This is a genomic window from Streptomyces sp. NPDC097640 (assembly GCF_040302705.1).
GTDB lineage: Bacteria > Actinomycetota > Actinomycetes > Streptomycetales > Streptomycetaceae > Streptomyces.
On the sequence record NZ_JBEOSB010000035.1, the window covers coordinates 1 to 53782 of the forward strand.

General features: G+C 70.9%; 56 protein-coding genes, 1 tRNA gene and 2 pseudogenes (1 of these 59 cut by a window edge). 41 read left to right on the top strand and 18 right to left on the bottom strand.

The window, feature by feature from the left end; all coding sequences use genetic code 11:
• Window positions 1–103 precede the first annotated feature (103 nt).
• The 4 genes and pseudogenes from ABTY62_RS39510 to ABTY62_RS39525 all read left to right on the top strand — a co-directional run.
• Window positions 104–295, top strand: a pseudogene (locus tag ABTY62_RS39510) (NF041680 family putative transposase); the annotation flags it as partial.
• A gap of 9 nt (window positions 296–304) precedes the next feature.
• The gene (locus tag ABTY62_RS39515) at window positions 305–997 is read left to right on the top strand and encodes a phosphotransferase (protein WP_352134212.1); all 693 of its coding nucleotides are present in this window, start codon (window positions 305–307) and stop codon (window positions 995–997) included.
• A gap of 281 nt (window positions 998–1278) precedes the next feature.
• Window positions 1279–3291 carry a zinc ribbon domain-containing protein gene (locus tag ABTY62_RS39520; RefSeq protein WP_352134213.1) on the top strand — a complete coding sequence of 671 codons (2013 nt, stop codon included), beginning with the start codon at window positions 1279–1281 and terminating at the stop codon, window positions 3289–3291.
• 29 nt (window positions 3292–3320) lie between these two features.
• A complete protein-coding gene (locus tag ABTY62_RS39525) occupies window positions 3321–4112 on the top strand; it encodes a S16 family serine protease (RefSeq protein WP_352134214.1) in 792 nt (263 codons plus the stop codon).
• A gap of 8 nt (window positions 4113–4120) precedes the next feature.
• Here the strand turns inward: ABTY62_RS39525 and ABTY62_RS39530 are convergent, their stop codons facing one another.
• The 3 genes from ABTY62_RS39530 to ABTY62_RS39540 form a co-directional block, all read right to left on the bottom strand.
• Window positions 4121–4330 carry a hypothetical protein gene (locus tag ABTY62_RS39530; protein ID WP_352134215.1) on the bottom strand — a complete coding sequence of 70 codons (210 nt, stop codon included), beginning with the start codon at window positions 4328–4330 and terminating at the stop codon, window positions 4121–4123.
• A gap of 22 nt (window positions 4331–4352) precedes the next feature.
• Window positions 4353–4949 (bottom strand): ArsR/SmtB family transcription factor, encoded by a 597-nt coding sequence (locus ABTY62_RS39535; protein WP_352134216.1) that lies wholly within the window; start codon window positions 4947–4949, stop codon window positions 4353–4355.
• 79 nt (window positions 4950–5028) lie between these two features.
• Window positions 5029–5496, bottom strand: coding sequence for an Lrp/AsnC family transcriptional regulator (locus ABTY62_RS39540; protein ID WP_311727337.1), 468 nt, complete (start codon window positions 5494–5496; stop codon window positions 5029–5031).
• A gap of 141 nt (window positions 5497–5637) precedes the next feature.
• On the opposite strand from ABTY62_RS39540, the gene hppD reads away from it, so the two are divergent.
• The 4 genes from hppD (at window position 5638) to ABTY62_RS39560 (ending at window position 9864) form a co-directional block, all read left to right on the top strand.
• Complete coding sequence (gene hppD, locus ABTY62_RS39545; RefSeq protein WP_352134217.1) at window positions 5638–6795, top strand: 4-hydroxyphenylpyruvate dioxygenase; 1158 nt, start codon at window positions 5638–5640, stop codon at window positions 6793–6795.
• Between the two features lie 109 nt (window positions 6796–6904).
• A complete protein-coding gene (locus ABTY62_RS39550) occupies window positions 6905–7114 on the top strand; it encodes a hypothetical protein (RefSeq protein WP_352134218.1) in 210 nt (69 codons plus the stop codon).
• Between the two features lie 95 nt (window positions 7115–7209).
• The gene (locus ABTY62_RS39555; RefSeq protein WP_352134219.1) at window positions 7210–8580 is read left to right on the top strand and encodes an FAD-binding oxidoreductase; all 1371 of its coding nucleotides are present in this window, start codon (window positions 7210–7212) and stop codon (window positions 8578–8580) included.
• Window positions 8581–8676: 96 nt separating this feature from the next.
• Window positions 8677–9864, top strand: a complete 1188-nt coding sequence (locus tag ABTY62_RS39560) for an epoxide hydrolase family protein (protein WP_352134220.1) — start codon at window positions 8677–8679, stop codon at window positions 9862–9864.
• Between the two features lie 8 nt (window positions 9865–9872).
• Here the strand turns inward: ABTY62_RS39560 and ABTY62_RS39565 are convergent, their stop codons facing one another.
• Entirely contained in the window at window positions 9873–10916 is a 1044-nt protein-coding gene (locus ABTY62_RS39565; protein ID WP_352134221.1) for an NAD(P)-dependent alcohol dehydrogenase, read from the bottom strand.
• 95 nt (window positions 10917–11011) lie between these two features.
• On the opposite strand from ABTY62_RS39565, the gene ABTY62_RS39570 reads away from it, so the two are divergent.
• Window positions 11012–11605, top strand: coding sequence for a TetR/AcrR family transcriptional regulator (locus tag ABTY62_RS39570; protein ID WP_352134222.1), 594 nt, complete (start codon window positions 11012–11014; stop codon window positions 11603–11605).
• A gap of 12 nt (window positions 11606–11617) precedes the next feature.
• Here the strand turns inward: ABTY62_RS39570 and ABTY62_RS39575 are convergent, their stop codons facing one another.
• Entirely contained in the window at window positions 11618–12142 is a 525-nt protein-coding gene (locus tag ABTY62_RS39575; protein WP_352134223.1) for an AAA family ATPase, read from the bottom strand.
• Between the two features lie 175 nt (window positions 12143–12317).
• Here ABTY62_RS39575 and ABTY62_RS39580 point away from each other — a divergent pair, with 175 nt between their 5' ends.
• The gene (locus ABTY62_RS39580; RefSeq protein WP_352134224.1) at window positions 12318–12716 is read left to right on the top strand and encodes an SseB family protein; all 399 of its coding nucleotides are present in this window, start codon (window positions 12318–12320) and stop codon (window positions 12714–12716) included.
• Window positions 12717–12744: 28 nt separating this feature from the next.
• Here ABTY62_RS39580 and ABTY62_RS39585 read toward each other — a convergent pair whose 3' ends face one another.
• The 3 genes from ABTY62_RS39585 to ABTY62_RS39595 form a co-directional block, all read right to left on the bottom strand.
• Window positions 12745–13875 carry a glycoside hydrolase family 113 protein gene (locus ABTY62_RS39585; RefSeq protein ID WP_352134225.1) on the bottom strand — a complete coding sequence of 377 codons (1131 nt, stop codon included), beginning with the start codon at window positions 13873–13875 and terminating at the stop codon, window positions 12745–12747.
• A gap of 137 nt (window positions 13876–14012) precedes the next feature.
• On the bottom strand, window positions 14013–15062 hold the full coding sequence (locus tag ABTY62_RS39590; protein ID WP_352134226.1) for an NAD(P)-dependent alcohol dehydrogenase: 1050 nt from the start codon (window positions 15060–15062) through the stop codon (window positions 14013–14015).
• A gap of 1 nt (window position 15063) precedes the next feature.
• Complete coding sequence (locus tag ABTY62_RS39595) at window positions 15064–16026, bottom strand: helix-turn-helix transcriptional regulator (RefSeq protein WP_352134227.1); 963 nt, start codon at window positions 16024–16026, stop codon at window positions 15064–15066.
• Between the two features lie 404 nt (window positions 16027–16430).
• Between ABTY62_RS39595 and ABTY62_RS39600 the strand changes: the two genes are divergently transcribed.
• The 3 genes from ABTY62_RS39600 (at window position 16431) to ABTY62_RS39610 (ending at window position 19770) form a co-directional block, all read left to right on the top strand.
• Window positions 16431–18284 (top strand): RDD family protein, encoded by a 1854-nt coding sequence (locus tag ABTY62_RS39600; protein WP_352134228.1) that lies wholly within the window; start codon window positions 16431–16433, stop codon window positions 18282–18284.
• 132 nt (window positions 18285–18416) lie between these two features.
• Window positions 18417–19202 carry an RDD family protein gene (locus ABTY62_RS39605; RefSeq protein ID WP_352134229.1) on the top strand — a complete coding sequence of 262 codons (786 nt, stop codon included), beginning with the start codon at window positions 18417–18419 and terminating at the stop codon, window positions 19200–19202.
• A 67-nt stretch (window positions 19203–19269) separates the two neighbouring features.
• Window positions 19270–19770 carry an RDD family protein gene (locus tag ABTY62_RS39610; protein WP_352134230.1) on the top strand — a complete coding sequence of 167 codons (501 nt, stop codon included), beginning with the start codon at window positions 19270–19272 and terminating at the stop codon, window positions 19768–19770.
• A gap of 32 nt (window positions 19771–19802) precedes the next feature.
• Here the strand turns inward: ABTY62_RS39610 and ABTY62_RS39615 are convergent, their stop codons facing one another.
• Window positions 19803–20105, bottom strand: a complete 303-nt coding sequence (locus ABTY62_RS39615) for a hypothetical protein (protein ID WP_352134231.1) — start codon at window positions 20103–20105, stop codon at window positions 19803–19805.
• A gap of 329 nt (window positions 20106–20434) precedes the next feature.
• Here ABTY62_RS39615 and ABTY62_RS39620 point away from each other — a divergent pair, with 329 nt between their 5' ends.
• Both ABTY62_RS39620 and ABTY62_RS39625 read left to right on the top strand, forming a co-directional pair.
• Window positions 20435–22828, top strand: coding sequence for an immune inhibitor A domain-containing protein (locus tag ABTY62_RS39620; protein WP_352134232.1), 2394 nt, complete (start codon window positions 20435–20437; stop codon window positions 22826–22828).
• Window positions 22829–22959: 131 nt separating this feature from the next.
• A complete protein-coding gene (locus ABTY62_RS39625) occupies window positions 22960–23271 on the top strand; it encodes a hypothetical protein (RefSeq protein ID WP_089512381.1) in 312 nt (103 codons plus the stop codon).
• 14 nt (window positions 23272–23285) lie between these two features.
• Here the strand turns inward: ABTY62_RS39625 and ABTY62_RS39630 are convergent, their stop codons facing one another.
• On the bottom strand, window positions 23286–23870 hold the full coding sequence (locus ABTY62_RS39630; protein WP_311727321.1) for a nicotinamidase: 585 nt from the start codon (window positions 23868–23870) through the stop codon (window positions 23286–23288).
• 493 nt (window positions 23871–24363) lie between these two features.
• Window positions 24364–25698, bottom strand: coding sequence for a nicotinate phosphoribosyltransferase (locus ABTY62_RS39635; RefSeq protein WP_352134233.1), 1335 nt, complete (start codon window positions 25696–25698; stop codon window positions 24364–24366).
• Window positions 25699–25805: 107 nt separating this feature from the next.
• Between ABTY62_RS39635 and clpS the strand changes: the two genes are divergently transcribed.
• The 8 genes from clpS (at window position 25806) to ABTY62_RS39675 (ending at window position 31476) form a co-directional block, all read left to right on the top strand.
• Window positions 25806–26117 carry an ATP-dependent Clp protease adapter ClpS gene (clpS, locus tag ABTY62_RS39640; RefSeq protein WP_311727319.1) on the top strand — a complete coding sequence of 104 codons (312 nt, stop codon included), beginning with the start codon at window positions 25806–25808 and terminating at the stop codon, window positions 26115–26117.
• Window positions 26117–26776 carry a DUF2017 domain-containing protein gene (locus ABTY62_RS39645; protein ID WP_352134234.1) on the top strand — a complete coding sequence of 220 codons (660 nt, stop codon included), beginning with the start codon at window positions 26117–26119 and terminating at the stop codon, window positions 26774–26776. Before clpS ends, ABTY62_RS39645 begins: the two co-directional genes overlap by 1 nt.
• A gap of 197 nt (window positions 26777–26973) precedes the next feature.
• Window positions 26974–28431 (top strand): amino acid permease, encoded by a 1458-nt coding sequence (locus tag ABTY62_RS39650; protein WP_352134235.1) that lies wholly within the window; start codon window positions 26974–26976, stop codon window positions 28429–28431.
• Between the two features lie 88 nt (window positions 28432–28519).
• Window positions 28520–28945 carry a M67 family metallopeptidase gene (locus tag ABTY62_RS39655; RefSeq protein ID WP_352134236.1) on the top strand — a complete coding sequence of 142 codons (426 nt, stop codon included), beginning with the start codon at window positions 28520–28522 and terminating at the stop codon, window positions 28943–28945.
• 91 nt (window positions 28946–29036) lie between these two features.
• Window positions 29037–29150, top strand: coding sequence for a putative leader peptide (locus ABTY62_RS39660; RefSeq protein ID WP_352134237.1), 114 nt, complete (start codon window positions 29037–29039; stop codon window positions 29148–29150).
• 108 nt (window positions 29151–29258) lie between these two features.
• Window positions 29259–29537, top strand: coding sequence for a MoaD/ThiS family protein (locus ABTY62_RS39665; RefSeq protein ID WP_311727313.1), 279 nt, complete (start codon window positions 29259–29261; stop codon window positions 29535–29537).
• Window positions 29537–30487 carry a PLP-dependent cysteine synthase family protein gene (locus ABTY62_RS39670; protein ID WP_352134238.1) on the top strand — a complete coding sequence of 317 codons (951 nt, stop codon included), beginning with the start codon at window positions 29537–29539 and terminating at the stop codon, window positions 30485–30487. The genes ABTY62_RS39665 and ABTY62_RS39670 overlap by 1 nt, the downstream gene beginning before the upstream one ends.
• 236 nt (window positions 30488–30723) lie before the next feature.
• On the top strand, window positions 30724–31476 hold the full coding sequence (locus ABTY62_RS39675; protein WP_352134239.1) for an MBL fold metallo-hydrolase: 753 nt from the start codon (window positions 30724–30726) through the stop codon (window positions 31474–31476).
• A 94-nt stretch (window positions 31477–31570) separates the two neighbouring features.
• Here ABTY62_RS39675 and ABTY62_RS39680 read toward each other — a convergent pair whose 3' ends face one another.
• Window positions 31571–32821, bottom strand: a complete 1251-nt coding sequence (locus tag ABTY62_RS39680; protein ID WP_352134240.1) for a PTS transporter subunit EIIC — start codon at window positions 32819–32821, stop codon at window positions 31571–31573.
• Between the two features lie 278 nt (window positions 32822–33099).
• Between ABTY62_RS39680 and ABTY62_RS39685 the strand changes: the two are divergent.
• From ABTY62_RS39685 to rdgB, 4 genes and pseudogenes are all read left to right on the top strand, one after another.
• A pseudogene (locus tag ABTY62_RS39685) lies at window positions 33100–33357 on the top strand (PTS sugar transporter subunit IIB); the annotation flags it as partial.
• A gap of 70 nt (window positions 33358–33427) precedes the next feature.
• On the top strand, window positions 33428–34159 hold the full coding sequence (gene rph, locus ABTY62_RS39690) for a ribonuclease PH (RefSeq protein ID WP_311727308.1): 732 nt from the start codon (window positions 33428–33430) through the stop codon (window positions 34157–34159).
• Between the two features lie 155 nt (window positions 34160–34314).
• Window positions 34315–34728 carry a hypothetical protein gene (locus ABTY62_RS39695; RefSeq protein ID WP_352134241.1) on the top strand — a complete coding sequence of 138 codons (414 nt, stop codon included), beginning with the start codon at window positions 34315–34317 and terminating at the stop codon, window positions 34726–34728.
• Between the two features lie 39 nt (window positions 34729–34767).
• Window positions 34768–35370 carry an RdgB/HAM1 family non-canonical purine NTP pyrophosphatase gene (rdgB, locus tag ABTY62_RS39700; protein WP_352134242.1) on the top strand — a complete coding sequence of 201 codons (603 nt, stop codon included), beginning with the start codon at window positions 34768–34770 and terminating at the stop codon, window positions 35368–35370.
• A 50-nt stretch (window positions 35371–35420) separates the two neighbouring features.
• On the opposite strand, the gene ABTY62_RS39705 is transcribed toward rdgB, so the two are convergent.
• Window positions 35421–35504 (bottom strand) — tRNA-Leu (locus tag ABTY62_RS39705).
• 152 nt (window positions 35505–35656) lie between these two features.
• Entirely contained in the window at window positions 35657–36571 is a 915-nt protein-coding gene (locus tag ABTY62_RS39710; protein WP_352134243.1) for an HNH endonuclease, read from the bottom strand.
• A 153-nt stretch (window positions 36572–36724) separates the two neighbouring features.
• Between ABTY62_RS39710 and ABTY62_RS39715 the strand changes: the two genes are divergently transcribed.
• A complete protein-coding gene (locus ABTY62_RS39715) occupies window positions 36725–37276 on the top strand; it encodes a DinB family protein (protein ID WP_352134244.1) in 552 nt (183 codons plus the stop codon).
• Between the two features lie 27 nt (window positions 37277–37303).
• Here ABTY62_RS39715 and bcp read toward each other — a convergent pair whose 3' ends face one another.
• On the bottom strand, window positions 37304–37771 hold the full coding sequence (gene bcp, locus ABTY62_RS39720) for a thioredoxin-dependent thiol peroxidase (RefSeq protein ID WP_352134245.1): 468 nt from the start codon (window positions 37769–37771) through the stop codon (window positions 37304–37306).
• 152 nt (window positions 37772–37923) lie between these two features.
• Here bcp and ABTY62_RS39725 point away from each other — a divergent pair, with 152 nt between their 5' ends.
• Both ABTY62_RS39725 and ABTY62_RS39730 read left to right on the top strand, forming a co-directional pair.
• On the top strand, window positions 37924–38244 hold the full coding sequence (locus ABTY62_RS39725; RefSeq protein ID WP_352134246.1) for a DUF3618 domain-containing protein: 321 nt from the start codon (window positions 37924–37926) through the stop codon (window positions 38242–38244).
• Between the two features lie 135 nt (window positions 38245–38379).
• A complete protein-coding gene (locus ABTY62_RS39730) occupies window positions 38380–38682 on the top strand; it encodes a GroES family chaperonin (RefSeq protein WP_352134315.1) in 303 nt (100 codons plus the stop codon).
• An 81-nt stretch (window positions 38683–38763) separates the two neighbouring features.
• On the opposite strand, the gene ABTY62_RS39735 is transcribed toward ABTY62_RS39730, so the two are convergent.
• Window positions 38764–41070 (bottom strand): transglycosylase domain-containing protein, encoded by a 2307-nt coding sequence (locus ABTY62_RS39735; RefSeq protein WP_352134247.1) that lies wholly within the window; start codon window positions 41068–41070, stop codon window positions 38764–38766.
• Window positions 41071–41393: 323 nt separating this feature from the next.
• Here ABTY62_RS39735 and ABTY62_RS39740 point away from each other — a divergent pair, with 323 nt between their 5' ends.
• The 4 genes from ABTY62_RS39740 to ABTY62_RS39755 all read left to right on the top strand — a co-directional run bounded on the left by ABTY62_RS39740 (window position 41394) and on the right by ABTY62_RS39755 (window position 44964).
• Window positions 41394–42194, top strand: coding sequence for an ABC transporter permease (locus tag ABTY62_RS39740; protein ID WP_311727300.1), 801 nt, complete (start codon window positions 41394–41396; stop codon window positions 42192–42194).
• Window positions 42195–42339: 145 nt separating this feature from the next.
• Window positions 42340–43104 (top strand): ABC transporter permease, encoded by a 765-nt coding sequence (locus ABTY62_RS39745; protein ID WP_352134316.1) that lies wholly within the window; start codon window positions 42340–42342, stop codon window positions 43102–43104.
• 45 nt (window positions 43105–43149) lie between these two features.
• Window positions 43150–44217 (top strand): ABC transporter ATP-binding protein, encoded by a 1068-nt coding sequence (locus tag ABTY62_RS39750; protein ID WP_352134248.1) that lies wholly within the window; start codon window positions 43150–43152, stop codon window positions 44215–44217.
• Window positions 44218–44298: 81 nt separating this feature from the next.
• Window positions 44299–44964: a DUF1707 SHOCT-like domain-containing protein gene (locus tag ABTY62_RS39755; RefSeq protein WP_352134249.1), complete on the top strand. Its 666-nt coding sequence runs from the start codon at window positions 44299–44301 to the stop codon at window positions 44962–44964.
• A gap of 38 nt (window positions 44965–45002) precedes the next feature.
• On the opposite strand, the gene ABTY62_RS39760 is transcribed toward ABTY62_RS39755, so the two are convergent.
• Window positions 45003–46310: an SGNH/GDSL hydrolase family protein gene (locus ABTY62_RS39760; RefSeq protein ID WP_352134250.1), complete on the bottom strand. Its 1308-nt coding sequence runs from the start codon at window positions 46308–46310 to the stop codon at window positions 45003–45005.
• A 350-nt stretch (window positions 46311–46660) separates the two neighbouring features.
• Between ABTY62_RS39760 and ABTY62_RS39765 the strand changes: the two genes are divergently transcribed.
• The 5 genes from ABTY62_RS39765 to ABTY62_RS39785 all read left to right on the top strand — a co-directional run bounded on the left by ABTY62_RS39765 (window position 46661) and on the right by ABTY62_RS39785 (window position 51058).
• Window positions 46661–47974, top strand: a complete 1314-nt coding sequence (locus ABTY62_RS39765; protein ID WP_311727295.1) for a DUF445 domain-containing protein — start codon at window positions 46661–46663, stop codon at window positions 47972–47974.
• Window positions 47975–48060: 86 nt separating this feature from the next.
• A complete protein-coding gene (locus tag ABTY62_RS39770; RefSeq protein ID WP_352134251.1) occupies window positions 48061–48888 on the top strand; it encodes a class E sortase in 828 nt (275 codons plus the stop codon).
• A gap of 78 nt (window positions 48889–48966) precedes the next feature.
• Window positions 48967–49293, top strand: a complete 327-nt coding sequence (locus ABTY62_RS39775) for a DUF6412 domain-containing protein (protein ID WP_352134252.1) — start codon at window positions 48967–48969, stop codon at window positions 49291–49293.
• 86 nt (window positions 49294–49379) lie between these two features.
• Window positions 49380–50120, top strand: coding sequence for a YidC/Oxa1 family membrane protein insertase (locus ABTY62_RS39780; protein ID WP_352134253.1), 741 nt, complete (start codon window positions 49380–49382; stop codon window positions 50118–50120).
• A gap of 80 nt (window positions 50121–50200) precedes the next feature.
• Window positions 50201–51058 (top strand): fumarylacetoacetate hydrolase family protein, encoded by an 858-nt coding sequence (locus ABTY62_RS39785; RefSeq protein WP_352134254.1) that lies wholly within the window; start codon window positions 50201–50203, stop codon window positions 51056–51058.
• On the opposite strand, the gene ABTY62_RS39790 is transcribed toward ABTY62_RS39785, so the two are convergent.
• The gene (locus tag ABTY62_RS39790; protein WP_352134255.1) at window positions 51045–52151 is read right to left on the bottom strand and encodes a Gfo/Idh/MocA family protein; all 1107 of its coding nucleotides are present in this window, start codon (window positions 52149–52151) and stop codon (window positions 51045–51047) included. The genes ABTY62_RS39785 and ABTY62_RS39790 overlap by 14 nt on opposite strands.
• Before the next feature lie 67 nt (window positions 52152–52218).
• Between ABTY62_RS39790 and ABTY62_RS39795 the strand changes: the two genes are divergently transcribed.
• Together ABTY62_RS39795 and ABTY62_RS39800 are read left to right on the top strand one after the other, a co-directional pair.
• Window positions 52219–53409 (top strand): ROK family transcriptional regulator, encoded by a 1191-nt coding sequence (locus ABTY62_RS39795; protein WP_502997611.1) that lies wholly within the window; start codon window positions 52219–52221, stop codon window positions 53407–53409.
• Between the two features lie 154 nt (window positions 53410–53563).
• Window positions 53564–53782, top strand: partial view of a hypothetical protein gene (locus ABTY62_RS39800; protein WP_352134257.1) — the 5' end (the start) only. The gene runs 732 nt beyond the window's last position; the window shows 219 of its 951 coding nt (coding positions 1–219); the start codon lies at window positions 53564–53566; its stop codon lies beyond the right edge, outside the window.

A 53782-nucleotide genomic window follows, 5' to 3' on the forward strand; every position in this document is an offset into this window, starting at 1 on the left:
CTCCTCGGCACGGTCCATAACCTCAACAAACTCATCAGCCACAGACCCCGAGGGCGCTCTTGACCTTCGGGGGCCGGGAGTCGTGCGACAGCCTCCCCCGTCCCCAGCCCGTGCACCGAAACCCACCAGGCCCGGCCCTGGCCGCCCGCCCGGTTCGAAGAACCGCCGCATAGCCCCACGCCACGACGTCGGGCGTGTCCTCGCCACTGGCGAGGCATACGCCCGCCCCGCTCACCACAAGAAGGGCACCAAGCCACGGCGCACAGGGGAGAAAGCTGCGGCAATCGGCGGGTAAGTTCGCTGCATGCACACGGGTGAGCTACTCGGCTGCGGCCGCAGCGCGGACGTGTTCGCAATCGATGACCACTGGGTGCTTCGCCGGTATCGAGATGGCGGCGATGCCACTGCTGAAGCAGTCGTGATGTCCTACCTCGGGAAGCACGGGTATCCGGTGCCCCACGTCCGGGACCCTGCAGACCTGCCGCGCACCGACCTGGTGATACGGCGGCTGAGTGGCCCGTCCATGCTGCAGGCACTCTGGCAGGGCACCATCACGGCTGAGGAAGCCGGGGCGACGCTCGCAAATGTGCTGCACCGTTTGCATCGCATTCCCGCCCGGGTCTCCACCGATCCCGTCGACCGTGTCCTCCATCTCGACCTGCACCCGGGCAACGTCATGCTCACACCGGACGGCGCCATGGTGATCGACTGGCGCAACACCCAAGAAGGGCCCCCTGGACTGGACTGGGGAATATCGGCCCTGATCCTGGCCCAGGTTGCCGTCGACACCACGGCCGATGCCGCAGCGGCCCGCGCAGTGCTGACCGCACTGCTCAGGCACCTTGACCCTGCGGTCGATCTGGACGATGGCGACGCCGGATGCCTCATGCAAGCAAAGAAGATGCGGGCAGTCGACCCGGCTATGAGCGGGAACGAGGCGCACATTCTCAACGACGCCATGGAACTCGTGCTCGGACTCAAACCCGCCCGAGCTTAAACGTCAAGCTAAGTGACCAATCCCCGTGCTTGGGATGAGCTTCGCGCCATGCGTTCAGCCGATCAACCGGCCATGGCGGGGTGCGGCCGATGTAGACGGGGCACGGGAAGTCGGTGCGGTTGCTGTTGTGGTTGTAGACGTGCTGGACGGTGGTCTTCAGGCGCTGCGCTGCCTCCCGGAGGTTCAGACAACCAGGTCGTAGCCATGGAACCAATTCCACCCCGACTGTCATAGATAGTCGCGTATTGTGATTTGGGTCAGCTAATCAGGGAGGGGAGGTGATGGCGATGCGGGTTGCCCAGAAGCGGAAGTTCCGGGGGAAGAACAAGGCCCCGACGTGGACCAAGCCCGAGGACGGGATCGTGTCGGTGATCGTGCTGCCGCTGGCTGTCACCGACCCCGCCGACCTGGCCCGGTTGGAGAAGCTGTTCGGTGTGATGTGGTCGATCAAGCGGGCCGTTCAGCGGGACGCCCGCGCCAAGGTCGATGCCTACTGGGCCGCTGAGCATGAGCGCGACTGTGACGGCGCGAAAGCCGTACGCCAGCGCCTTGGCCTGTCCCGCGAAGCCCTCGAACGCTGCGCCTACCGGCACTTGGAGGACGCGGGGCACCTCAAGCACCACGCCACCAAAGCGTTGGCCATGCACATCGCGGACGAGGTATGGAACGGGGTCTCCCGGCACCTGTTCGCCGACAGCACCGGCAAGCGCCACGGTCGCCCCCGTGTCGGCCGGTGGCACGACTTCACCCGGATTCCGGGCCGCGCCCGCTCCCACACCACCGAGAACAAGTGGGAGACCTTCCGCCTGGTCGGCACCCTCCACGGCCACGCCATGGCCCACTCCGACGGCGGCCGGCGCGAGCTGATGCAGCCGCACCGAATGCCGAAGCCGACCGTACCGGACGGCAAGGTCCTCACCGGGAAGGTCACCGCCTCGGGTAAACCCGGTATGCGGAAGGCGAACTGGTGGGACCACACCGGCCCGCTCGTCGTGGTGTTCGCCGGAGGCCCGGACGGCAAGCGCGGTGACCTCGTACTCCCCGTCCGTATCCCTCAGGAACCAGGCCAGTGGGCACGGGTGGAGCACTTCCTTGCCGACCCGCACCGCTGGCACAAGGTGGATCTCGTGCGACGCCGCAAGGCATCCGCGCCCGGCGGCTGGGTGTACGAGGCGCACCTGATGGTCCTCGGCCCCGGCTACGCCTCCCCGGCCGTGCGAGAGATGCGGCAGCGAGCCGCCGCCCTGGGCCGGATCGGCGGAGTGGACGGCAACGTCTCCAACCTGTCGATCGTCTCCTTCCCTGCCAGCCTGAACCCCGCCGAAGGCGTCCCGGAGTCCTCGGAGATCACGCTGGCCGAGGAGGAGCGGGCGCGGCTGGAGAAGGAGGCGAAGAAGAAGCGGCGCCGGGCACGTGCTCTTGAACGGTCCCGCCGGGCCGCCAATGCCGCCCAGTACGGGTTGTCCAAGCGGCAGCGTGAGCGCGCCGAGCGCCGGGCCGCCAAGGGCCTGGGGCCCAAGACGGTGACGGTGCCGGGTGGTGCCCGCGATGCCCGGTCGGACGGGGTGCCGAAGCAGGCGTTCCGCCGCGACCATCTGTCCGGCAATTACCGGGAGAGGCGCGCCCGCCAGGCCGAAGCCGCGGCGTCCGCAGCCGAGTACCGGCGCCACCGCGCCCGCGCCGTGGCTCGCGACATCATCGCCGTCCACGGCCCCTGCCTGACGGTGGAGGACTGCGACATCCGCACCTGGCACCGGCTGTGGGGCAAGCGCCTGTCCCAGACCACGCCCGGCATGCTCATCTCCGCCCTGGAGATCGAGTGCAAGGCCGCAGGCGGCAGGCTCCTGCGGGCCTCCACCTGGTCCACCGCCCTGTCCCAGCACTGCCTGTGCGGTGAACGCGTCTCCAAGACGCTGCGGGAACGGGAACACAAGTGCACGGCGTGCGGCCTGGTCGGCAAGCGGGACCTGGTGTCCGCCGCGCTGGCTGCCTTCGTGAATCTGGCCAACCCGGACGACCCGAAGACCGCGACCCTGGACAGCACCCGGTCACGGCACGCACACATCATTTTCGACCAAGGGCTGGAAGAAGCCCTGAGTGAGTCAACCACACCGTGCCAGAGCACCCTTCGGAGTGCTGGTCGCGTGGCAGTCCCCCGCCAGCGGGTGACCTCTGCTCACCGAACCGCCGGACGGCGAGACCGAGCGACCCCGGATGAGCCGCGCCCCGTGCGCGACCACGCCGGAAAGCCCGGACTCCGCCCCGCGTGCAGTCCACAGCTCACCCTTTGGTGAATCGCGGATCAAGTCTTAGATTCACACCCATGCCTGCCGTCTTCTCCCCGCGCGTCCGGATCCTCGCGATCTGCTCCGCGCCCGTCCTCGCCCTTCTCGCGGTCGCCGCCTTCGCGCCGCTGCCCTTCTCGGTGGCGCAGCCCGGCACGACCGTGAACGTCCTCGGCTCCGACCACGGCGGGCCGGTCATCAAGATCTCCAAGGCGATGCCCCGCAAGACCACCGGCCAGCTGAGGATGACGACGATCGCGGCGACGGGGCCGGACGCCACGGTCCGGCTCAAGGACGTCATCAGCGGCTGGTTCGAGACCGACCGCGCCGTGATGCCGCGCGACTCCGTCTACCCCGTCGGCAAGACGACCAAGGAGATCGAGGCGCACAACGCCGCGGAGATGGAGAAGTCCCAGGACACGGCCACCAGCGCGGCCCTCGGCTATCTCCATCTCTCCTCCAAGGACGTCAAGGTGCAGCTGCGCCTCGCGGACGTGGGCGGCCCGAGCGCCGGGCTGCTCTTCTCCCTCGGCATCGTCGACAAGCTCGACGGCGACGGCCGCGGCGGAGACCTGACCGGCGGCCGTACGATCGCGGGCACCGGCACGATCACGGCGGACGGCAAGGTCGGCGCGGTGGGCGGGGTCGCGCTCAAGACCCAGGCGGCCAAGCGGGACGGGGCGACGGTCTTCCTGGTCCCGAGGGCGGAGTGCGCCGACGCCAAGGCCGAACTCCCCCAGGGGCTGCGACTGATCCCCGTCACCACGCTCAAGGGCGCGGTGAACTCGCTGGTGGCGCTTCAGTCGGGCCGCAGAGTGCCGAGCTGCTGAGCGGCCGGTTATGAGCCGAGGGGCTGCGGCCCCGGCCGGGGGCGGGGCGTCGCGAGGCGCAGGCCCACCTCGACCAGCGTCCAGCCGAGACGGCTGCGCAGCCGACGGGGCCGGCGCGGCCGGCGCGGCCGACGAGCCGAGCCGGAGCGCAGGGCCTCGCGGCGCAGCCGCTCGGCGCGGATGCGGTGCAGCCGCAGATGGATGTCGTCGCCGTACATGGTCGTTCCCCCCTGGGGTCGGTCAGTCCTCGTTGCGCGGGAAGGCGTGCAGATGGACGCGGAAGGGGGCCGAGTCCTCGGCGCCCTGGTCCACTTCCTTCTCGCGGTAGCTCTCGATCAGCTCCTGCACCTTGTCGCGCAGCTCGGTGCCGAGTTCAGGGGTGAGACGGATGGTCCAGTCGCTGATGTCCCAGGCGCGGCGCCACTCCTCGGGCCACTCTCGCCAGGTGCCGAGCCAGGTGGACATCTCCTGGCTGTGGATGGTGGCGTACTCGTGCAGCACCGTGCTCATCGCACCGCGCAGAGATGCGTCCGCGCCGAGCAGCAGCTCCTCACTGCCCATGCGCGTGCCGCGCTGTGCCGACTTCCACCACCGCTCGCGCCCCTTGCCGCGCTCCGGGTCGTCGGTGACGAAGCCGTAGGTGGCGAGCTGCCGCAGGTGGTAACTCGTGGCGCCGCTGGACTCGCCGAGCCGCTCGGCGAGTTGGGAGGCGGTGGCCGGGCCGTACTCGCGCAGCGCGCCGAGCAGGCGTATCCGCAGCGGGTGCGCGAGCCCGCGCAGGGAGCGGGGGTCGAGCACCCGTACGTCGTCGGGTACGGGCTTCTCGTTCTCGGCCATGGCGCCAGCGTATGCATGCAAAGACTCCGTTGCAAGGACTCCTTTGCAACTCTGAGTCTCTTGCAAGGAGCGGTGAAGGTCAGTCCTCCGCCGCCTGCCGGACCAGCGGGATGATCCGCAGCGGCACCGGGTTCTCCATCACGATCGTCGTCGAGGCCCGCACGATGCCCTCGAACCCCACCACCCGGTCGATCACCCGCTGGAGATCGGCGTTGGAGCGGGCGACCAGGCGGCAGAGCATGTCGCCGTGGCCGGTGGTGGTGTGCAGTTCGAGCACCTCGGGGACGGTCGCCAGATGGCTGCGCACGTCCGGGCCCTGGCCCTGCTTGATCTCCAGCGTCGCGAAGGCGGTGACCGGATAGCCGATCGCCGCCGGGTCCACCTCGGGGCCGAAGCCCCGGATCACGCCCTGGGCCAGCAGCCGGTCAAGCCGTGCCTGGGCCGTGCCGCGCGCGACGCCGAGCCGGCGGGACGCCTCCAGCACCCCGATCCGGGGCTCCTCGGCGAGCAGCGCGATCAGCCGGGCGTCGAGCCGGTCGATTCCCAAGATGGTCCTCCTGGCCTGTCGGGAGTGTGAGGGTGGTCACTGTGTACAGAATGCCCGGCCAATCACGGAATCCGCTACACGGATTGTCCAGTAAATCAGCAAACTGTTGCGCACCCTGAGTCATGGAGTCACGGTGAACACATGACTGAGACGCTGGATCACACCCTGGCCGCGACGGGAGAAGGCGCGCGTCGGGCGGACCCCTTCCCGGTGAAGGGGATGGACGCGGTCGTCTTCGCCGTCGGCAATGCCAAGCAGGCCGCGCACTACTACTCCACCGCGTTCGGCATGAAGCTCGTCGCCTACGCGGGGCCCGAGAACGGCAGCCGGGAGACCGCGAGCTATGTCCTGGTCTCCGGCGGTGCCCGCTTCGTGTTCACCTCCGTCGTCAAGCCCGCCACCGCCTGGGGCACCTTCCTCGCCGAGCATGTCGCGGCCCACGGGGACGGCGTGGTCGACCTGGCCATCGAGGTGCCGGACGCGCGCGCCGCGTACGCCTACGCCACCGCCCACGGCGCCACCGGCATCGAGGAGCCGCACGAGGTCGAGGACGAGTACGGCACCGTGGTGCTCGCCTCCATCGCCACCTACGGCGACACCCGCCACACCCTCGTCGAACGCTCCGGCTACACCGGCCCCTACCTCCCCGGCTTCGCCCCCGCCGACCCGCTGGTCGAGCCGCCCCGCCACCGTAACTTCCAGGCCATCGACCACTGCGTCGGCAATGTCGAGCTGGGCCGGATGGACGAGTGGGTGGCCTTCTACAACGGCGTCATGGGCTTCACCAACATGAAGGAGTTCGTGGGCGACGACATCGCCACCGAGTACTCCGCGCTGATGTCGAAGGTCGTCGCGGACGGCACCCGCAAGGTGAAGTTCCCGCTCAACGAGCCGGCCGCCGGCAAGAAGAAGTCCCAGATCGACGAGTATCTGGAGTTCTACGGCGGCCCCGGTGTGCAGCACATCGCGCTCGCCACCAACGACATCGTGGCGACCGTACGGGCCATGCGCGCGGCCGGTGTCCGGTTCCTGGACACCCCCGACTCGTACTACGACACACTCGGCGAGTGGGTCGGCGAGACCCGGGTGCCCCTGGAGACGCTGCGCGAGCTGAAGATCCTCGCCGACCGCGACGAGGACGGCTACCTGCTCCAGATCTTCACCAAGCCGGTGCAGGACCGGCCGACCGTCTTCTTCGAACTGATCGAGAGGCACGGCTCGATGGGCTTCGGGAAGGGCAACTTCAAGGCGCTTTTCGAGGCGATCGAGCGCGAACAGGCCAGGCGAGGCAATCTCTGACTGCGCGAAAGTACGAACTAAAGCTGTTACGAACTTCGGACCGTCTACACTCGGCGCGTTGCTATCCATTACAACGCCGCGTGGTGTATGGGGAGTTGTCGAGGTTCGAATGGCGCAAGACGTGCAGGACATGTACGCCAAAGGGCGGCTGACCAGGAATAAGTTCGCCCTGGGTGGAGGGAAGGCGGCCGCGTCGGGCGCGCTGGGAGTGCTCGCTGTCCCGGTGCCCGACGCGGCCGACGCGGTGGAGGGCCAGGCGGGTGCCGCTGAGGGCGGCACGCGGGAGCTGCCCGCCCTGACGGCTCAGGAACAGCCCTAGGGCCCGTCGCCCGGGTATTCGCCGAAACGCCCGCTCCCGGACCCACCCGCCGCGCCGATCTTCCCTCCCGGGCGGCCGGGTGCGAGTCTGGAGCCATGGCTGATCTGATCGAGATGCTGCGGGAGGGCCTCCCCTCCGAGGCCGTCGTGACCGACCCCGACGTGACGAGCTCGTACGCCAACGACATGGCGAGCTTCTGCGAGGCGGGCACCCCGGCCGTCGTCGTCCTCCCGCGCAGCGTCGAGCAGGTGCAGCATGTGATGCGCACCGCGACCCTCCTGCGCGTCCCGGTCGTGCCTCAGGGGGCTCGTACGGGTCTGTCGGGGGCCGCCAACGCCTCCGACGGCTGCATCGTCCTCTCCCTGATCAAGATGGACCGGATCCTGGAGATCAACCCGGTGGACCGGATCGCGGTCGTCGAGCCGGGCGTGGTCAACGCCGTCCTGTCGCGCGCCGTCATGGAGCGCGGCCTCTACTACCCGCCGGACCCGTCCAGTTGGGAACAGTGCACCATCGGCGGCAACATCGGCACCGCCTCCGGCGGCCTGTGCTGTGTGAAGTACGGCGTCACCGCCGAATATGTGCTGGGCCTGGACGTCGTGCTCGCCGACGGCCGGCTGCTGAAGACCGGCCGCCGCACCGCCAAGGGCGTCGCCGGTTACGACATGACCCGGCTGTTCGTCGGCTCCGAGGGCAGCCTCGGCATCGTCGTCCGCGCCGTGCTCGCCCTCAAGCCCGCCCCGCCCGAGCAGCTCGTCCTCGCCGCGGAGTTCCCCTCCACCGCGGCCGCCAGCGACGCCATCTGCCAGATCATGGAGCGCGGGCACACCCCCTCGCTGCTCGAACTCATGGACCGCACCAGCGTCCGCGCGGTCAACGCCATGGCCAACATGGGCCTGCCGGACTCCACCGAGGCCCTGCTCCTGGCCGCCTTCGACACCCCGGACCCCGCCGCCGACCTCGCCGCCGTCGGCGAGCTGTGCGCTGCCGCGGGCGCCACCGAGGTCGTCCCCGCCGAGGACGCGGCCGAGTCCGACCTGCTGCTCCAGGCCCGCCGGATGACCCTCCCGGCCCTGGAGGCGGTCAAGGGCGTCACGATGATCGACGACGTCTGTGTGCCGCGCTCCCGGCTCGCCGCCATGATCGACGGGACCGCCGCCATCGCCGAGAAGTACGCCCTGACCATCGGCGTCGTCGCCCACGCCGGTGACGGCAACACCCACCCCACCGTCTGCTTCGACCCCGCGGACCCGGACGAGTCGCGGCGCGCGCGGGAGTCCTTCGACGAGATCATGGCGCTGGGGCTCGAACTGGGCGGCACGATCACGGGGGAGCACGGGGTGGGGGTGCTCAAACGCGAGTGGCTGGCGCGGGAACTCGGCCCGGTGGGGGTGGAGTTGCAGCGCGGCATCAAGCAGGTCTTCGACCCGCTGGGCCTGCTGAATCCGGGCAAGCTGTTCGTGTGAGGTCGGCGCTTTCGCGGCGCGGGCGCACCCTCGCCCGCGCCCGCGCCCGCGAATATCCTTCGCTTCGGAGGCCGGGCGGATCTAGCATGCGTCGCGATGACGAGCCTGACCGAGAACATGCGCCCCTTCCGTATCGATATCCCCCAAGCCGACCTGGACGATCTGCACGAGCGACTCGATCGCACCCGATGGCCCGACGAACTCCCGGGAGTGGGCTGGGCGTACGGCATCCCGCGCGACTATCTGCGGGAGCTCGTGCGGTACTGGCGTCACACCTACGACTGGCGCGCCGCCGAGGCCCGACTGAACGAGTGGCCGCAGTTCACCACCACGATCGACGGGGCGAACATCCACTTCGCCCACATCCGCTCACCCGAGCCGGACGCCACCCCGCTGATCATGACGCATGGCTGGCCGGGCTCCTTCGCCGAATTCACCCAGGTCGCGGGCGCTCTCACCGATCCGAGAGCCCACGGCGCCGACCCCTCCGAGGCGTTCCATCTGGTGTTGCCGAGCATCCCGGGCTTCACCTTCTCCGGACCGACACACGACACCGGCTGGGAGTACCACCGGGTGGCCGCCGCGTTCGCCGAACTCATGGAGCGCCTCGGCTACCGGCGATACGGCACACAGGGCGGCGACTGGGGTTCCGCGATCTCCCGCGAAATCGGCCGCCTCCACCCCGACCGCGTCATCGGCGTCCACCTCAACCTCATTCCCGGCTCCTCCGCCGGCGAGGAACCCGACCCCGCCCACCTGGCCACCCTCGCCCCGGCCGAACGCGCCCGCACCCTCGCCTCCTGGGAACTGCACCAGCAGTGGGCCCGCGACCGCCAGGGCTACGCCGACATCCAGTCCACCCGCCCCCAGACCCTGGCCTACGGGCTCACCGACTCACCGGTCGGCCAGCTCGCCTGGATCGCCGAGAAGTTCAAGGAGTGGACCGACTCCCGCGACCGCCCCGAAGACGCCATCGACCGCGACCAGCTCCTCACCGACGTCATGCTCTACTGGCTCACCGGCACCGCGGGCTCCTCCGGCCGCATCTACTACGAACGCGCCCACTCCCCGTACTGGGGCGCACCCCCCGAGCCCTCCACCACCCCGACCGCCCTCGCGGTCTTCCCCCGCGAGAACTTCATCGCGCTGCGGCATGTCGCGGAGCGGACGAACAACATCGTGCGGTGGACGGAGTACGACCGGGGCGGGCATTTCCCGGCGATGGAACAGCCGGACCTGCTGGTCGGAGATATCCGCGCGTTCTTCCGCGACCTCGGCCGATGAGCCGCCGTTCACCCCAGGTCGGACATGTCGAGTACGAAGCGGTAGCGGACATCGTTGCGCCGGAGACGGTCGAGGGCCTCGTTCACCTGCGATGAGGGGAGCACCTCGATGTCGGCGGTGATGCCGTGTGCGGCGCAGAACTCGAGCATGGCGGCGGTCGCGAGCCTGCCGCCGCTGCCCGCGGAGCTGAGTTTCTTGCGTCCCACGAGCAGGTCGGTGGTCTCCACGGTGACGGGTCCGAGGTGTCCCAGGTGGCTGAGCGTTCCGTCCATGGCGACCAGGCTCAGGTAAGGGCCGAGGTCGTGCGGGGCGGAGATGGTGTCGATGACGACGTCGAACCGGTCGCGGGCGTCAGCCATCTGCTCCGGGTCCGTGGAGACGATGAGACCGTGGGCGCCGAGCCGGCGAGCGTCGTCGACCTTGTCCGCTGAGCGGCTGATAACGGAGGTGTCGGCGCCGAGCGCCACGGCGATCTTGACCGCGAGATGGCCCAGGCCGCCCAGTCCCGCCACGGCGACGCGGGTCCCCGGCCCCACGCCGAGGGCGTGCAGCGGTTCCCAGACGGTGATCCCGGCACAGAGCAGAGGAGCGGTGGCGGCCGGATCCAGACCGGCGGGAAGGGGGTAGGCGAAGCCGTCACGGACGACGTACTCGCGGGAGTAACCCCCCAGGGTGGTCGATCCGTCGTGCCGGTCGATGCCGTCGTAGGTCAGGGTCGGGAAGGCTCGGCAGAAGTTCTCCTGATCGGCCTTGCACATGGCGCACTCGCCGCACGAATCGACGATGTTGCCCACCGCTACCGGGTCGCCGACGCTGAAGCGGGTGACCGCAGGTCCGGTCTCGGTCACCACGCCCGTGAACTCGTGCCCCGGCACCAGGGGCCGGCCTCCTTCGCCGTTCCGGGCGCTGACGGCGTGGACATCGGTGTGGCAGACACCGCAGTAGTCGACCCGGACCGCGAGGTCGTCGGGGCGCAGGTCGCGCCGTTCCAGTGGCGTCCGCCGCAGTGTCGACGACGAGCCTTCCACCTGCCAGCCAATGGTCTTCCTCATGGCTTCTCCTCATAGACAGACTGTTCGGTCTGTTTACCGTAAGCGCATCCGGCCCGTGCAGGCAAACCAACTGTTCTGTCTGATAGCGTCGCGGCATGGCTGATCAGCCCCTGACCTCGCGTGGAGCCGCGACGTACCAACGCATCCTCGATGTGGCGACCCAGGAGTTCGCCGAGCATGGGATCGCCGGTGCGCGCGTCGAGCGGATCGTGGCCGCGGCACGCACGAACAAGGCGCAGCTCTACGCCTACTTCGGCAGCAAGGACGGGCTCTTCGACGCCATCTTCTTCGGCTCGCTGGAGCGGATCGTGAATGTCGTCCCGATCGACGCCGCCGACCTCGCGGACTGGGCCGTGCGCCTCTACGACGAGTATCTCCGCCGCCCCGACCTCATCCGGCTGGCCACCTGGGCACGCCTGGAGCGACGCCCGGCCGGCCACCTGGTCGACGACCCCGACCGCCTCGACGACCGCAAGCTGCGCGCCATCGCCAAGGCCCAGGCCGCCGGCCTGGTGCGCCAGGGAGACCCGTTCGACGTGATGGCCATGGTGATCGCCATGTCGATGGCGTGGTCACCGGTCAGCAATGTCTACGCGGCGACCGCGCAGGAGCCTCCCGAACTGCACGAGCAGCGTCGAGCCCTGCTCCGCGAGAGCGTCCGCCGCGCGATGACGGCCGACCCGATCTAGTTCTGTCGGGCCTCAGCCCTTGACGGCCTCTGCGATCTGTAGGGCGGCCTGGGCGGGTGTGAGGTGCGTGGTGTCGACGACCTCGGCCTCGTCGTGGAGCCATGTGCGGGCCGCCTCGGCGTAGGGCTCGAGGTATTGGAGACGGAACGGGGAGTTGGGGCCGATGACCGTGTCGCCCGCGATGCGCCCGCGGAGGGTGTCCTGGTCGGCATGGAGGACGAAGTGCCTGATCGGGATGGCGTATTGGGCGAGGCCCGCGCTGATCTCGCGCCAGTACTCCTCGACCAGGACGGTCATGGGCATCACCAGGGTGCCGCCGGTGTAGTCGAGCACGCGGCGGGCGGTCTCGACGACGAGCGGCCGCCACGGCGGCCAGTTCTGGAAGTTGTCCGTCACGGGCAGCCCCGGCGTGATGTTCATGAGTGTCTCGCCGACCTTCTCGGCGTCGAACACCCGTGAATCCGGGATCAGCTGCTGCACGAGCGCGCTGGTCGTCGTCTTGCCTGCGCCGTGGGTGCCATTGAGCCATACGATCATGGGCCCCAACGCTAGCGCCGTGCGGGCGCCGACGCTGTGGATCGCCGGTATTCGAACGTATGGTCGAGTGTTCGGTCTGTGCGCAGCGCGCCGACGCGGGATGTGTCAGCGCCACGGGGTCGGGTACTCGCCTCCAGAACCCGGACATATGTCACCCCGACCGCTGGACGGAATCATGACCGACCTCCCCGATGACAACACCGTTTCCGCCACCCAACACGCCCTTGGCGAACTGGCGGCCGCCCGCGCGGACGATTCGGCGCTGGACACCCTTGCCAACAGCGAAGTGCTGCTTCCCGCCGCCGATGCCGCAGAGGACACGGACCCAGGGGCGGTGACCCTGCCCGTGCTCGAGCAGGAAGACGGCGCCCAGCTCGTGCCGGTCTTCACCACCCCGGACCGCATGCACCAGGCCCTGCCGCAGATCCACCGCTACCACCGGGTGCCGCTGGGCGCCCTGGCCCAGGGCTGGCCCTCCGACGAGCTCTCGCTGACCATCGACGCGGGCGCGCCGGAAGAGGTGACCCTCACGGGCGGAGGTGTACGGACCCTGCTGACGCGTCCCGCCGGGTGAGCGGGGACGGGCACACCGGCCCTTCGCTTCAGTGGCGGGCATAGTGCTGGGCCACTGCGCGGAACGCTTCCTTCGGTTCCCAGTGCCAGCGGGGCGTCGCGTCCTCGAAGGTCTTCCAGATCGGCTTGACGATGCCGTAGCTCGCCAGGTCGAGGTCGTAGCGCGGATTGGTCCGGTGCGGGTTGTCGGGCGCGACGAATTGGTACACCAGGGCCGCGTAGAGGTTCATGGACTCGAAGACGTCGAGCAGGTCGGTGAGATACGTGGCCTGCGTCCGCTCGCTGCGCACCGGATCGCCGATGATCTCCGGGGGATCCTTGTCGTAGTCGACCACGTACCAGCCCATGCCGCCCTGCTCCGGGGCGCCCTTGAAGGTGCAGGTGCCGAACTCGGAGATGACGACCGGTTTGCGCCGGCGCAGGAACGGCGTGAGCTCCCGGACGTAGTCGGCCCGGTCCGGGAAGTATGAGTAGTAGTTGACGCTGACGATGTCGAACAGGTCCCAGTCGACCTCTTCGTCCTGCGCCGCGCCGTATGTCATCCGGCCCTTGAAGACGGACCTGCCGACCTTCGCGGCCCGCGCGGTGAACTCGCGCAGCCGGCGCACCATCTTCTCGGGGTCGAAGTTTCCGCTGAGCATGTTCTTGACGCGCTCAAGCGCGTTGTCACCCGGCACGATGCCCGGGACGAACAGCACGAACTCGGCGCCCACGCTGAGGTGCACCCGCGCGCCCTGGCGCCGCAGGTGCTCGGCGTGCCTGCCGGTCTCCGCCAAATGGTCGAGGATGTCCTGGTGGGAGACGTCCGCCAGGCGCGGCTGGAGCCAGATATGCAGCCCGCGCTCCGCCGCCTCCGAAGAGGTGGCCTTGAGCCGGTCGATACCGGTGCCGAAGACCGAGACGGAACTGGCGTGCAGTTCGTCTTTGATGGTCCGGATGTCCTTGCGCATCCTCGCGGCGCTCCAGCTGGTCGCCGGTGTGTCGCCGTCGATGACCTCGTACGACACGCCCCGGTAGGTCAGGCCGGCCGGGCTGCGACTACCTTGCGCCTCGGCCCGGCCCGGTGTCAGCAGCGCCCCCGCTGCGCCCGACGCCGCTACGGCCCCCACGGCCCCCGCCCCCGCCAGAAAACGCGCCCGGCTGATTACCTTGCTCCGCACTGTGTCTCCCCCTGGTCTCCGGGCCCGCTGTCTGCGACCCATCACCAGTTTCGGGAGCGGCGGCCCGCCCTGTCGTCGGCCAAAGGTCTGTGCGTCTGCGACTTAAGTCGCAGACGCACAGACCAAAGCGCAGTCGGCTAGCCCTTCAGCGACGCGATGTCGATCACGAACCGGTACCGCACATCGCTGCTCACGACCCGCTCGTAAGCCTCGTTGATCTGGTCAGCGGTGATCACCTCGATCTCCGCACCGAAGCCGTGCTCAGCGCAGAAGTCCAGCATTTCCTGCGTCTGCCGGATGCCGCCGATCTTCGAGCCCGCCATCGACTTACGGCCCATGATCAGCGAGAACTGGTGGAAGGAGCTCGGGAACTCCGGGCCGCCCACGTGCACCATCGTGCCGTCCCGCTTCAGCAGCGAGAGGTACGCGTCCAGCGGGATGTTCGCCGAGACGGTGTTGATGATGAGGTCGAAGGAGCCGGCCAGCTCGGCGAAAGTCGACTCGTCGCTCGTCGCGTAGAAGTGGTCGGCGCCCAGGCGCAGGCCGTCGTCCTTCTTGCGGAGGGACTGGGACAGGACGGTGACCTCCGCGCCCATGGCGTGGGCGATCTTCACGCCCATGTGGCCGAGGCCGCCGAGGCCCACGATGGCGACCTTCTTGCCGGGGCCGGCGTTCCAGTGGTCCAGGGGCGAGTAGAGGGTGATGCCGGCGCACAGCAGCGGGGCGGCGACGTCGAGGGAGAGGCCGTCGGGGATGCGCACCGCGTAGTTCTCGTCGACCACGATGTGCGTGCTGTAGCCGCCGTAGGTGGGGGAGCCGTCGTACCCCTTGCCGTTGTACGTCGCCACCTCGCCCTTGAGGCAGAACTGCTCCTCGCCCGCCAGGCAGTTCTCGCACTCACGGCAGGAGTCGACGAAGCAGCCGACGCCGACCCGGTCGCCGACGGCGTACTTGGCGACGCCGGAGCCGACCTCGGTGACGATGCCCGCTATCTCATGGCCCGGCACCATCGGGAACAGGGCGGTGCCCCACTCCTCACGGGCCTGGTGGATGTCGGAGTGACAGATGCCGGCGTACGCGATCTCGATCAGGATGTCGTGCTCGCCGACCGGGCGGCGCTCGATGGTGGTGCGCTCCAGCGGGGCCTTGGGGGCCGGGGCCGCGTAGGCGGTGACGCTGGTGGTCATATCAGTGATCTCCCTGAGTGGGGTTCTCGGATGTGGGGTTCCGGGATACGGAAGGGGTGGGGGGAGGGGACGGGGAAAGGGAAGGGGATGAAGGGGCCGCGGGGCGGTCGGGCGAGGGTGCGGTCCAGTTGGCGAGCAGCCGCAGAGCCTCCTCCGAGGGGGATCCGGGCTCGACGGTGTATATGCACAGCGCCTGGTCGGCATCGCCGGGGAAGGCCACGTTCTCGTAGGACAGCGTCATCTCCCCGACCAGCGGGTGGTGGTAGATCTTGACGCCGTGGGTCTTCTCCCGCACGTTGTGGTCGGCCCACCACGTACGGAACTCCGGGCTCTTGATCGTCAGCTCGCCGACCAGCTCGGTGAGGACCGGGTCATCGGCGTTGCGGCCCGCCTGGAGCCGCAGACCGGCCACCATCTCCGACGCGTAGTTCTCCCACTCGCCATAGAGCTCGCGGGCCGCCGGGTCGAGGAACATGAAGCGGATCATGTTCCGCTCGCGGTACGGCAGCGCGTCGAAGTCGACGATCAGCGCACGGGCCAGCCGGTTGGAGGCCAGCACATCGCTCCTGCGCCCGAGCACGAACGCGGGCGAGACCGCCCCGTCCAGCGTCTGGAGCAGGCGGTACACCCCGGGCCGCACCCGCTGGGGGCGGGGCGGCCGGCGGCGTTGGGCGCGGCGGGGCCGTGGCTTGGCCAGCTCGAAGAGGTACGCACGCTCGGTGTCGTTCAGGCGCAGGGCCCGGGCGACGGCGTCCAGTACCGCCTCCGAGACATTCAGATGGCGGCCCTGTTCCAGCCGCGTGTAGTAGTCCGTGCTCACCCCGGCCAGCTGCGCCAGCTCCTCGCGGCGCAGCCCCGGCACCCGGCGGGGGCCGGAGGTGGTCAGGCTCACGCCCGCGTCCTCAGGGCGCAGCCGAGCCCTGCGGGTGCGCAGGAATTCACTGAGCTCGGTGTTGCGGTCCATGTTTCAAGTATTCGCGGCCCCAGAGGCGCGCGGCCGTGCCAACGTAGGTCTGCTGGACCTAGGGGCGCCGGACCTAGGCAGGCCGGAACCAGTCGGTCGGCCCCCGGCCGGTCCGGGCCCCGCCGGGGCCTCGCGGGCGTACGGCGGGGGCGGCTCGTGCGGCGCGGGGTCCGCTCGTACGGCGCGGAGACGTCCTCTTGTGCGGTGGTGGCGCGCTCGCACGGGAGAGTGGTGCCCGCCGGTGAGGGCTACGGCCCCCGGGCCGGTCTGATAGACCTTGACAGCGCGCTCCGTGTTGCACTGCGGCTCTTGTACGGCAGACTGCTTGTCGCCCCCCACCGCGACGCACCTCACAGGCGCGGCGCAGCACAGCACGGCCGAGCAGATACGGGACATCGGAGATCATGAGCGCCCCTACCTCAGGATCCGCGGACGGCACCTCCATTCCTGGCTTTTATCCGGATCCGTCCATCCCCAACTACATCCGTTACTGGAACGGCGCCGCCTGGGTGCCCGGCACCAGCCGGCCCGCGCCGGGTGTGGGCGAGGCCATGCCCGCCCCGCCGCCCGGGGTGACCTACACGCACGTCACCGCGCCCCTGCCGGACGAGACCGGCCCCATGTATCTGGACGAGGAGCCTCCGCCCGCCGGGGACAGCGGCCGGGCGGCGCTGCCCGAGCTGCGTCCGCGCGGCGAGATGGACATACGAGGGGACGGGCGGCCGGAGGTGCGGCCCGACGCGCGGAGCGGGCAGGGGCCCGAGCCGGTCCCGCCGTCCCCGGGCGTGGGCGGCGCGGCTCCGGCCGCCATGGACTGGAACGACCCGCAGCGGCTGCACGGCACCCGGCCGGAGCCCGCGTCGGCCTGGCAGGCGGACGCGTCCCGGCAGTCCGGCTTCGGCGGCGAACAGGACCGCCGCGTCTCCTGGGGCTCGGACCCGGCTGAGGCCGGGGCGGGACCCCGGGGCTCGGGGCCTGGCGGGCCCGCCAGGCCGGGGGTGCCCGATCCGCGCCGGGCCGTCAGCGATCCGGGTGGTGCGGGTGGTGACAGTGGCCCTGGCGGTGCCGGCGGTGCCGAACCGCCCGCGTCCGCGCAGGCCCTGCCGCCCGCCCGGCGGGCCCCGGAGCTGCCCCCGGCGGAGCCGCCGGGCCCGGAGGACGCGCCCGGTGGTGGGCGTACGACCGGCGGGGACGGCACGATCTCCATCCGCGCGGTCCGGCCCGGCCAGGCCGGACGCGGTGCGGGCGGCGGCGCGCCCACGCGCGACGACGGCACCATGACGATCCGCGCTCTCGGGCGCGGTGCCCCGAAGCAGGGCGGCAGTGCGGCGAACCCCGCGCAGCCCGGTGGGCAGCCCGGTGCGCAGCCCGGTGGGGCCGCTTCCGCCGCTCCCGCGCAGGGCGCGGGTGCGCTGCCCCCACAAGGTGGCGTCGTGCTCCCCGGCGGCGCTCCCGCGCAGGGCCCGGGCGGGGTCCCCGGCGGCGGCGTCCCCGTTCAGGGCGGCGCGCCCGCGGCCCGGCCCCAGCCGCAGGCCCACCCGCACCCGCACCCGCACCCGCAGCCGCAGCCGCAGTTCCAGCCCCAGCCCCAGCCTCAGTCCCAGCCCCAGCCCCAGCCCCAGCCAGGGTGGCAGCAGCAGGTGCGGCACCTCGCGCAGCAGCCCGTGCCTGGCGCCGCCCCGCCCCCCGGGGCACAGGGCGGTGCGCCGGAGGGCGTCATTCCGTGGAAGCCCCCCGTCGACAACCCCTTCCAGCGGGCCGCCCAGGCCGAGGGGCGACCCGCCGCCCTGGGCCGTCGCCTCCTGGCCCGGATCATCGACTCCGCCGTACTCCTCGGTGTCGTCGGCGCGGCCGCGTATCCGCTGTGGACCAAGGCGAGCGACCACTTCGACGAGAAGGTGGAGCGCGCCAAGCTGACCGGCGAGACCGTCACCGTCTACTGGCTGGACGGCACGACGGGCGTCTACCTCGGGGTGGTGCTCGGCCTGCTGCTCGTGGTCGGGCTGATCTACGAGGCGCTGCCGACCGCCAAGTGGGGTGCCACGCTGGGCAAGAAGCTGTGCGGGGTGCGGGTCCTGGACATCGAGGGGCACGACAGCCCCTCGTTCGGCGCCGCGCTGCGCCGCTGGCTGGTGTACGGGGTGCTCTGGCTGCTGGTGATCGGGGTCTTCAACGTGCTGTGGTGCCTGTTCGACCGCCCATGGCGGCAGTGCTGGCACGACAAGGCGGCGCGCACCTTCGTGGCGGGGCGCGGCTGAGCGCGCCCTCGTCGGTGTACGGGCCCGGGTCGGTTACCGGCGTCACGGGGCGCTGACTCGTACGGTCCATCCCGCTCGCCCGAACGGAGCGCGCCGGATGCGGCGGTCCCGGCTCCGGGGTCGACTCGGGCCATGAGCACCGACCAGCCGACGCCGGAGCCCGACGAGCCCCGGCCCAATGAGCCCCGGCCGAGCGAGCCGGGGCCAAGTCAGCCGGGGCCAGGTCAGCAGGGGCCGGAACAGGCACGTCCGGATCAGCCGGGCCCGAGTGAACAGGGTCCGGGCGAACAAGGTCTGGGCGAACCGGGTCCGAGCGAGCCGGGGCCGGGCCAGGGTGGGCCGGGCCAGGCTGGGGCGGGCGAGCAGCCGGAGGGCGAGGGCGAGCCGTTCGCCAAGCAGCAGCCGCCGCCCTCGTACGGCTCGCCCTACGGCGACGCGTACGGCGGTGCTCACGGCAGCGCCGACCCGCTCGCGGGTATGCCCCCGCTCGCGAACCGCGGCCGCCGCCTCGTCGCCCGGATCATCGACGCGCTGATCGTGGGCATCCCGGTCGGGCTGGTCCTGGCCGTGTTGGTGGGCGATTACGACCCGGTGAACAACAACGACGAGGCGACCGTCATGACGATCGTCTACGCCCTGGTCTACTTCGTCTATGAGGGGCTGATGCTGACCAAGTACGGCCAGACGGTGGGCAAGAAGGTCATGAAGATCCGCGTCGCGATGCTGGAGAACGGGGAGATCCCGGCCGGCCAGCCGGGTTGGCTGCGTGCCGGTACGTACTCCCTGCCGGAGATCGTGCCGTGCTGCGGCTTCATCTTCTGGCTGATCAATGTGTTGTGGTGCACCTGGGACCGGCCGTACCACCAGTGTCTGCACGACAAGGTCGCCAAGACGGTCGTCGTCTCCGTGCCCTCCTGAGCCACCGCCCCCGCGATCCACCGCCCCGAGCTATCCGCCGTCCGCGGCCTGCTGGTGTAATCGGGGCATGAGCCCCGACCAGCTGTCGTATCCGCAGTACAACCGCCCCGTAGGAATGCCGCCGCCGGCGACCCCCGGCCAGCGCTTCGTCGCCCGGCTGGTCGACACCCTGATCCTCGGCGCCATCTGGACCGTGGCGCTCGCCGCGACCGGCGCGCTCAAGTACTCCTTGGACAACCCCGGCGAGCAGGACATCGGCAAGGTGATCCTCGCGCTGGTGATCACCATGGCGATCTACTTCGTATACGAGGGCGTGATGCTGGCCCGCAGCGGTCAGACGCTGGGCAAGAAGGCGCTGCGCATCCGGGTGGCGATGCTGTCGGACGGGGATGTGCCGGGCCGCCAGGGCTGGGTGCGGGCCGTGGTGTACGTGCTGCCCGGGATGTTGATCCCGCTGCTGGTGGGCTGGCTGTTCTGGCTGCTCAACGCCCTGTGGTGCACCTGGGACCAGCCGCTGCGCCAGTGTCTGCACGACAAGGCGGCTAAAACCGTGGTGGTGGCGGCCTAGCACCTGGCGATACCGGCCGTCGCCGCGCGACGTCAGCCGTGCAGCGAGTGCTCGCTGACCCGCGGCTCCACGGGCTCGGCATGGGCGTGCGCGGGGGTCCGCGGCGCGGGTACCGGGACCGCGCGGTTCGTCCGCGCTGCCGCCGCGCGGCCGGCGCGCGGGGTGCCGGGCATCGGCACCGTGAGGGCGACGAGGAGCCCCAGCGCCAGCCCGGCCACGGCGATCACCGTGACCCCGAGACCCGAACGCGACTGGGACAGCAGCAGCATGGCGAAAGTCGACAAGACGACGGTGGCCGAACCGTAGGCGAACTGGGCAGGAGTCGGACGCGGCATGGCTGGATCCGTCCTCGAGGCAACGACTATGCGGGGGGCATGAGTCATACGGGTGTGCACCGGCAAGTGACTCTACGGTGCTGAATGCCCGAGGAGGAACGCGAGTAAGCGTGACCTGACCCACGACGCCGTTGCATGGGGGGCGCACGGGCGCACGGGGCCTACGACGTTTCAACTGGTGAGACGGCCAAGCCGGTTGGCGTCCGAAATGCGGTAAGGGTGGGCCGGGAAACGTACTTGTCTCGTCTGCCCAAGTCAAGGGCTGTCTTTTCTCCTGCCTCTCCGGTCAAATGTCCCGCACTGGTTTCACTGGGGAGGACTGGAGAAGAGTGAGCAGCCAACGGAGGGCCGTGAGATCGGCCGCCATCGCCACCGTCATTGCCGCGCTCGGCGCCGCGGCCCTGTCGACCGGAGCGGCCCAGGCGAACGACAGTGCGTCTACGCGCGTGGAACGCCATGACCCCGCGCCCGCGAAGACCGACGTCGAGCACGACCTGGCCGGGCCTTACAGCAAGCAGCAGGAGGCGCAGCGGCAAGAGGCGCTGCAACAGGTGATATCCGGGGACGCGAAGGCGGACCGGCGCGGCGCGTCCCAGGTGGTGAAGCTCGGCAAGGGCAAGTATGTCGAGCTGGCCCGGGAGAAGACCGACAAGATCTTCACCATCCTGGTCGAGTTCGGCGACAAGGTCGACGACACCACCATGTACGACCCGGACGGCCCGGACGGCCCCGAGCCGCCCGTGAAGAAGTACGGCGGCGAGCCGGGCCCGGCGCACAACACGATCGCCGAGCCGGACCGTGCCAACGACAACAGCACGGCCTGGCAGAAGGACTACAACCGCGAGCACTTCCAGGACCTCTACTTCTCCGACGAAAAGGGGAAGGAGTCGCTGAAGAAGTACTACGAGAAGCAGTCCTCGGGCCGCTACTCGGTGGACGGCGAGGTCTCCGACTGGGTCAAGGTCGACTGGAACGAGGCCCGGTACGGCTCCAACTACTGCGGCGACACCAACTGCGCCAACGCCTGGGACCTGATCCGCGACGGCGTGAACCAGTGGGCCAAGGACCAGAAGGCGGCCGGCCGCAGCGACGACGAGATCAAGGCGGACCTGGCGGAGTACGACCAGTGGGACCGCTACGACTACGACAACGACGGCAACTTCAACGAGCCCGACGGCTACATCGACCACTTCCAGATCGTCCACGCCGGTGAGGACGAGTCGGCGGGCGGCGGCGCCCAGGGCACGGACGCGATCTGGGCCCACCGCTGGTACGCGTACGGCACCGACGCGGGGCGGACCGGCCCCGGGGAGAACAAGGCCGGCGGCGCGCAGATCGGCGACACCGGCATCTGGGTCGGCGACTACACCATGCAGCCGGAGAACGGCGGGCTGGGCGTCTTCGCCCATGAGTACGGCCACGACCTGGGCCTGCCGGACGAGTACGACACCACCGGCAGGGGCGAGTCGTCGGTCGCCTTCTGGTCGCTGATGTCCTCCGGCTCCTGGCTGGGCACCGGTGAGGACGCCATCGGCGATCTGCCGGGCGACATGAGCGCCTGGGACAAGCTCCAGCTCGGCTGGCTGGACTACGACACGGCCAAGGCCGCGACGAAGTCCCGGCACACGCTCGGGGTGGCCGAGTACAACACCAAGAACCCGCAGGCGCTGGTGGTCCAGCTGCCCGACAAGGCCGTCACCACCGAGGTCGTGCAGCCCGCCGAGGGCTCCAAGCAGTGGTGGAGCGGCATGGGCGACGACCTCAAGAACACCCTGACCCGGCCGGTCGACCTGACCGGCAAGTCCAAGGCGAGCCTGGACCTTCAGGGTTGGTGGGAGATCGAGGACAACTACGACTACCTCTACACCGAGGTGTCCACGGACGGCGGCGCCAACTGGACGCCGGTGGACGGCACGGCGGACGGCAAGTCCATCCCGCGCGACGCCGGCGACAAGCCCGCGCTGACCGGGACCTCGGGCGCGTACAAGAAGCTCTCCTTCCCGCTCGACGCCTACGCGGGCAAGAAGATCGATCTGCGCTTCCGCTACCAGACGGACGGCGGCGTGGCCGGGACGGGCTTCGCGGCCGACGCGATCACCCTGACGGCGGACGGCGCGCCGGTGCTCACCGACGGCGCCGAGGGCGACGACAACGGCTGGACCGCGAACGGCTTCTCGCGCATCGGGGCGTCCTTCTCCAAGGACTACCCGCAGTACTACATCGCGGAGAACCGCCAGTACGTGTCGTACGACAAGACCCTCAAGGTCGGCCCGTACAACTTCGGCTGGCTCAACAGCCGGCCGGACTGGGTCGAGCACTTCCCCTACCAGAACGGCCTGCTGATCTGGCAGTGGGACACCTCGCAGCCGGACAACAACGTCGGCGTGCACGCCGGCTCCGGCCGGATCCTGCCGGTCGACGCGCACGCCACCCCGCACACCTGGGCGGACGGCACGCTGATGCGCAACCGGATCCAGGCGTACGACTCGCCCTTCAGCCGGTACCCGACGGACGGCTTCACGCTCCACAAGAACGGCGTCGCGGCGAAGGTTCCCGCGAAGCGGGGCACACCGGTCTTCGATGACCGTAAGGGTGCGTACTGGTACGAGTCGAACCCGACGGGTGGGGTGCGCGTTGCTGACACCAACACCAAGATCAGCATCCTGAAGGAGCTTCCGGGCGCCTCCACGCTGACCGTCCAGGTCTCCCCGTCCACCAGCTAGATCAATAGATCTGCCATCGTCGCAGGTCAGAGCGGTATCGGCCGTCGCCCCCTAGCGGGCGGCGGCCGTTCGCGTTTAGATGCCCCTAGACCTTTCTTGCTGACACGACGTCTCACGGGGGACATGGACACATGGCCGACGGAGGATTCACCAAGCTGCCGGGAGGCAGCGTGGTCGTGGCACTGACCCTGCCGCGACCGCTGGGCGAGGGCGGCGTACGGGTGCTCGTACACGCCGCGAACCGCCAGCGCGCCCTGACCAGGCTGCGCAATCTCGGACTGCGGGCGGTGTACCTGCGGGGGAACAGCGCGCCACCGACACCGGACGAGGTGACGGCGGTGCTGCACCATCCGGACGGGCTGGTGTGGCGTACGGCGCCGTACGGGGTGGGGGAGCTGTGGCACCCCATCGCGGCGCTGCTGCGGCCGCCCGCGACGGCGTAGCGCGGACGGGGTCGTCAGACCACCGGCTTGCCCGAGAGCTCCACGCCCGCCTCCCGGAGCTCCTCCAGGGCCCGCTCCGTGGTCGGCTGGGCGACCCCGGCGGTCAGATCCAGCAGGACGTGCGTCGTGAACCCCTCGCGGCGCGCGTCCAGGGCCGTGGCCCGCACACAGTGGTCCGTGGCGATGCCGACCACGTCCACCTCGGTCACCCCGCGCTCGTGCAGCCACCGCGCCAGCGGCATGCCGTTCTCGTCGGCGCCCTCGAAGCCGCTGTACGCCGCCTCGTACGCGCCCTTGTCGAAGACCGCGTCGATGGCCCCGGAGGCCACGGCGGGCGCGAAGTTCGGGTGGAAGCCGCTGCCCTCGGTGCCCGCCACGCAGTGCGGCGGCCAGCTGCGCACGTAATCGGGATTGTCGGAGAAATGGTCCCCGGGGTCGATGTGGTGGTCCCGGGTGGCGACGACATGGCGGTAACCGGGCGTCGCCTCCCCGATGAGATCCGTAATGGCGGCGGCGACATCCGCGCCGCCCTGGACCGCGAGGCTGCCCCCCTCGCAGAAGTCGTTCTGGACGTCGACGACGATCAGTGCCCGGTGCATGGCGTGCGCCTTCCGGCTGGGATCAGATGAGGACCGGTAAGCGACTCGGCCCGAAGCGGTTTGGTGTGCTAGTGGTCTGCCAGGCGGTGTCCGGTAAATCCTTCCCCTACCGGCCCCTTCCCGTAACCATGGGCTTCGCCCCTGGACCCCGGGGTCTGGGGCGGAGCCCCAGTTGAGGGAAGGGGCGGGTCGGGGAGGAGCCCGCCGCAGGCGTCAGGATCCGCCGGACACCTCCGGCTGCTGTGGATGTAACCGAGGGTAGAGACTCGGCCTGGTTTGCGGGAGTGGGCGGGGGGCGGCCACCGGGCCGGTGGGATCGTGCTCCGGCACGATACGGCGGCCGGGCGCGAGGCCAGGCGCACGCGCCGCATCGGCCGGGGTGCACGCCGTCTCCGCGCGCCGCGTTGCGCCCTGCCGTGCGCCCTGCCAGGGCGCGGCGTCAGGGCCCCGCGCAGGGCCGTCTCCGGCCCCGCCGCCCCCAGCCCCCCGGGGGTCACCCCATCGCGTACTCCGTCGGGATGACCGGCTCGCCGCGCGACAGCTGGGTCGCCGACATTGGCAGCCCCGCCCGCGCCGCCACATGCCGGTCCCGCGCCGCGTCCAGCGGCTCGCGGGCCACGACCTCGCCGCCGCGCACCAGCTCGGCCAGCAGCTGCCGGTCCGCGAGCCCCGCCGGGACCGGGCCGCCGCCGACCACCTCGGCCTCGGCCATGCCGTCCGCGTCCAGCCGCCGGGCGGCCCACTTGCGGCCGCCGACCGAGGTCTTGGAGCCCATGGACTTCTTCGCCACGGGGCGCAGCGGCGCCCCCGGGGCGTCGGATTCGGCCCGGGCGACCAGCTTGTAGACCATCGAGCAGGTCGGGTGCCCGCTGCCGGTGACCAGCTGGGTGCCGACCCCGTACGCGTCCACGGGCGCGGCCGCGAGCGAGGCGATGGCGTACTCGTCGAGGTCGCTGGTGACCACGATCTTGGTGTTCTTGGCGCCCAGCTCGTCGAGCTGGTGACGCACCCGGTGGGCGAGGAGCAGCAGGTCGCCGGAGTCGATCCGGACCGCGCCCAGCTCGGTGCCCGCGACCTCGACGGCGGTGCGCACCGCTTCGGCGACGTCGAAGGTGTCGACCAGGAGGGTGGTGGCGCTGCCGAGGGAGGCGACCTGTGCGGTGAAGGCGTCCCGCTCGGAGTCGTGCAGCAGGGTGAAGGCGTGCGCGCTGGTGCCCACGGTCGGGATCTTGTAGCGGAACCCGGCGGCCAGATCGGAGGTGGAGGCGAAGCCTCCGACGTACGCGGCGCGGGCCGAGGCGACGGCGGACAGCTCGTGGGTGCGGCGCGCGCCCATCTCGATCAGCGGCCGGCCGCCCGCGGCCACGGACATCCGGGAGGCCGCGGCGGCGACCGCGGAGTCGTGGTTGAGGATGGAGAGGATCACCGTCTCCAGCAGGACGGCCTCGCCGAAGCTGCCCTCGACGCGCATGATCGGCGAGCCGGGGAAGTAGACCTCGCCCTCCGGGTAGCCCCAGATGTCGCCGCGGAAGCGGTAGCCGGCCAGCCATTCCAGCGTCGGTTCGTCCACGATCCGCTGGTCGGCGAGGAAGTCCAGGACGCCGCTGTCGAAGCGGAAGTTCTCCACGGCGTCCAGCACCCGGCCGGTGCCGCCGACCACGCCGTACCGCCGTCCCTCGGGGAGGCGGCGGGTGAAGACCTCGAAGACCGAGCGGCGGTCGGCGGTGCCGGCGCGCAGTGCGGCCTGGAGCATGGTCAGTTCGTACCGGTCGGTGAACAGCGCTGTCGATGGCACGTCCACCGGCAGTCCGAGGTGAGCGGTGTTCATGAAGGATGATGCTACCTCCAATACTCGTCAGAGTGACGATTTCTGGTGCCGGACGAGGTGCCGGTTCGGAGGGGGTGTTTATGCGACGGGCCATGCCGGGTGGCAGCATGGGGGGTGTGAGTGCGACACCGGTGGAGATCGAACGGCCCCAGTCCAGCGAGGCGCCTTCGGCGGTACCCGAACCTGACGTTCCGTGGGTCACGGTGGTGCACAACGATCCGGTCAACCTCATGAGCTATGTCACGTATGTCTTTCAGACGTACTTCGGCTATTCGAAGGACAAGGCGCACCGACTGATGCTGGACGTCCACCACAAGGGCCGCGCGATCGTCTCGAGCGGCACCCGCGAGGAGATGGAGCGCGACGTGCAGGCGATGCACGGGTACGGCCTGTGGGCGACTCTCCAGCAGGACCGCTGATGGCGGGGCACTTCGAGCCGCTCCCCGGCGGCGGGGCCACGGTGGCCCTGGACGAGGTGGAGGTCTCCATCCTGCGCAGCCTGGCCGTCCAGCTGCTGGAGCTGATCGGGCCCGGCACGGAGCCGGTGGAGGGGCGCGACCCGCTGGACGCGCTGTTCGCCGACGGGCCCACCAAGCCGCCCGCGGACCCGGCGCTCGCCCGGCTGTTCCCGGACGCGTACGGCGGTCCCGGGCAGAAGCGGGGGGCCGACGAGGAGGCCGCGGCGCTGGACGCCTCGGCCGAGTTCCGCCGCTACACCGAGAACGACCTGCGGGCCCGTAAGCGCGAGGACGCCCTGGCGGTGGTGCGCGGCCTGGACGCCCTCGCGGGCTCCGGAGCGGGCGCCGGAGCGGGCTCCGGAGCAGGGGCCGAGACGGAGGCCGAGGGGGCCGGGGCGGCGGCCGGTGTGCTGGAGCTCTCGCCCGAGCAGTCCCGGCAGTGGCTCGGCGCACTGAACGACCTGCGGCTGGCCATCGGCACCCGGCTGGAGGTCACCGACGAGGACGACGGCGGTGAAATGCTCCGGCTTCCGGACTCCGATCCGCGTAAACCCATGGTGATGGCGTATTTCTGGCTCGGCGGCCTCCAGGAGACCCTCGTCGAAACGCTGATGTCCTGATCACTGAGTGTTCGTTTAGAGGATGCTCAAGTCCGGATAACGATCGCGTCACCATGACGGGGGCCTTTGCCGTCTGAGGTCCTATTTGCCCGCTTCTTCCTGTGCTGTACCGCACATCTACCCGTGTCGATCAGTGTTGCCGCCGTGATAAATCTTCACGATCGCCAGCCCCCCACAGGAAGAAAGGCGTACAAACCATGACCTCAGTGCGGGTCGATCGGCCTGGAGACGACGCTGTCGGCGATGGGGCCGCGGGCACCACTTCCGAAGAGGGTTACGAGCGGGGCCTGGGCAGCCGCCAGGTCCAGATGATCGCCATCGGCGGCGCCATCGGCGTCGGGCTCTTCATGAAGGCCGGGGCGAACATCGCCAAGGCCGGGCCCAGCATCCTCCTCATGTACGCCCTCGCCGGCGTGGTCATCTTCTTCATCATGCGGGCGCTCGGCGAGCTGCTCCTCTACCGGCCGGTCACCGGATCCTTCTCGGAGTACGCCCGGGAGTTCCTCGGCCCGTTCTTCGGCTTCGTCACCGGCTGGACGTACTGGCTGATGTGGGTGGTCACCGGCATGGCCGAGCTCACCGCGGCCGCCATCTACATCCACTTCTGGTTCCCGTCGATCCCGCAGTGGGTCAGCGCCCTGGTCTTCCTGGTGGTGCTGTTCGGGGTCAACCTGATCTCGGTGAAGATCTTCGGCGAGGTCGAGTTCTGGTTCTCGATGGTCAAGGTCACCGCGATCATCGGCATGATCGTCATCGGTCTCGGCGTGCTCACCCTCGGCTTCTCCGACGCCGGTGACACCGCCTCCGTCTCCAACCTCTGGTCGCACGGCGGCATCTTCCCGAACGGCATCGGCGACAGCCTGATGACCCTCCAGGGCGTGATGTTCGCCTACATCGCCGTCGAACTGGTCGGCGTCACCGCGGGCGAGTCCGAGAACCCCGAGAAGACCCTGCCCAAGGCGATCAACACCCTGCCCTGGCGCATCCTCATCTTCTATGTGGGCGCCCTGCTGGTCCTGCTCGCCGTGGTCAAGTGGACGGAGTTCTCGGCGGACGAGAGCCCCTTCGTCCACGCCTTCTCGGTGATCGGCATCCCCTTCGCCGCGGGCATCGTCAACTTCGTCGTGCTCACCGCGGCCCTGTCGTCCTGCAACTCCGGCATGTACTCCACCGGCCGGATGCTGCGCGACCTGGCCTCCAACGGCGAGGCCCCGAAGGCGTTCGGCAAGCTCAACACCCGTAAGACCCCGGCCGTCGGCATCACCCTGTCCGTCTTTCTCATGGGCATCGGCGTGGTCCTGAACTACCTGGTCCCGGAGAAGGCCTTCGGGTACGTCACCTCCGTCGCCACCGCCGCGGGCATCTGGTCCTGGGCGATGATCCTGGTCAGCCACATCCGCTACCGCGGCGCGGTGCGCGCCGGCCGGCTGCGGGCCTCGTCCTTCCCGGCCCCCGGCGGCGCGGTCTTCAGCTGGGTCGCGCTGATCTTCCTGCTCTTCGTCACCTGCCTGGTCGCCTACGACAAGGACGCCCGGATCTCGCTGTACGTCGGCGCCGTCTGGGCCGTGTGCCTGGGCGTCGGCTGGACGGTCCTCAAGAACCGCGGCCTGCGGGCGGCCGACGCGGCCCCGGAGCCGGAGCGGCTGGCGAAGTAGCGGACGGGCCGCGCGGCGCAGCGGCGGGCCTCGTCTCGGCAGACGGGCTCCGGATCTCACGGTCCGGAGCCCGTCTTATTCTTTGGCCATGCTGACCATCACGCAGGCCCTCCATGACCAGATCGTCGCGCACGCCCGCGCCGACCACCCCGACGAGGCGTGCGGCGTGATCGCCGGTCCGGCCGGCGGCGGCCGCCCCGAGCGGTTCATCCCGATGCTCAACGCGGCCCGCTCGCCCACCTTCTACGAGTTCGACTCGACAGACCTGCTCAAGCTCTACCGCGAGATGGACGACCGGGACGAGGAGCCCGTGGTCGTCTACCACTCGCACACCGCCACCGAGGCCTACCCCTCCCGCACCGACATCTCATACGCCAACGAGCCCGGCGCGCACTACGTCCTGGTCTCCACCGCCGAGTGCGGCAACGACGAGGGCCCGGTCCAGTTCCGGTCCTTCCGGATCGTGGACGGCGAGGTGACCGAGGAGGAGGTCAAGGTCGTCGAGGCCTACTGAGGCGGCCCCAAATCTCACATCGTGGTCGGTGACCGCCCGCATCGCGGGACGGCTCTCGGGAAGCGGGAGGGGGAATCGATACGATGACCCCATGGTTGTCGATGATGTGAGCGAGAAGACGCCGGGCATGCTGCTCGTGGCGCGCCTCCACGTCGACCTGTGCCGGCTCGCCAGCGCGATGTGTCCGCGCCAGGCCGCCGCCTGACCGCCGCGGAGTCACGCCCCCGCCCGCGCGCCACCGCGCGCACCGACCCTCCCCCCGGACGCCGTCCGGGAGGGCCTGAATCCCGCCCTCCGACAGGAGCCCACACACATGGCCATCGAGGTCCGCATCCCGACCATCCTCCGCACCTACACCGACGGCCAGAAGGCGGTCGAGGGCAGCGGGAACACGATCGCCGAGCTGTTCGCCGACCTCGAGACCCGGCACACCGGCATCCAGGAGCGCCTGCTCCAGAACGGTGAGCTGCGCCGCTTCGTCAACGTCTACCTGAACGACGAGGACGTGCGCTTCCTCGACGGCATCACCACCAAGCTCTCCGACGGCGACAGCGTGACGATCCTCCCGGCGGTCGCGGGCGGCGGGGTCTGATGCGGTACGACAGCCCTCTGGCAGCGGTCGGCAATACGCCGCTCGTCAGGCTGCCGAGGCTCTCGCCCTCCGCCGACGTCCGTATCTGGGCGAAGCTGGAGGACCGCAACCCGACCGGCTCGATCAAGGACCGCCCCGCGCTCCACATGATCGAACAGGCCGAGAAGGACGGCCGGCTGACACCGGGCTGCACCATCCTGGAACCGACCTCCGGCAACACCGGCATCTCGCTGGCCATGGCGGCCAAGCTCAAGGGCTACCGCATCGTGTGCGTCATGCCGGAGAACACCAGCGAGGAGCGGCGCCAGCTGCTCGCCATGTGGGGCGCGGAGATCATCTCCTCGCCCGCCGCCGGGGGTTCCAACACGGCCGTGCGGGTCGCCAAGGAGCTCAGCGCCGAGCACCCGGACTGGGTGATGCTCTACCAGTACGGCAACGCCGACAACGCGGGCGCCCACTACGCCACCACCGGCCCGGAGATCCTGGCCGACCTGCCGTCGGTCACCCACTTCGTCGCCGGGCTCGGCACCACCGGCACCCTGATGGGCGTCGGCCGCTATCTGCGCGAGCACATCCCCGGAATCCAGATCGTGGCCGCCGAGCCCCGCTATGACGACGTCGTCTACGGCCTGCGCAACCTCGACGAGGGCTTCGTACCCGAGCTCTACGACGAGTCCGTGCTGACCACCCGCTTCTCGGTCGGCTCCGAGGACGCGGTGGCGCGCACCCGGCAACTCCTCGCCGAGGAGGGCATCTTCGCGGGCGTCTCGACGGGGGCCGCGCTGCACGCCGCGCTCGGCGTCGCCCGCAAGGCGGTGCAGGCGGGCGAGAGCGCCGATGTGGTCTTCGTGGTCGCCGACGGCGGCTGGAAGTATCTGTCGACGGGCGTCTACACCGCCGCCACGACCGAGGAGGCCATCGAGACGCTGCACGGCCAGCTCTGGGCGTAGTCCGCGGCCGAAGAGCTCGAGGCGAGCCGCGATCGGGGGGCTGGGGCTGTGGGGGCGGGTGGATCGGACCGGGACCGCCGGGGAGCCAGTTCCCGGCCGTCCTGGTGATTCCGCCCACAACGTGGGCCTGTGGAGGAGCGACCAGGGCTTTAGCGCCTTACGCTCGTGGGCACCGCATGACCCCTGCACCCGCCCATGACCTTCGGCATGGGGACCCCCGAGGAGGTTCCTGCTTCATGAAGCTCACCGTCGTCGGATGCTCAGGGTCGTTCCCGTCCGCGGAATCGGCCTGCTCGAGCTACCTCGTAGAGGCCGACGGCTACCGGCTGCTGCTCGACATGGGCAATGGCGCCCTCGGCGAGCTCCAGCGCCACTGCGGTCTCTACGACCTCGACTCCGTATTCCTCTCCCATCTGCACCCCGATCACTGCATCGACATGTGCGCGTACTTCGTCGCCCGCTACTACCGGCACGACGGCGGACGCGCCGAGGCGATCCCGGTCTACGGACCCGAGGGCACCGAGCGCCGGCTCGTCCGGGCCTACGAGGACGTGCCCGACGAGAAGTCCATGCAGGAGGTCTTCGACTTCCGCACGCTGACCCCGGGCACCTTCACCCTCGGCCCCTTCACCATCCGCACCGCCCGGGTCTGCCACCCCGTCGAGGCGTTCGGCTTCCGCATCGAGCACGGCGGACGGTCACTGGTCTACTCCGGCGACACCGGCCCCTGCGAGGCGCTGGTGGATCTCGCCCGGGACGCCGACCTGTTCCTGTGCGAGGCCGCGTTCACCCACGGCAAGGAAGACATCCCCGAGCTGCACCTCAACGGGCGGCAGGCGGGGGAGCACGCGCGGCGCGCAGGGGTCGGCACCCTGGTGCTGACGCACATCCCGCCGTGGACGGACCCCCAGATCAACCAGCGGGACGCGCAGGCGGTCTTCGGCGGACCGGTCGAGCTGGCGAAGGCCGGCGCGGTCTACGAGCTTTGAGGCGGCTGCCACCCGGGCGGCGGCCCCGTACGCGCATGAGGCCCCCGGAACCGCGGTCGGTTCCGGGGGCCTCATTGCGCGCACGGGGCGCGGGCTACGCCTTGGTGAGGTCCTCGACCTCCTCCTCGGGCTCCCGGCCCGGGGTGGGGAGGTCGAACTTGACGATCGCGAAGCGGAAGATCACGTAGTAGATCGCCGCGAAGGCCAGCCCGATCGGGATGATCAGCCATGGTTTGGTGGCCTGGGGCCAGTTGAGCGCGTAGTCGATGAAGCCCGCGGAGAAGTTGAAGCCCGCGTGCACGCCCAGGGCCCAGGTGATCGCCATGGACGCGGCGGTCAGCAGCGCGTGGATCACATACAGCAGCGGCGCGATGAACATGAACGAGAACTCGATCGGCTCGGTCACCCCGGTGACGAACGAGGTCAGCGCCAGCGAGACCATCATGCCCAGCACGGCCTTGCGGCGCTCGGGGCGCGCGGTGTGGGCCATGGCCAGGGCGGCGGCCGGCAGGCCGAACATCATGATCGGGAAGAAGCCGGACATGAACATTCCGGCGGTCGGGTCGCCCGCCAGGAAGCGGTTGTAGTCGCCGTGCACGACCTGGCCGGCCGCGTTGGTGAAGTCGCCGAGCTGGAACCAGGCCACGGTGTTCACGAACTGGTGCATGCCGATGGGGATCAGCGCGCGGTTGACCGCGCCGAACAGCGCCGAGCCCGCGGACCCCAGGCCCGTCATCCACTCGCCGAAGTGGCCGATGCCCTCGCCGATCGGCTCCCAGACCAGGCCGAAGAACACGCCCACCGCGATCCCCACGAAGGCCATGATGATCGGCACCAGGCGGCGGCCGTTGAAGAAGCCGAGCCAGTCCACCAGCCGGGTGCGGTGGAAGCGCTGCCACAGCACCGCGGTCAGCAGCCCCATCACGATGCCGCCGAGCACGCCGGGGTCGTTGTACTTGGCCGGGATGTCCTGGCCCTTCTGGATGACCGCGTCGGCGACCGGGAACGCCTCCAGGACCTTGCTGTAGACCAGGAAGCCGACCACGGCGGCCAGCGCGGTGGAGCCGTCCGACTTCCTGGCGAACCCGATGGCCACGCCCACGCAGAACAGCAGCGGCAGGGCGCCGGTGAGCGCGCCGCCCGCGTTGCTGAACACGGCGGCGACCTTGTTCCAGCCGAGGCCGTCGGCGCCGAAGACGTCGGGCTGGCCGAGCCGCACCATGATGCCGGCGGCGGGCAGGACCGCGATGGGCAGCTGGAGGCTGCGGCCGACCTTCTGAAGTCCCTGGAACAGACCGGCGCCCCGCTTCTTCGCGGGCGCGGCCGTAGCGGTGGCCGAACTCATGGGATTCCTCCTGGTGAGGCGGGCCCCAGCTACCGCTGGGAGGAATCCCCGAGGGGATGGGGGACGGCCCGCATATGGTCTACACCACAGTGGTGTAGACCTGTTCTAGCACGTAAGGGCGGGATAACGGAATCTATCGTTCCGGTGTGGTCTGAACCACTGGAGGGTGATGGTCTGGGGTGCTTTGCCGGACATGGCCGAGCGAAGCGGGACTAAACATGGTTAACGTATGACAACCCGCTCGTCGGTATCGCCCCAGGGCCGAGACAAGCCAAGATCAAGCCGAGACAACAGGAGTGGACATGGCCAGCAAGGCTGAGAAGATCGTCGCCGGGCTCGGCGGTATCGACAACATCATCGAGGTCGAGGGCTGCATCACCCGGCTCCGCACCGAGGTCAAGGACGCCGACCTCGTCGACGAGGCCCTGCTCAAGGCCGCCGGCGCACACGGCGTGGTGAAGATGGGCACCGCCATCCAGGTCGTCATCGGCACCGACGCGGACCCCGTCGCCGCAGACATCGAAGACCTCATGTGAGTGGCTCGATCGGCCTGAACCCCGTAGAACCGAACCGAACCGCCCCCGGCGTTGCCGATAGGCTCGCCCCATGTCTCGTATCGACGGCCGCACGCCCGACCAGCTCCGCCCGGTGACCATCGAGCGCGGATGGAGCAAGCACGCCGAGGGCTCCGTCCTCGTCTCCTTCGGCGGCACCCGCGTGCTGTGCACGGCCAGCTTCACCGAGGGCGTGCCGCGCTGGCGCAAGGGCGGCGGCGAGGGCTGGGTCACCGCCGAGTACGCCATGCTGCCGCGCGCCACCAACACCCGCGGCGACCGCGAGTCCGTCCGCGGCAAGATCGGCGGCCGTACGCACGAGATCTCCCGCCTCATCGGCCGCTCCCTGCGCGCCGTCATCGACTTCAAGGCCCTCGGCGAGAACACCGTCGTCCTGGACTGCGATGTGCTCCAGGCCGACGGCGGCACCCGCACCGCGGCCATCACCGGCGCGTATGTGGCCCTCGCCGACGCCATCGCCTGGGGCCAGGGCAAGAAGCTCATCAAGGCCGGCCGCCAGCCGCTGACCGGCACCGTCTCGGCCGTCAGCGTCGGCATCGTCGGCGCCATCCCGCTGCTCGACCTGTGCTACGAGGAAGACGTGCGCGCCGAGACCGACATGAACGTCGTCTGCACGGGCGACGGGCGCTTCGTCGAGGTCCAGGGCACCGCCGAGGGCGAGCCCTTCGCGCGCGAGGAGCTGAACGCGCTGCTCGACCTGGCCGTCGCGGGCTGCGGCGAACTGGCCGGGATCCAGCGCGCGGCGCTCGCCGGCGAGCTGTGAATCCCGCCATTCCGGTGCCGGCGGAACATCAAAAAGCAACCTGCTGACGGCCGGTGGCGTGTAGTCAGGTACGGATACTCGAACACTCGGATACTCCGATGCGGGCGTACGCGACGGCGTGCGCCCGCACCGCCACCAGGGGAGGGGACCCGTCCATGACGCCGCGCCACCACCACCTCGGCCGATTCGACCGCAACCGCCGTTACCGCCGTACGACCGCGTTCACCGCTCTCGCCGCCGTCGCCCTCGCCCTGCCGATCACCGTCGGGTGCAGCGCGGTCGACAGGGCCATCGACTGCGCGCAACTCGCCGTCGACATAACGACCGGCGTGGACAACCTCCAGGACGCGGTGACCGACCCGCAGAACGCCGACCACGTCCTCGACGCCCTCAAGAAGGACATCGACGAGGCCAAGGACAAGACCGGCGACGCGGATGTCGGCAAGGCCGTCGACCACCTCCAGAAGGCCGTGGACAACGTCCAGACCGCCATCGACAAGGGCGAGGACCCCGACCTCAGCCCCATCAAGGACGCGGCCGACGAGCTGACCAAGGTCTGTACCCCCTGACGGCACCGTCAGCCGCGACAGCGTCGATAATCGACAGCCATGAAGCGTCTGATCCTCGCCACCCGCAACACGTACAAGATCATCGAGCTGCGCGCCATCCTGGATGACGTCGGCCTCGACGTCGAACTCGTGGGCGCCGACGCCTATCCGGAGGTCCCCGACGTCAAGGAGACGGGGGTGACCTTCGCCGAGAACGCCCTCCTCAAGGCCCACGCCCTGGCCCGGGCCACCGGCCACCCCGCCGTCGCCGACGACTCCGGGCTGTGCGTGGACGTCCTCGGCGGCGCCCCCGGCATCTTCTCTGCCCGCTGGTCGGGCCGCCACGGCGACGACCGGGCCAACCTCGACCTGCTGCTCGCCCAGCTCGGCGACGTCCCCGACGAACACCGTGCTGCCCACTTCGAATGCGCCGCCGCCCTCGCCCTCCCCGACGGCACCGAACGCGTCGTCACCGGCCGCCTCCCCGGCACCCTCCGCCGCGAACCCACCGGCGGCGGAGGCTTCGGCTACGACCCGATCCTCCAGCCCGACGGCGAAACCCGCACCTGCGCCGAGCTGACCCCCGAGGAGAAGAACGCGATCAGCCACCGGGGCAAGGCGTTCCGGGCGCTCGCGCCGCTGGTGCGGGATCTGATGGGGTGACCGACGTCGAAGGGGTGGCTCGCCGGTTCAGCGAGCCACCCCTTCTGCGGTGCGGCCGGTGGGACTCGAACCCACACGGGATTTCTCCCACGGCGACCTAAACGCCGCGCGGCTGCCAATTACGCCACGGCCGCCAGTCCCAGGCCATGCTACCGGCCTGGTGACTGTGACGGTATCGGGGTGAGCGCTAGGTGGTGGTGCTCTTCTTCCCACGCCGACACCAGGTGTCGGTAAGGGCGTGGCAGTTCGGGCACAGGTACCGCAGGTTCTCGCGGCGGTTGTCCAGTCAGTCGCCATTGACGTGATCGATCTGTAGTGTGATCGGCTTACCCAGCCACTCACCGGCGTTGCCGCAGGACACGCAGGAGTACGGGACTCCGACCTCTTGGAGCGCCTGATGCAGACGGCGGCGGTTCACGCGCGGCGACCCTTCCAGGAGCAGCTGAAGCACTTCATCCGCCACGGACTTCGGCTTCTTGCCCGGGACCGTGCCCCAGGTCTTCCGCGTGAAGTGGGAAGTGTCGATCCCTAGCTGAGCCGCTTGCTGCCGCACCCGTCGGTGGTTCGTGTAGTCCACCCGAAGCCCGAGCAGCCGCATGACCTCGGCGAAGCTCCTGGCGCCGAGAACCGCCTCCCGAAGAGAGCCCTCCGGGATCGCGAGGCGCGAGTTTCGGAAGTGACTCGTGTCGATGCCTGATTCCTTGAGCATGCGCCCCAGGGCGGCGCGTGATCGGCCGTCATCCGGGGCGTAGAGCGCGCGGGCCACGCCCCGGATGCTCCGCGCTGACGAGGCGGCTTCGCGGAGTTCCTCAGCGGTGAACGGCAATTCGGGTTGTCGGCGGTTGAGGCCGGGGAAGTGGGCGACATCGATTCCCGCAGCTGCGATCCGGCGCCTGAGGTGCGACAACGTGCCAGTCGCCGGTGTGGCGCCGAGCTTGACCGCGACCTCGCGGAGGGTGGTCGATGACGCAACCGCCTGGGCTATCGCCTCATCGGAGAACTTGCACGATGAGTTCCCCCTCTTGAAATGGCTGGTATCGAGCCTGTACTCGGCCACCCTGCACTGAAGGACACGTCGTCGGCCGCCGCTGACCGTGACGCCGAGTCGGCGCATCAGGTCGGTCCACCCGCTGGACTCGGCGACCGCGGTGGCCAACCGCTCCCGTTCGTAAGGGTCAGGCATGGCCTGTCCGATCCGCATGATTCCCCTCCCCGTGCGACCACATGTCTCACCATCGCACTGAGTAACGAATCGGTCGCTCAGGGGTCACGCATTTCGCCTGACGCATCGGGACACGCCTCACTGTCAGTGGCACCTGCCAGACTCCCGCCCACTCGATGAAGGAGGCGGACGATGAGCGGATCAGCCGTGCCCCAGCACTTCGCGCCGAGGTGGGGCCAGGAGAGCGCGAGGGTCGACCCGCCCGCGGTGGGTGGGGAGCGGGAGGTGTTGGGCGGGGTGCTGGAGTGGCAGCGGGCGACGTTCGAGTCGAAGTGCGCGGGGGTGGAGCCGGGGCGGCTTTCGGAACGGGGGGTGGCGCCGTCGGGGATGTCCCTGCATGGGTTGGTGCGGCACTTGGCGGGGGTGGAGCGCTGGTGGTTCCGTATTCAGTTCGCCGGTGAGGACGTTCCGCTGTTGTATTACTCGGACGACGACCCCGACCAGGACTTCGAGGCCCTCGAGGGCGACCCCGCGGAGGCGTTCGCGGTGTGGCGGGCGGAGTGCGAGCGTTCGCGGGAGATCGTGGCCGCCGCGGAGTCGCTGGATGTGACAGGGATCCGGAAGCGGACCGGGGAGCCGATCGCGCTGCGGCGGATCATGGTGGACATGATCGCCGAGTACGCGCGCCACAACGGCCACGCGGATCTGCTGCGCGAGCGGATTGACGGCGCCACGGGGTGGTGATCCCCGCGGCGCCGGGGCAGGAGCGGGTCAGAGGCCCAGGTCCTTGATGATCTTGGCGACGTGGCCCGTGGCGCGGACGTTGTACAGGGCCCGCTCGACCTTGCCCTGCTCGTCGACGACGACCGTGGAGCGGATCACGCCGGTGACGGTCTTGCCGTACATCTTCTTCTCGCCGAAGGCGCCGTACGCCTGGAGGATCTCCTTGTCGGGGTCGCCGACGAGGGTGACCTTGAGGTTCTCCTTGTCGCGGAACTTCGCCAGCTTCTCGGGCTTGTCCGGGGAGATGCCGACGACGTCGTAGCCGTGCTGGGCGAGGAGGTCGAGGTTGTCGGTGAAGTCGCAGGCCTGCTTGGTGCAGCCGGGGGTGAGGGCGGCCGGGTAGAAGTAGACGATCACCTTGCGGCCGGCGTAGTCGGCGAGCGAGACAGGGTTGCCGTCCGCGTCGGGGAGGGTGAAGGCGGGGGCGGTGTCGCCGGGCTGTAGGCGCTCGCTCATGGTGGGGTCTCCTCGTGGCACGTGCGCGGGGCGCGGGTGTGTACCCACCCGACATTAGTCAGCTCGCCGATCGGGGGTGCTGTGGGGCGCGGGCCGGGGGGAGCTGACAGACTGTCCATCACCGGATCATCGAGATTGACGGAGGCAGCGCGGTGTCGGAGGCCAGGACCCCTGCGCAGATCGAGGCGGACATCGCCCGCAGGCGGCAGCAGCTCGCCGCGACGCTCGACGAGATCGGGGAGCGGGTGCACCCCAAGACCATCGTCGGGGACGCGAAGGCGAAGGCGATGTCGGCCGTGGACCGGACGGCGGGGCGGGCCTATGTCTCCGTGAACCGCGCGGTCAGCGGCGTGCGCGCGCAGTTCGTCTCCGAGGAGGGGGCGCCGCGGCTGGAGCGGATCATTCCGGTGGCGCTCGTGGTGGTGGGGCTCGCCGGGCTGTACGCGATGTCATCGCGGCGTCGCCGTTCGTAGCGCAGCGGGCGGCCGAAGGGCGGCCCGGGGGCGGTGGGCGAGGCTTTGCCCGTCCTGTGCCTCCGGTGTGCCGCCGGGCCAGGTACGGTCAGGGGCGTGAGTACGAACACGTCCCATGACAAGCTGCCCATCCGGATGCTGCACGACCGGGTGCTGGTCCGAACCGACATCCCGGAGGGCGAGCGGCGCTCGACCGGCGGCATCGTCATTCCGGCGACCGCGGCGGTCGGCAGGCGGCTGGCCTGGGCCGGGGTGGTCGCGGTCGGGCAGAGCGTACGGACCGTGGAGCCGGGCGACCGGGTGCTCTACGACCCGGAGGACCGGGCCGAGGTCGAGGTCCGCGGCGTGGCGTACGTCCTGATGCGGGAGCGCGATCTGCACGCGGTCGCGGCCGAGCGGCTGGAGGGGTCCGAGGACTCCACGGGGCTGTATCTCTGAGAGTCGTATGCGCGAAACACGGAGGGTGGTGACCTCGGTCACCACCCTCCGTGTTTTCCCGGCCCGCCTCAGCCGCCCGCCTCAGCCGCCCGCCTCCGGGAGCCCGGGGTCGACCGGGCCGCCGGGGCCGCCCGGATCGGCCGTCGGGGGATCCGCCGTCCCCGGGAGGCCCGTCGGCGGGGTGTAGGTCGGCTGGGTGGTCGGGTTCGCCGGCGGGGTGAGGGTCGGCAGGGACGGGTCGGCGGTCGGGTCGGCCGGGAGTGTGGACGGCGGGGCGCTGGTGACCGGCGGGGTGGTGACGGCCGGATCGGTGGTGGCCGGGGGGAGCGGCAGGGTGTCGGCGTCGGTGCCGCCCTCGGGGCGCAGGTCGAACTCGGCCGGGGTGCGCCCGTGGAGCGCGGCGGCGGTGTACGCGGACCAGATCTCCGTGGGGTAGCCGCCGCCGTTGATGCGGGCCAGGCCGGTCGCCCCGTACAGCGACTTCTGTGTGCCGGTGGCGGAGTCCTGGCCCATCACGGCCACGACCGTCGCCAGGTCCGGGGTGTACCCCGCGAACCAGGCCGCCTTGTCGTCCTCCGCGGTGCCGGTCTTGCCCGCGGCGGGGTGCCCGGCGGCCTGGGCCGCGGTGGCGGTGCCGCCGTCCACCACGCTCTGGAGGACCGTGGTGGTGGAGTCGGCGGCGGCGCGCGTGATGGCCTTGTCGGTCTTGTGCGACGGGAGTTCGAGCTGCTGGCCGTCCTTGGTGATCTTCGAGACCAGGCTGTACGGGGTGTGGACGCCGTGGTTGGCGAGGGTCGCGTACGCCTCGGTCATGTCCAGCACGCTGGCCGTGGCGGGGCCGAGCGCGATGGAGGGGGAGGCGGTCAGATCGGGGGTGTCCTTGGGGACGCCGAGGGCGATGGCGGTCTGCTTGACCTTGGCCGGGCCGACGTCCTGCGCCATCTGGGCGTAGACGGAGTTCACGGAGTTGTCGGTGGCCGTGGTGACGTCGATGTCGCCGTAGTCGACGTCGTCCTCGTTGGCCGGGCTGTAGCCGGTGGGCCCGTCGGGCCCGACGACCTCGCGCTTGTTGGTGCCGTCGTAGATCGTGTAGGGGGTGATCTGCTCCCCGGCCTGCGTGGTGGAGCCGTTCTGGAGCGCGGAGGCGAGCACGAGCGGCTTGAAGGTGGATCCGACCTGGTAGTCGGTGCGCGTCGCGTTGTTGACGAACTGCTTGGTGTAGTCGATGCCGCCGTAGAGGGCGACCACCTGGCCGGTCTTCGGGTCGATCGAGGCGCCGCCCGCGCGGACGTACGAGTCGACCTTCCGGGAGTCGCTGAGCTTGCTCATCAGCTTCTCGCGCACCGCCTTGACGAAGGCGTTCTGCTTCTTCCGGTCGATGGTGGTGGTGATCCGGTAGCCGCCGCGGGCCAGGGTCTGCTCGTCGATGACGCCGTTCTCGGTGAGGTACGCCTCGACGGCCTCGACCAGATATCCGCGCTGCCCCGACATGCCCGACTGGGCGGTGACCTTGCCGGGGGCCGGGAAGGTCATCCTGTCGCGGGCGGCCTTGGTCAGCCAGTCCTTCTTGACCATGCCGTCCAGGACGTAGTTCCAGCGGGCCAGCGCCCGGTCCTTGTTCTGCGGGTGGGTGACCACGTCGTAGGCGTTGGGGGCGTTGAGCAGGGTCGCGAGGTACGCGCCCTGGCCGAGGTCCAGGTCCTTGGCGTCCTTGCCGTAGTAGGCCTGGGCGGCGGCCTGGATGCCGTAGGCGTTGCGCCCGAAGTAGCTGGTGTTGAGATAGCCCTCGAGGATGTCGTCCTTGCTCACCTCCCGGTCCAGCTTGATCGAGATGAAGAACTCCTTCACCTTGCGGGAGACGGTCTGCTCCTGGTCCAGGTAGTAGTTCTTCACGTACTGCTGGGTGATGGTGGAGCCGGACTGCTTGCCCTTGCCGGTGGCGGTGTTCCAGGCGGCCCGGAGCATCGCCTCGGGGTTGATCGCCGACTCGGCGTAGAAGTCCCGGTCCTCGGCGGCGAGCACCGCGTGCTGGGTGGCCTTGGGCACCTGGCTGAGCGGTACGTTCTCCCGGTTGATCTTGCCCTCGCGGGCGAGCGGGGTGCCGTCGGAGTAGAGGAAGACATTGCTCTGGGCGATGGCGATGTCCTTGGCCGCGGGGATGTCGACGAGCAGATAGCCGGTGACGAGCCCGCCCGCGACGAGGAACACGATCACCAGGAGGCCGCTGACCACCATCCGCCAGGTGGGGAGCGCCCGGCGCCAGCCGGTGCGCTTGGGACGGCCCTTTCTGCCCTTGGGGCGCGCGGACCTGGGGTCGCCCACGCCATGGGGGCTGGTGACGTCCGGGCCGCCCATGCCGCCGTCGATCAGTTGGGGCTCGTCGCTCATGTCCTTTGAGACTCCTCGGCCGCCGTCGAGGGTTGCGCCGCGGCGGAATCGTGCACGGTCGGGCGATTGGCCTGGTACGCCCCGTAAAACACTGTCGCATCATCCGTTCCGGACCGGGGCCGTGGCTAACACCTGTGACGGCTCTGTGACCGGCGGAATGGATGATGTTGCGCCCGCCATCCGGGTGGTGTTCCGTGCTCCGACCGGGTGAATAATGCCTGGCTCTCTCCCCGGCCGCGCGGCTAGGCTCCTGGGCTTTGGTGTCAAGCGGGAATGGGCGGGAAGGCCGGGCGGGAATGGGTGGGAAGGAGGCGGGCGGCCCTATGCGGCTGTACGCGGCCGTCGCGGTGACCGGCTTCCGGCGCTATGCGACCTATCGGGTCGCCACCGCGGCCGGGGTTTTCACCAATACGGTCTTCGGTTTCATCGTCGCCTACACCTATACGGCCCTGTGGGACCAGCGGCCGCACCTGGGCGGCTATGACCTCTCCCAGGCGCTGACGTTCGTCTGGCTGGGCCAGGCGCTGCTGGCGACCGTGGCGCTGATGGGCGGGGGCTTCCAGGACGAGCTCCAGGAGCGGATCCGCTCCGGCGACATCGCCGTCGATCTCTACCGGCCGGTGGATCTCCAGCTGTGGTGGCTGGCCGGGGATCTCGGCCGGGCCGCGTTCCAGCTGCTGGGGCGCGGGATCCTGCCCATGGTGTTCGGCTCGCTGTTCTTCGAGCTGACGCTGCCCGGCTCGGCGCTGACCTGGGTCTGGTTTCTGCTGTCGGTCGCCCTCGCGGTGTGCGTCGGCTTCGCGATGCACTATCTGGTCGCGCTCACCGCCTTCTGGCTGCTCGACAGCACGGGGATCTCGATGATGAGCGGACTGCTGTGTCTGTTCTTCTCCGGGATGATCCTTCCGCTGAACGTCTTCCCGGGGCAGCTGGGCGAGGCGGCCCGGGCGCTGCCGTGGGCGGCGATGCTCCAGGTGCCCGCGGATGTCTTTCTGGAGGAGCACCGCGGGGCCGGGCTCGTGCGGGCGTTCGCCTTCCAGGCGGGGTGGGCGGTCGTGCTGTTCGCGGCGGGGCGGGCGCTTCAGTCGGTCGCCACCCGGAAGGTGGTGGTCCAGGGTGGCTGAGCCGCTTGGTTCCCCGGAGACCCTTCGCTCCCCGGAGCCGCTTCGTTCCCGCGAGCCGCTTCGTTCCCGCGAGCCCCTTCGTTCCCGCGAGCCCCTTCGTTCCCGCGCTTACTACGGGCTGCGCGCCTACCTGCTGATCATCGGGATGTGGGTGCGCTCCACGATGGCGTACCGCACCTCGTTCCTGATCATGACGCTCGGGAACTTCCTGGCGACCGGGCTCGACTTCGTCGTCATCGTGCTGATGTTCTCGCACGTCGGCACGCTCGGCGGCTTCTCCCTGCCCGAGGTGGCCTTCCTCTACGGCACCACCAGCACCGCCTTCGGCCTCACCGATCTGACCCTGGGCAGCATGGACCGGATCGGCCGCCGGGTCCGCGACGGGACGATGGACACCCTGCTGGTGCGGCCGGTGCCGATCCTCGCGCAGGCCGCCGCCGACCGGTTCGCGCTGCGCAGGCTGGGCCGGATCACCCAGGGGCTGCTGCTGCTCATCTGGTCGCTGGTCCGGCTGGACATCGACTGGACGGCCGACCGGGTGCTGCTGGTGCCGGTGATGCTGCTGAGCGGGGGCGCGATCTTCGGGGCGGTGTTCGTGGCCGGCGGGGCCTTCCAGTTCTGGGCCAACGACGCCTCCGAGGTGCAGAACTCCTTCACCTACGGCGGCAACACGCTGCTCCAGTACCCGCCGACGGTGTTCGCGAAGGACCTGCTGCGCGGCGTCACCTTCGTCATCCCGCTGGCCTTCGTCAACTGGCTGCCCGCGCTCCACATCCTGCGCCGGGAGAACCCGCTGGGCCTGCCCGGCTGGATCGGCTTCGGCGCCCCGCTGGTCGCGCTGGGCTGCTGCGCGCTGGCCGGGCTGGCCTGGCGGGCGGGGCTGCGGTCGTATCGGAGCACGGGCAGCTGACGGGTGAGGGATGAGAAGAGGGAGAGGAGAGTGAGAGGAGCCGGGATGGCCGGGACGAACGATTCCACCGACGATTTCACCGACGACTTCATCGAGCTCGACGGGGTCGAGAAGGTCTTCCAGGTGCGGCGCCGGGCCGGGCTGCTGCGCCGCGAGCGGCGCGAGGTGCGCGCCGTCGACGGCCTCAGCTTCCGGGTGGCGCGCGGGGAGATGGTCGGCTACATCGGGCCCAACGGCGCCGGGAAGTCCACCACGATCAAGATGCTCACCGGGATCCTGGTGCCCAGCGGCGGCCGGCTGCGGGTGGCCGGGATCGACCCCTCGCGCGAGCGGACCCGGCTGGCGCGCCGTATCGGGGTGGTCTTCGGGCAGCGTACGACGCTGTGGTGGGACCTGCCGCTGCGCGACTCGTACGCGCTGGTGCGGCGGATGTACCGGATCCCTGACGCCCGGTACCGGGAGAACCTCGACCGTTGCGTCGAACTCCTCGAACTCGGCGAGCTCCTGGACGTGCCGGTCCGTCAGCTCTCCCTCGGCCAGCGGATGCGCGGCGACATCGCGGCCGCCCTGCTGCACGACCCCGAGGTGCTCTACCTCGACGAGCCGACGATCGGGCTGGATGTGGTCAGCAAGGCGAAGGTGCGGGAGTTTCTGCGCGAGGTGAACGCCGAGCAGGGCACCACCGTGCTGCTGACCACTCATGACCTCACCGATATCGAGCAGTTGTGTCGGCGGGTGATGGTCATCGACCACGGGCGGCTGGTGTACGACGGCGGGCTCGACGGGCTGCACGCGGTGGGCGAGAGCGAGCGGACGCTGGTGGTCGACCTGGAGCGGGAGCTGCCGCCGATCGAGGTGCCCGGCTCGCGGACGGTGAAGGTGGAGGGGCCCCGGCAGTGGCTGGCGTTCCCGGCCGGGAGCAGCGCGGCGCCGATCGTGGCGGCGGTGGCGGAGGGATATCCGCTGGTCGATTTGTCGGTGCGGGAGCCGGACATCGAGGACGTGATCGCCAAGATGCTGTATCCGGCGGGGCGCGGGGCGGAGGCAGGGGAGGGCGGGACGGCGGGCGATACGGAGGGGGAGCCGGCGCGGCGGGCGGCCGACCCGGTCTGAAGGACCCGGTCCGTTGGACGTGGCCTGTTGGCCCCGCGCCACTAGTCTGTCCATATGACGAGCGGTGCATCCTCGGGGGACATGACACCCCAACCTCAGGCCGGGCTGGAGATGCGGGCCTCGGACGCCGAGCGCGAGCGGATCGCCGAGGTGCTCCGGGAAGCCGTCGCCGAAGGACGCCTCACCATGGAGGAGTTCGACGAGCGGCTGGACGCGGCGTACCGGGCCCGGACCCACGGGGAGCTCGAACCGCTCGTACGGGACCTCCCGGTGCCCGGCCGCCCCGCCGCCGACCTCGCGCCCGCGGCCGAGGGCGGCTGGGCGGAGCGGATCGGCTCTCCGCCGACCTCCCGGACCGGGATCGCCATCATGAGCGGTTTCCAGCGCAAGGGCGCCTGGACCGTGGCGCGCCGCTTCACTTCCTTCGTCTTCTGGGGCGGCGGGGAGATCGATCTGCGCGAGGCCCGCTTCGAGGATCGCGACACGGTGATCCGCTGCTTCGCGATCATGGGCGGGCTCCAGATCACGGCACCGCCGGACCTGGATGTGCATGTCAGCGGCGTCGGCATCATGGGCGCCTTCGACCACAGCGGGGCCGGTGACGGCGCACCGGACTCGCCGCGGGTGACCGTCACCGGGCTCGCGCTGTTCGGGGGCGTGGCCGTCGAGCGCAAGCTGCGCAGGGAGGAGCGCAAGCGCCTCAAGGAGGAGCGCAAGCGGCTCCGGCTCGAGGGCGGCGAGGACTGAGCGGCGGGGACTGAGCGGCGGGGCCTGACCGACACGGTCTAGAGGGCGGCGGCCACGCCGCCCTTCAGGTCCTGCGGGTCCAGCGCCCGCGCCATCGCCCGGTAGCCGTCGTCGCTGGGGTGGAGGTGGTCGCCCGAGTCGTACGACGGGCGCAGCCGCAGCGGGAAGATCGGGTCGCGCAGCGCCTTGTCGAAGTCGACCACGTCGTCGAAGACCCGGCCGGACCGGATCTGCGCGTTGACCTGCTGGCGCACGGCGTCCAGCTGCGGGGTGTAGCCGCGGTGGCCGTAGAAGGGCGCGAGGGTGGCGCCGATGACGCGCAGCCCGCGGGCGTGCGCCTGCTCGGTCAGCCGCCGCAGCCCGGCGACGATCGTGTCCGGGTCCGTCTCGTGCGGGGTGCGCAGTATGTCGTTGACGCCCAGCTCGATCACGACGGCCCTGACGCCCGTACGGGAGAGCACGTCGCGCCGGAAGCGGGACAGGGCGCTGGGGTTGTTCGGCGGGACCTGCGTGCCGTCGGACAGCACGCGGTTGCCGCTGATCCCCGAGTTGAGCACGCTGTAGCGGGGCGCTCCGGACTCGGTGCGCAGCCGCTCGGCGAGGAAGTCGGTCCAGCGGTGGTTGGCCCCGGCGGTGGAGGTGATGCCGTCGGTGATGGAGTCGCCGAGGACGGCGACGGCGCCCTGCGCCTCCGTGCTCCACACGTCCACGGCCGTCAGATAGCGCCAGTAGGGGCTCTGCTCGGTGTAGGCCACGCCGACGGTGTCCTCCGTACGGTCGCCGCGGGCCAGGTAGGAGGTCTGGCGGGCGTGCGGGTGGTAGGTCACCGAGCCGGACGCGCGCGGGGCGTAGGTGGTCACCAGCAGGTCGGCGTCGGCCGGGATGTCCAGCCGCACCGGGTCGCTGGTGACGGACTGGCCGGCCGGGATGGTCACCCAGGACTGCTCGCCGAAGGTGAGTCGGCGCATGGTGCCCGCGGTGGCGGTGGGGTTGCTGGGGGCGGCCGCCAGGGCCAGCGAGGCGTGCGTGATCGTCAGCGGGCGGGCGCTGTAGAGGTTGGACAGCTGGATGCGCGCCTGGCTGCCGCCGACACTGGTGTGGACGACGTTCCGTATCGACATGCCGGCGTAGCCCCGCAGGGTGTTCGGCTCGGCCGCCGCGGGGGAGGTGGACCAGGTGCCCACCCAGGAGCCGGCCGAGGCCGGGGCGGCGGAGCTGCGGGGGTTGGGGGTGGCGGCGTCGATGTTTCCGTCGCTGTTGCCGACTCCGACGAATATCGCGGTCGAGACGAGGACCACCACAGCCGCCAGCCCGGCGAGCACGGCGTAGGCCGTGCGTCTGGGCATGGGGGGCGCACTCATGGACGGGTGTCTCCTCGGGCAGACGGAGCCTGGGCTTGACGAAAGTGGACGGGAACGGCGAGAGAACAGCGACGCCGACGCGGTCCGGTCGGTCCACCATGATCCCATGGCGCGGGACGCGTTCGCCCGTCGGCCTGCCCCTGGCGTACGGGGTCGCTCGCCCACTCAGACGATGGGAACCCCCCGTACGTTCCACTCATAGGCGACTGAAATCAGGCGGCTGAAATCGGGCGACCGTGATCGGGCGGCTGCGATCGGGCGACCGTGATCGGGATCGGGGCAGAAAGAGACAATGACCGAGGGGACGGCTCGACCGGGTGGAGCGAATGGACCGGATGACGACGGGTGAGGCGGGCCAGCCGCCGCCCGCGGCCGCGAGGGCCGCCTTCTCCTCGGACAGCCCCCTGGACCTGGAGAAGCGCCGTGGCGTGCGCCGCATGAAGACGATCGCCACGGCGCTGCTGCTGGCCGTCGCCGTCGTGTACGCGCTGGCCACCTGGGCGCGGGCGGCGGGGGCGGGCGGCTGGGCCGGGTATGTGGCGGCGGCCGCCGAGGCCGGGATGGTCGGCGCCCTGGCCGACTGGTTCGCGGTGACCGCGCTGTTCCGGCGGCCCATGGGGCTGCCCATCCCGCACACCGCGATCATCCCGACCAAGAAGGACCAGCTGGGGGTGAGCCTCGGCGAGTTCGTCGGCGAGAACTTCCTGTCCGGGGACGTGGTGCGGATGCGGCTGCGGTCCGTCGGCATCAGCAGCCGGCTGGGCACCTGGCTGGCCGAGCCCGCCCACGCCGACCGGGTGACGGCCGAACTGGCGACGGCCCTGCGCGGCGCGCTCACCGTGCTGCGCGACTCCGACGTCCAGGCCGTGGTGGGCGAGGCGATCACCCGGCGCGCCGACGCGCAGGAGATCGCGCCGGGCCTCGGCAAGATGCTGGAGCGGATCGTCGCGGACGGCGGGCACCACCGGGCCGTGGACCTGGTGTGCGTGCGCGCCCACGACTGGCTGGTCGAGCACAACGAGTCGGTGATGGAGGCGGTGGCGGGCGGCGCGCCCGGCTGGACGCCGCGGTTCGTCGACCGGAAGGTCGGCGAGCGGGTCTACAAGGAACTGCTCCGGTTCGTCACCGAGATGCGCGACATGCCGGCGCATCCGGCGCGCGGGGCGCTGGACCGCTTCCTGAGCGACTTCGCGGGCGACCTCCAGTCCGACACGGACACCCGGGCGCGGGTGGAGCGGCTGAAGACGGAGGTGCTGGGGCGGGGCGAGGTGCAGGACCTGATCGCCTCGGCGTGGGCCTCCGTGCGGGCGATGATCGTCGCGGCGGCGGAGGACGAGCGCAGCGAACTGCGGCTGCGGGCGCGTGCGGCGATCCTCTCGCTCGGCGCGCGGCTGGCCACCGAGGAGCGGCTGCGGGCGAAGGTCGACGGCTGGCTGGAGGACGCGGCGGTGTACGTGGTCACCACCTACCGCGACGAGATCACCTCGCTGATCACCGAGACGGTGGCGGGGTGGGACGCGGAGCACACCTCCCGGAAGATCGAGGCGCACATCGGGCGGGATCTCCAGTTCATCCGGATCAACGGCACGGTCGTCGGCGCGCTGGCCGGGCTGGCGATCTATACGATCTCGCGGCTGGTCGGGGGGTAGGGGGGCGGCTTCGGGCTTCCGCGCGCCTCGCTATGGAGAGTGCGGGCCGCAGGGCCTATGGTGCCCCGACCGGAGGGAGGTCGGCGGTGCGACGGCAGCGGTTACCGGTGGTCGTACGGGGGCGGCGCCCGCGGCGGGCCGTCCTGGCGCGGGTCCTGTGGACCGGGGCGGAGCTCATCGTCACCCTCGGTCTTGTCATGCTGCTCTTCGTCGTCCACCAGCTGTGGTGGACCAACCGGCAGGCGCGGGAGGGCGCTCAGCGGGAGGTGGCCGCGCTGGAGCGGCAGTGGCGGAGCGGGGCGGGGGAGGGGGCCGGGGACGGCTCGGCCGAGGACCCCTCCGGCGGCTCCCCGGACGGGGCCTCGCCCGGGGCGGGTGCCCCGGACTCCGGCCGCGGGGCGGCCCGCACCTCCCCGGCGGCCACCGGAAACCGGGCCCCGCGCCCGGACCAGGCGTACGCCGTGCTGCGCATCCCGCGCATCGGGCTGACCGCCCCCGTGGCCGAGGGCATCAGCAGGGCCGGGGTGCTCAACAAGGGGTACGTGGGCCACTACCCGAAGACCGCGCAGCCGGGGCAGGCGGGCAACTTCGCGCTCGCGGGCCACCGCAACACGCATGGCGAGCCGTTCCGCCACCTCGACGAGGTGCGCCCGGGCGACACGGTCCGCGTCGAGGTCGCGGGCTCGCGTTATACGTACGTCGTCGAGCGGACCCTGGCGCGCACCTCGCCCTCCGACGGCACGGTCGTCGCGGCGGTGCCGTACAGCTCGACGCATCCGCGCTACCGCTACACCGAGCCGGGCCACTACATCACGCTGACGACCTGCACCCCGGAGTACACCTCCCGGTACCGGCTGGTGGTCTGGGGCCGGCTGAAGGCGGCCGAGCCCCGCACTGTCGGTGGCGGCGATTAGACTCGTCGGGAGTGGAGTAACGGAGGGGCGGGGCACGTGTGTTGTGGGGCACGTGTGTTGCGGGGGAGGGGGAGGCTGATGGTCCATCGCGTTGAAGTGGCGCGGATGCACCTCGGCGTGCTCCTGTTCCTGCTGACCGGATCGCTCCTCACCCACACCGGCCTGCTCAGCGCCGTCGCCCTCGCCGCGACCGCCGCGCTCGCGGCCGCGCTGCTGACCTGCGCCCTGCTGGCCGCGCGCTGTCTCGCCCCGCTTCCGCCGGGGCGAATACGCACCGCGATACGGGACCGGGAGCACCGCACGGCGTTCCTGGCCCAGCGGGATCCCGACGCCTCCGGCCGGCCGCGGCCGCGAGCGCCCGGCCGTCGCCTGCCGACGGCCGCGCAGGCGCTCCTCTCCCCGTAGCTTCTCCCCGTAGCTTCATCGCCGGAGCCCACGCGGCTCGTCACGCCGACTCATTCGACTGACGAGACCCTGTGGAGGGCTTTCCCATGTCTGTTTTCGCCGCGCTGGGCACGCTGCTGACCCGGCTCGCCGACTGTCTCGCACCGCTCTTCGGGGCGTCCGCGACGGCCGCCGCGATCGTCCTGTTCACGCTGTGCGTGCGCGCCGCGCTCCATCCGCTGGCCCGCGCGGCCGCGCGCGGCGAGAAGGCGCGGGCCGCGCTCGCGCCCAAGATGGCCGAGCTGAACCGCCGCCACAAGCGCGATCCGGAGCGGCTGCGGCGCGCCATGGCCGAGCTGTACGAGAAGGAGTCGGTCTCCCCGGTCGCGGGCTGTCTGCCGATGCTCCTTCAGCTTCCCGTCTTCTTCGTGATGTACCACGTGTTCTCCACCGGCAGCGGCGCCGGAGACCTCCTGGACCACACCCTGGCGGGCGCGCCGCTGGGCGGCCGGTGGGGCGGGGATCCGACCGGGCCGCACGGGCCGGTCTACCTCGCGCTGTTCGCGCTGATCGCGGCGGTCGCGACCTGGACGTACCTGCGCGCGCGGAAGGCCGCGGCGGACGCCCGGCCGGCGGACGCCCGGCCGGTGGGCGCCGGGATGGCGGCGGGTGCGGCCAAGGTGCTGCCCCTGCTGTCGTTCGGCACCCTGGTCACCGCCGCCGTGGTGCCGCTCGCGGCGGGTCTTTACCTGGCCACCAGCACGACCTGGACGGCGGTCGAACGGGCGCTGCTGCACCGCACGGTCCGGGTGGAGGGGGTCAAAGGAAGCGCGCGGTCCAGTAGGTGAACGGAGTCTTGCGGACTGGATGCCGCTCTTGTGAGGATCGACCAGCCAGGGCCGCCCTTCGACTTACGGGAGTCATCAGAATGAAGCTGCTGCGTGTCGGACCTGCGGGGGCGGAGCGCCCGGCGGTGCTCGACGAGACGGGCACCCCGCGCGATCTGTCGGGCCTGGTCAATGACGTCGACGGGGCCCTGCTCGCCGACGGGGCGGCGCTCGCCCGGATCCGCGAGGCCGTCGCGGCCGGGGAACTGCCCGCGCTGGACGCCGGGGACTCCCGGATCGGCCCGCCGCTGGGCCGGATCGGCAAGATCGTGTGCATCGGGCTGAACTACCACGACCACGCCACGGAGACCGGTGCCGCGATCCCCGAGGAGCCCATCCTCTTCATGAAGGCCCCGGACACGGTCGTCGGCCCCGAGGACACGGTCCTGGTGCCGCGCGGCAGCGAGAAGACCGACTGGGAGGTGGAGCTGGCCGTGGTCATCGGGCGCACGGCCCGCTACCTCGAGTCCGACGAGGAGGCCCTCGCCTCGGTCGCGGGCTACGCCATCGCCCATGACGTCTCGGAGCGCGCGTTCCAGATCGAGCGCGGCGGTCAGTGGGACAAGGGCAAGAACTGCGAGACCTTCAACCCCCTCGGCCCCTGGCTGGTCACCGCCGACGAGATCCCCGACCCCCAGGCTCTGGCCCTGCGGCTGTGGGTGAACGGCGAGCTGAAGCAGGACGGCACCACGGCGGACCAGATCTTCCCGGTGGCCCAGGTGGTCCGCTACCTCAGCCAGTTCATGACCCTCTACCCGGGCGACGTCATCAACACCGGCACCCCGGCGGGCGTGGCCCTGGGACAGCCGGACCCCAAGCCGTTTCTGCGGGCCGGGGACGTCGTCGAGCTGGAGATCGACGGGCTGGGGCGGCAGCGCCAGGAGTTCAAGGACGCGTGATCCGCACCGCCCGGCCCTCCGCTGCCGAGGTGCGGGCCGCCTCCAGGACGCGGAGGGCGGCCGCGGCCTCGGCGGCGGTGACCGGCGGGGCGGTGCCGTCGCGGAGGGCGGTGGCGACGGCTCGGTAGTACGCGGGGTAGTCGCCCGGGAGGGTCGGCACGGGCAGGCCGCCGCCGGTCAGGGGGGATTCCCCCGCGCCCAGCCGGCCCCAGGCGGCCTCGGGTTCGGCGCCCCAGGGGGTGCCGGTGCCGGGGCGCAGGCCCTCGCGGAGGGCGGCCTCCTGGGGGTCGAGGCCGTACTTCACATAGCCCGCCTGGCTGCCCAGGACCCGGAAGCGCGGGCCGAGCTGGGCGGTGATCGCGCTCATCCACAGATGGGAGCGGACGCCACTGGCGTGGGTGAGGGCGATGAACGTGTCGTCGTCGGTGCGGGCACCGGGGCGGCGCACATCGACCTCGGCGTAGACGGAGGCGACCGGCCCGAAGAGGGTGAGCGCCTGGTCCACGAGGTGGCTGCCCAGGTCGTACAGCAGCCCGCCGACCTCGGCCGGGTCGCCGGACTCGCGCCAGCCGCCCTTGAGCTGGGGGCGCCAGCGCTCGAAGCGGGACTCGAAGCGCTGCACCTCGCCGAGCGCGCCCTCGGCGAGCAGCTTGCGGAGCGTGCGGAAGTCGTTGTCCCAGCGGCGGTTCTGGAAGACGCTCAGCAGCAGGCCGCGGCGCTCGGCGAGCGCGGCCAGGTCCTCGGCCTCGGCGGCGGTGGCGGCGAGCGGCTTGTCGACGACGACCGGCAGCCCGGCCTCCAGGGCGGCGCGGGCGAGGGGGACGTGGGTGCGGTTGGGGGAGGCGATGACGACCAGGTCCAGCTCGCCGGCGCGCGCCCACAGCTCGTCGGCGGAGGCGGCGAGGCGCACCCCGGGGTACTCGTCGGCGGCCTGCCGCTGCCGCTCCGGGCTGGAGGTGACCACGGCGTCGAGGACGAGGCCGTCCGTGGCGGCGATGAGGGGGGCGTGGAAGACGGAGCCCGCCAGACCGAAGCCGATGAGGGCGACGCGCGCGGGGGTGGAGCCAGGGGTGCCGGTGCCGGTGTCAGCCATGGAACCACTTTGACAACAGTGTTGCGGAAGCGCAAGCGCGGGCCACAATGGTGCCGTGAACAGCGCGATGTCCTCGGCGGCCGGGCCCGGAGCCAGACCCGGTGCCGGACCCAGACCCGGGTCCGGAGCCAACCCTGGGCCGGGAGCCAATCTGTCCGCTCTGCGCGGGCACAACTCGGCCCTCGTCCTCGGCCTGCTGCGCGACGCGGGCGAGGGCGGGGTCAGCCGGCTCGAGCTGGCCGCGCAGACCGGGCTGACCCCGCAGGCCGTCAGCAAGATCACGGCCCGGCTGCGGGCGGACGGGCTGGCCGCCGAGGCGGGCCGCCGGGCGTCCACCGGCGGCAAGCCGCCCGCGGTCCTGCGGCTGGTCCCGGGCGCGCGGCGGGCGGTCGGGCTGCATCTGGACCGCGATGAGCTGACGGCCGTCCTGGTCGACCTCGCGGGCGCGCCGATCGCCCGGCGCACGGCCCCCTTCGACTTCGGCGCGGGGGCCGCGGAGGCGGTCGCCGTGGCCGCCGACGAGGTCGAGGCGCTGCTCGCCGGGGCCGACGGCGGCCGCGACGGGCTGCTCGGGGTCGGGGTCGCCGCGCCCGGACCGCTCGACCACGGCTCCGGGGTGCTGCGCCGCGTCACCGGCTTCCCCCACTGGGACGGGCTCCCGCTGCGGGACGCGCTCGCCGCGCGGCTCGCCCTGCCCGTCGTCCTCGACAAGGACACCAACGCCGCCGCCCTGGGGCTCACCGTGGGCCGCGCCCGGCGGCGGTCCGCCGCCGGGCCGTTCGCGCCCGTGGCGTCGGCGCCGGAGTCGTTCGCGTATCTGCACCTCGGCACCGGGCTGGGCGCCGGTCTCGTCCTCGGAGGGGCCGTCCACCGAGGGGCCCGCACCGGCGCCGGGGAGTTCGGCCACCAGGTGATCCAGCTGGACGGGCCGCCCTGCGGCTGCGGCAACCGCGGCTGCCTGGAGGCGCTGTGCCTGGCCGCGGTCGCGGACGGCGATCCGGCCCGGGCGGCGCGCCTGCTCGGCGTCGGCGCCGCCAACCTCGTACGGCTGCTCGACATCGACCGGGTGCTGCTCGGCGGCCGGGTCGTGCTGGCCGCGCCCGAGCCGTACGCGCGCGGCGTCGCCGAGACGCTCGCCGCGGACGCGGCGCGGGCGGGCGGGCGTACGGTCCCGGTGGAGGTGGTCGGCCGGGGAGGCGGGGCGGTCGCGGAGGGCGCGGCACAGCTGGTGCTGGCGCCGCTGTTCGCGGTGGGATGACCGGCCGATGATCTGAAAGGGGGATGGTGTGATGGGCTGAACGGGGGAATCGCCGACCGCCGAACGGAGGCAATCCGCCCGGGCCGCCGCGTGTCGCTCGCCCGGGGTGGAATGCAGCAGGGCACTCGGGAAACCACCGCCGCAGAGGTCGCCCATGCGCTCGCCCTCCACCCTCGCCGTCCGAGCCGCCCACTCCGCCGCCGTGCTCGCGCTCGCCTCGCCGGTCCTGTGGTGCGGGCCCGCCCCGGAAGCCGCCGCGTCCGTGCCGGTGTCCGCGTCCGTGCCCTTCTGCGGGCGGCGGGGGAGCGCCGACTTCCCGATCGACGCCCGGCTGTACGGCGGGCCGGCCCGGTACGCGCGGGGCGGCGGCTGG

Coding starts and splice junctions, on each gene's coding strand:
- ABTY62_RS39650 (WP_352134235.1), top strand. CDS start 26,974: ATGACCTCAGTGCGGGTCGATCGGCCTGGAGACGACGCTGTCGGCGAT.
- ABTY62_RS39565 (WP_352134221.1), bottom strand. CDS start 10,916: ATGAGGAAGACCATTGGCTGGCAGGTGGAAGGCTCGTCGTCGACACTG.
- hppD (WP_352134217.1), top strand. CDS start 5,638: ATGACTGAGACGCTGGATCACACCCTGGCCGCGACGGGAGAAGGCGCG.
- ABTY62_RS39680 (WP_352134240.1), bottom strand. CDS start 32,821: ATGAGTTCGGCCACCGCTACGGCCGCGCCCGCGAAGAAGCGGGGCGCC.
- ABTY62_RS39750 (WP_352134248.1), top strand. CDS start 43,150: ATGGCCGGGACGAACGATTCCACCGACGATTTCACCGACGACTTCATC.
- ABTY62_RS39665 (WP_311727313.1), top strand. CDS start 29,259: ATGGCCATCGAGGTCCGCATCCCGACCATCCTCCGCACCTACACCGAC.
- ABTY62_RS39795 (WP_502997611.1), top strand. CDS start 52,219: ATGTCCTCGGCGGCCGGGCCCGGAGCCAGACCCGGTGCCGGACCCAGA.
- ABTY62_RS39630 (WP_311727321.1), bottom strand. CDS start 23,870: ATGCACCGGGCACTGATCGTCGTCGACGTCCAGAACGACTTCTGCGAG.
- ABTY62_RS39525 (WP_352134214.1), top strand. CDS start 3,321: ATGCCTGCCGTCTTCTCCCCGCGCGTCCGGATCCTCGCGATCTGCTCC.
- ABTY62_RS39745 (WP_352134316.1), top strand. CDS start 42,340: ATGTGGGTGCGCTCCACGATGGCGTACCGCACCTCGTTCCTGATCATG.
- ABTY62_RS39710 (WP_352134243.1), bottom strand. CDS start 36,571: ATGCGGATCGGACAGGCCATGCCTGACCCTTACGAACGGGAGCGGTTG.
- ABTY62_RS39635 (WP_352134233.1), bottom strand. CDS start 25,698: ATGAACACCGCTCACCTCGGACTGCCGGTGGACGTGCCATCGACAGCG.
- ABTY62_RS39695 (WP_352134241.1), top strand. CDS start 34,315: ATGACGCCGCGCCACCACCACCTCGGCCGATTCGACCGCAACCGCCGT.
- ABTY62_RS39785 (WP_352134254.1), top strand. CDS start 50,201: ATGAAGCTGCTGCGTGTCGGACCTGCGGGGGCGGAGCGCCCGGCGGTG.
- rph (WP_311727308.1), top strand. CDS start 33,428: ATGTCTCGTATCGACGGCCGCACGCCCGACCAGCTCCGCCCGGTGACC.
- ABTY62_RS39780 (WP_352134253.1), top strand. CDS start 49,380: ATGTCTGTTTTCGCCGCGCTGGGCACGCTGCTGACCCGGCTCGCCGAC.
- ABTY62_RS39605 (WP_352134229.1), top strand. CDS start 18,417: ATGAGCACCGACCAGCCGACGCCGGAGCCCGACGAGCCCCGGCCCAAT.
- ABTY62_RS39555 (WP_352134219.1), top strand. CDS start 7,210: ATGGCTGATCTGATCGAGATGCTGCGGGAGGGCCTCCCCTCCGAGGCC.
- ABTY62_RS39660 (WP_352134237.1), top strand. CDS start 29,037: ATGGTTGTCGATGATGTGAGCGAGAAGACGCCGGGCATGCTGCTCGTG.
- ABTY62_RS39600 (WP_352134228.1), top strand. CDS start 16,431: ATGAGCGCCCCTACCTCAGGATCCGCGGACGGCACCTCCATTCCTGGC.
- clpS (WP_311727319.1), top strand. CDS start 25,806: ATGGGGGGTGTGAGTGCGACACCGGTGGAGATCGAACGGCCCCAGTCC.
- ABTY62_RS39760 (WP_352134250.1), bottom strand. CDS start 46,310: ATGCCCAGACGCACGGCCTACGCCGTGCTCGCCGGGCTGGCGGCTGTG.
- ABTY62_RS39755 (WP_352134249.1), top strand. CDS start 44,299: ATGACACCCCAACCTCAGGCCGGGCTGGAGATGCGGGCCTCGGACGCC.
- bcp (WP_352134245.1), bottom strand. CDS start 37,771: ATGAGCGAGCGCCTACAGCCCGGCGACACCGCCCCCGCCTTCACCCTC.
- ABTY62_RS39655 (WP_352134236.1), top strand. CDS start 28,520: ATGCTGACCATCACGCAGGCCCTCCATGACCAGATCGTCGCGCACGCC.
- ABTY62_RS39645 (WP_352134234.1), top strand. CDS start 26,117: ATGGCGGGGCACTTCGAGCCGCTCCCCGGCGGCGGGGCCACGGTGGCC.
- rdgB (WP_352134242.1), top strand. CDS start 34,768: ATGAAGCGTCTGATCCTCGCCACCCGCAACACGTACAAGATCATCGAG.
- ABTY62_RS39675 (WP_352134239.1), top strand. CDS start 30,724: ATGAAGCTCACCGTCGTCGGATGCTCAGGGTCGTTCCCGTCCGCGGAA.
- ABTY62_RS39740 (WP_311727300.1), top strand. CDS start 41,394: ATGCGGCTGTACGCGGCCGTCGCGGTGACCGGCTTCCGGCGCTATGCG.
- ABTY62_RS39715 (WP_352134244.1), top strand. CDS start 36,725: ATGAGCGGATCAGCCGTGCCCCAGCACTTCGCGCCGAGGTGGGGCCAG.
- ABTY62_RS39625 (WP_089512381.1), top strand. CDS start 22,960: ATGGCCGACGGAGGATTCACCAAGCTGCCGGGAGGCAGCGTGGTCGTG.
- ABTY62_RS39610 (WP_352134230.1), top strand. CDS start 19,270: ATGAGCCCCGACCAGCTGTCGTATCCGCAGTACAACCGCCCCGTAGGA.
- ABTY62_RS39530 (WP_352134215.1), bottom strand. CDS start 4,330: ATGTACGGCGACGACATCCATCTGCGGCTGCACCGCATCCGCGCCGAG.
- ABTY62_RS39670 (WP_352134238.1), top strand. CDS start 29,537: ATGCGGTACGACAGCCCTCTGGCAGCGGTCGGCAATACGCCGCTCGTC.
- ABTY62_RS39595 (WP_352134227.1), bottom strand. CDS start 16,026: ATGGACCGCAACACCGAGCTCAGTGAATTCCTGCGCACCCGCAGGGCT.
- ABTY62_RS39535 (WP_352134216.1), bottom strand. CDS start 4,949: ATGGCCGAGAACGAGAAGCCCGTACCCGACGACGTACGGGTGCTCGAC.
- ABTY62_RS39580 (WP_352134224.1), top strand. CDS start 12,318: ATGACCGACCTCCCCGATGACAACACCGTTTCCGCCACCCAACACGCC.
- ABTY62_RS39730 (WP_352134315.1), top strand. CDS start 38,380: ATGCTGCACGACCGGGTGCTGGTCCGAACCGACATCCCGGAGGGCGAG.
- ABTY62_RS39775 (WP_352134252.1), top strand. CDS start 48,967: ATGGTCCATCGCGTTGAAGTGGCGCGGATGCACCTCGGCGTGCTCCTG.
- ABTY62_RS39735 (WP_352134247.1), bottom strand. CDS start 41,070: ATGAGCGACGAGCCCCAACTGATCGACGGCGGCATGGGCGGCCCGGAC.
- ABTY62_RS39575 (WP_352134223.1), bottom strand. CDS start 12,142: ATGATCGTATGGCTCAATGGCACCCACGGCGCAGGCAAGACGACGACC.
- ABTY62_RS39615 (WP_352134231.1), bottom strand. CDS start 20,105: ATGCCGCGTCCGACTCCTGCCCAGTTCGCCTACGGTTCGGCCACCGTC.
- ABTY62_RS39570 (WP_352134222.1), top strand. CDS start 11,012: ATGGCTGATCAGCCCCTGACCTCGCGTGGAGCCGCGACGTACCAACGC.
- ABTY62_RS39560 (WP_352134220.1), top strand. CDS start 8,677: ATGACGAGCCTGACCGAGAACATGCGCCCCTTCCGTATCGATATCCCC.
- ABTY62_RS39550 (WP_352134218.1), top strand. CDS start 6,905: ATGGCGCAAGACGTGCAGGACATGTACGCCAAAGGGCGGCTGACCAGG.
- ABTY62_RS39765 (WP_311727295.1), top strand. CDS start 46,661: ATGACGACGGGTGAGGCGGGCCAGCCGCCGCCCGCGGCCGCGAGGGCC.
- ABTY62_RS39520 (WP_352134213.1), top strand. CDS start 1,279: ATGGCGATGCGGGTTGCCCAGAAGCGGAAGTTCCGGGGGAAGAACAAG.
- ABTY62_RS39515 (WP_352134212.1), top strand. CDS start 305: ATGCACACGGGTGAGCTACTCGGCTGCGGCCGCAGCGCGGACGTGTTC.
- ABTY62_RS39590 (WP_352134226.1), bottom strand. CDS start 15,062: ATGACCACCAGCGTCACCGCCTACGCGGCCCCGGCCCCCAAGGCCCCG.
- ABTY62_RS39790 (WP_352134255.1), bottom strand. CDS start 52,151: ATGGCTGACACCGGCACCGGCACCCCTGGCTCCACCCCCGCGCGCGTC.